General features: G+C 71.5%; 40 protein-coding genes (1 of these 40 only partly in view). 19 read left to right on the plus strand and 21 right to left on the minus strand.

Features of this window, described 5'->3' with window-relative positions; all coding sequences use genetic code 11:
- From arfA to Ari01nite_RS34070, 4 genes are all read right to left on the minus strand, one after another.
- Positions 1-987, minus strand: the 5' portion of a protein-coding gene (gene arfA / locus Ari01nite_RS34055; RefSeq protein WP_203786342.1) for an arabinosylfuranosidase ArfA. 540 nt of this gene lie to the left of the window's left edge; only the first 987 of its 1,527 coding nucleotides appear in the window; the start codon lies at positions 985-987; its stop codon lies off the left edge, out of view.
- A 17-nt stretch (positions 988-1,004) separates the two neighbouring features.
- Positions 1,005-1,808 carry a carbohydrate ABC transporter permease gene (locus Ari01nite_RS34060; protein ID WP_203786396.1) on the minus strand — a complete coding sequence of 268 codons (804 nt, stop codon included), beginning with the start codon at positions 1,806-1,808 and terminating at the stop codon, positions 1,005-1,007.
- Between the two features lie 53 nt (positions 1,809-1,861).
- A complete protein-coding gene (locus Ari01nite_RS34065; RefSeq protein ID WP_203786343.1) occupies positions 1,862-2,824 on the minus strand; it encodes a carbohydrate ABC transporter permease in 963 nt (320 codons plus the stop codon).
- Positions 2,825-2,891: 67 nt separating this feature from the next.
- A complete protein-coding gene (locus Ari01nite_RS34070) occupies positions 2,892-4,247 on the minus strand; it encodes an ABC transporter substrate-binding protein (protein WP_203786344.1) in 1,356 nt (451 codons plus the stop codon).
- Between the two features lie 317 nt (positions 4,248-4,564).
- On the opposite strand from Ari01nite_RS34070, the gene Ari01nite_RS34075 reads away from it, so the two are divergent.
- The 6 genes from Ari01nite_RS34075 to Ari01nite_RS34100 are packed head-to-tail and all read left to right on the plus strand — an operon-like array spanning position 4,565 to position 10,277.
- Positions 4,565-5,578 carry a LacI family DNA-binding transcriptional regulator gene (locus tag Ari01nite_RS34075; RefSeq protein ID WP_203786345.1) on the plus strand — a complete coding sequence of 338 codons (1,014 nt, stop codon included), beginning with the start codon at positions 4,565-4,567 and terminating at the stop codon, positions 5,576-5,578.
- 47 nt (positions 5,579-5,625) lie between these two features.
- Complete coding sequence (locus Ari01nite_RS34080; RefSeq protein ID WP_203786346.1) at positions 5,626-6,684, plus strand: hypothetical protein; 1,059 nt, start codon at positions 5,626-5,628, stop codon at positions 6,682-6,684.
- Entirely contained in the window at positions 6,681-7,613 is a 933-nt protein-coding gene (locus Ari01nite_RS34085) for a hypothetical protein (protein WP_239163266.1), read from the plus strand. Before Ari01nite_RS34080 ends, Ari01nite_RS34085 begins: the two co-directional genes overlap by 4 nt.
- Positions 7,610-7,972: a cupredoxin domain-containing protein gene (locus tag Ari01nite_RS34090; protein WP_203786347.1), complete on the plus strand. Its 363-nt coding sequence runs from the start codon at positions 7,610-7,612 to the stop codon at positions 7,970-7,972. Before Ari01nite_RS34085 ends, Ari01nite_RS34090 begins: the two co-directional genes overlap by 4 nt.
- On the plus strand, positions 7,969-9,129 hold the full coding sequence (locus Ari01nite_RS34095) for a hypothetical protein (protein WP_203786348.1): 1,161 nt from the start codon (positions 7,969-7,971) through the stop codon (positions 9,127-9,129). The genes Ari01nite_RS34090 and Ari01nite_RS34095 overlap by 4 nt, the downstream gene beginning before the upstream one ends.
- A 35-nt stretch (positions 9,130-9,164) precedes the next feature.
- Positions 9,165-10,277 carry an endonuclease/exonuclease/phosphatase family protein gene (locus Ari01nite_RS34100; protein ID WP_203786349.1) on the plus strand — a complete coding sequence of 371 codons (1,113 nt, stop codon included), beginning with the start codon at positions 9,165-9,167 and terminating at the stop codon, positions 10,275-10,277.
- Here the strand turns inward: Ari01nite_RS34100 and Ari01nite_RS51060 are convergent.
- Positions 10,253-14,539: a carbohydrate-binding module family 20 domain-containing protein gene (locus Ari01nite_RS51060; RefSeq protein ID WP_203786350.1), complete on the minus strand. Its 4,287-nt coding sequence runs from the start codon at positions 14,537-14,539 to the stop codon at positions 10,253-10,255. The genes Ari01nite_RS34100 and Ari01nite_RS51060 overlap by 25 nt on opposite strands.
- Positions 14,540-14,609: 70 nt before the next feature.
- Here Ari01nite_RS51060 and Ari01nite_RS34110 point away from each other — a divergent pair, with 70 nt between their 5' ends.
- Together Ari01nite_RS34110 and Ari01nite_RS34115 are read left to right on the plus strand one after the other, a co-directional pair.
- On the plus strand, positions 14,610-17,606 hold the full coding sequence (locus tag Ari01nite_RS34110; protein ID WP_203786351.1) for a glycine--tRNA ligase: 2,997 nt from the start codon (positions 14,610-14,612) through the stop codon (positions 17,604-17,606).
- Positions 17,603-21,535: an NACHT domain-containing protein gene (locus Ari01nite_RS34115; protein ID WP_203786352.1), complete on the plus strand. Its 3,933-nt coding sequence runs from the start codon at positions 17,603-17,605 to the stop codon at positions 21,533-21,535. The genes Ari01nite_RS34110 and Ari01nite_RS34115 overlap by 4 nt, the downstream gene beginning before the upstream one ends.
- Before the next feature lie 4 nt (positions 21,536-21,539).
- Here the strand turns inward: Ari01nite_RS34115 and Ari01nite_RS51065 are convergent, their stop codons facing one another.
- The 4 genes from Ari01nite_RS51065 to Ari01nite_RS34130 all read right to left on the minus strand — a co-directional run bounded on the left by Ari01nite_RS51065 (position 21,540) and on the right by Ari01nite_RS34130 (position 24,889).
- Positions 21,540-21,668 (minus strand): hypothetical protein, encoded by a 129-nt coding sequence (locus tag Ari01nite_RS51065; RefSeq protein ID WP_275410901.1) that lies wholly within the window; start codon positions 21,666-21,668, stop codon positions 21,540-21,542.
- Positions 21,669-21,744: 76 nt separating this feature from the next.
- Entirely contained in the window at positions 21,745-22,230 is a 486-nt protein-coding gene (locus Ari01nite_RS34120; protein WP_203786353.1) for an SDR family oxidoreductase, read from the minus strand.
- The gene (locus Ari01nite_RS34125; RefSeq protein ID WP_203786354.1) at positions 22,227-24,083 is read right to left on the minus strand and encodes a HelD family protein; all 1,857 of its coding nucleotides are present in this window, start codon (positions 24,081-24,083) and stop codon (positions 22,227-22,229) included. The genes Ari01nite_RS34120 and Ari01nite_RS34125 overlap by 4 nt, the downstream gene beginning before the upstream one ends.
- Before the next feature lie 74 nt (positions 24,084-24,157).
- Positions 24,158-24,889: a hypothetical protein gene (locus Ari01nite_RS34130; protein WP_203786355.1), complete on the minus strand. Its 732-nt coding sequence runs from the start codon at positions 24,887-24,889 to the stop codon at positions 24,158-24,160.
- 73 nt (positions 24,890-24,962) lie between these two features.
- On the opposite strand from Ari01nite_RS34130, the gene Ari01nite_RS34135 reads away from it, so the two are divergent.
- A complete protein-coding gene (locus Ari01nite_RS34135) occupies positions 24,963-26,561 on the plus strand; it encodes a serine protease (RefSeq protein ID WP_203786356.1) in 1,599 nt (532 codons plus the stop codon).
- Positions 26,562-26,798: 237 nt separating this feature from the next.
- Here Ari01nite_RS34135 and Ari01nite_RS34140 read toward each other — a convergent pair whose 3' ends face one another.
- Entirely contained in the window at positions 26,799-28,265 is a 1,467-nt protein-coding gene (locus Ari01nite_RS34140) for a GGDEF domain-containing protein (protein WP_203786357.1), read from the minus strand.
- A gap of 62 nt (positions 28,266-28,327) precedes the next feature.
- Positions 28,328-29,422 (minus strand): glycerophosphodiester phosphodiesterase, encoded by a 1,095-nt coding sequence (locus Ari01nite_RS34145; protein ID WP_203786358.1) that lies wholly within the window; start codon positions 29,420-29,422, stop codon positions 28,328-28,330.
- 128 nt (positions 29,423-29,550) lie between these two features.
- Between Ari01nite_RS34145 and Ari01nite_RS34150 the strand changes: the two genes are divergently transcribed.
- Positions 29,551-30,297: a hypothetical protein gene (locus Ari01nite_RS34150; protein ID WP_203786359.1), complete on the plus strand. Its 747-nt coding sequence runs from the start codon at positions 29,551-29,553 to the stop codon at positions 30,295-30,297.
- Positions 30,294-31,046, plus strand: coding sequence for a phosphotransferase enzyme family protein (locus Ari01nite_RS34155; RefSeq protein WP_203786360.1), 753 nt, complete (start codon positions 30,294-30,296; stop codon positions 31,044-31,046). The genes Ari01nite_RS34150 and Ari01nite_RS34155 overlap by 4 nt, the downstream gene beginning before the upstream one ends.
- Here Ari01nite_RS34155 and Ari01nite_RS34160 read toward each other — a convergent pair.
- Together Ari01nite_RS34160 and Ari01nite_RS34165 are read right to left on the minus strand one after the other, a co-directional pair.
- Positions 31,000-31,614: a hypothetical protein gene (locus Ari01nite_RS34160; protein WP_203786361.1), complete on the minus strand. Its 615-nt coding sequence runs from the start codon at positions 31,612-31,614 to the stop codon at positions 31,000-31,002. The genes Ari01nite_RS34155 and Ari01nite_RS34160 overlap by 47 nt on opposite strands.
- Before the next feature lie 9 nt (positions 31,615-31,623).
- Entirely contained in the window at positions 31,624-32,298 is a 675-nt protein-coding gene (locus Ari01nite_RS34165; protein ID WP_203786362.1) for a GntR family transcriptional regulator, read from the minus strand.
- Positions 32,299-32,325: 27 nt separating this feature from the next.
- On the opposite strand from Ari01nite_RS34165, the gene Ari01nite_RS34170 reads away from it, so the two are divergent.
- The 3 genes from Ari01nite_RS34170 to Ari01nite_RS34180 all read left to right on the plus strand — a co-directional run bounded on the left by Ari01nite_RS34170 (position 32,326) and on the right by Ari01nite_RS34180 (position 35,523).
- On the plus strand, positions 32,326-33,303 hold the full coding sequence (locus Ari01nite_RS34170; RefSeq protein WP_239163267.1) for an aldo/keto reductase: 978 nt from the start codon (positions 32,326-32,328) through the stop codon (positions 33,301-33,303).
- A gap of 97 nt (positions 33,304-33,400) precedes the next feature.
- Positions 33,401-34,228 carry an amidohydrolase family protein gene (locus Ari01nite_RS34175; protein WP_203786363.1) on the plus strand — a complete coding sequence of 276 codons (828 nt, stop codon included), beginning with the start codon at positions 33,401-33,403 and terminating at the stop codon, positions 34,226-34,228.
- Entirely contained in the window at positions 34,225-35,523 is a 1,299-nt protein-coding gene (locus Ari01nite_RS34180; RefSeq protein WP_203786364.1) for an enolase C-terminal domain-like protein, read from the plus strand. Before Ari01nite_RS34175 ends, Ari01nite_RS34180 begins: the two co-directional genes overlap by 4 nt.
- A 623-nt stretch (positions 35,524-36,146) precedes the next feature.
- On the opposite strand, the gene Ari01nite_RS34185 is transcribed toward Ari01nite_RS34180, so the two are convergent.
- The gene (locus Ari01nite_RS34185; protein ID WP_203786365.1) at positions 36,147-37,544 is read right to left on the minus strand and encodes a cellulase family glycosylhydrolase; all 1,398 of its coding nucleotides are present in this window, start codon (positions 37,542-37,544) and stop codon (positions 36,147-36,149) included.
- Positions 37,545-37,700: 156 nt separating this feature from the next.
- Entirely contained in the window at positions 37,701-38,738 is a 1,038-nt protein-coding gene (locus Ari01nite_RS34190; protein ID WP_203786366.1) for a LacI family DNA-binding transcriptional regulator, read from the minus strand.
- Between the two features lie 128 nt (positions 38,739-38,866).
- Between Ari01nite_RS34190 and Ari01nite_RS34195 the strand changes: the two genes are divergently transcribed.
- Entirely contained in the window at positions 38,867-41,293 is a 2,427-nt protein-coding gene (locus tag Ari01nite_RS34195; protein WP_203786367.1) for an NPCBM/NEW2 domain-containing protein, read from the plus strand.
- Positions 41,294-41,371: 78 nt separating this feature from the next.
- On the opposite strand, the gene Ari01nite_RS34200 is transcribed toward Ari01nite_RS34195, so the two are convergent.
- On the minus strand, positions 41,372-42,430 hold the full coding sequence (locus Ari01nite_RS34200; protein WP_203786368.1) for a LacI family DNA-binding transcriptional regulator: 1,059 nt from the start codon (positions 42,428-42,430) through the stop codon (positions 41,372-41,374).
- An 86-nt stretch (positions 42,431-42,516) separates the two neighbouring features.
- Here Ari01nite_RS34200 and Ari01nite_RS34205 point away from each other — a divergent pair, with 86 nt between their 5' ends.
- From Ari01nite_RS34205 to Ari01nite_RS34220, 4 genes are all read left to right on the plus strand, one after another.
- Entirely contained in the window at positions 42,517-43,674 is a 1,158-nt protein-coding gene (locus Ari01nite_RS34205; RefSeq protein WP_203786369.1) for a glycoside hydrolase family 53 protein, read from the plus strand.
- A 250-nt stretch (positions 43,675-43,924) separates the two neighbouring features.
- Positions 43,925-44,302: a VOC family protein gene (locus tag Ari01nite_RS34210; RefSeq protein WP_203786370.1), complete on the plus strand. Its 378-nt coding sequence runs from the start codon at positions 43,925-43,927 to the stop codon at positions 44,300-44,302.
- Positions 44,302-44,865, plus strand: a complete 564-nt coding sequence (locus Ari01nite_RS34215; protein WP_203786371.1) for a PadR family transcriptional regulator — start codon at positions 44,302-44,304, stop codon at positions 44,863-44,865. The genes Ari01nite_RS34210 and Ari01nite_RS34215 overlap by 1 nt, the downstream gene beginning before the upstream one ends.
- Before the next feature lie 15 nt (positions 44,866-44,880).
- Positions 44,881-45,885 (plus strand): HEAT repeat domain-containing protein, encoded by a 1,005-nt coding sequence (locus tag Ari01nite_RS34220; protein ID WP_203786372.1) that lies wholly within the window; start codon positions 44,881-44,883, stop codon positions 45,883-45,885.
- Here Ari01nite_RS34220 and Ari01nite_RS34225 read toward each other — a convergent pair.
- Genes Ari01nite_RS34225 through Ari01nite_RS34245 form a run of 5 tightly spaced genes read right to left on the minus strand, consistent with a single transcriptional unit; the run spans position 45,863 to position 53,014 of the window.
- Positions 45,863-46,690 carry a carbohydrate ABC transporter permease gene (locus Ari01nite_RS34225; RefSeq protein ID WP_203786373.1) on the minus strand — a complete coding sequence of 276 codons (828 nt, stop codon included), beginning with the start codon at positions 46,688-46,690 and terminating at the stop codon, positions 45,863-45,865. The genes Ari01nite_RS34220 and Ari01nite_RS34225 overlap by 23 nt on opposite strands.
- On the minus strand, positions 46,687-47,502 hold the full coding sequence (locus Ari01nite_RS34230) for a carbohydrate ABC transporter permease (RefSeq protein WP_203786374.1): 816 nt from the start codon (positions 47,500-47,502) through the stop codon (positions 46,687-46,689). The genes Ari01nite_RS34225 and Ari01nite_RS34230 overlap by 4 nt, the downstream gene beginning before the upstream one ends.
- The gene (locus Ari01nite_RS34235; RefSeq protein ID WP_203786375.1) at positions 47,502-48,806 is read right to left on the minus strand and encodes an ABC transporter substrate-binding protein; all 1,305 of its coding nucleotides are present in this window, start codon (positions 48,804-48,806) and stop codon (positions 47,502-47,504) included. The genes Ari01nite_RS34230 and Ari01nite_RS34235 overlap by 1 nt, the downstream gene beginning before the upstream one ends.
- Positions 48,803-50,875, minus strand: a complete 2,073-nt coding sequence (locus Ari01nite_RS34240) for an alpha-galactosidase (RefSeq protein ID WP_239163268.1) — start codon at positions 50,873-50,875, stop codon at positions 48,803-48,805. The genes Ari01nite_RS34235 and Ari01nite_RS34240 overlap by 4 nt, the downstream gene beginning before the upstream one ends.
- A 21-nt stretch (positions 50,876-50,896) precedes the next feature.
- Positions 50,897-53,014: a carbohydrate-binding protein gene (locus Ari01nite_RS34245; RefSeq protein WP_239163273.1), complete on the minus strand. Its 2,118-nt coding sequence runs from the start codon at positions 53,012-53,014 to the stop codon at positions 50,897-50,899.
- Between the last annotated feature and the right edge of the window lie 197 nt (positions 53,015-53,211).

The following is a 53,211-nucleotide window of genomic DNA, read 5'->3' on the forward strand; positions in this document are numbered from 1 at the left end:
GTCGGCCACGTTGTAGCAGTCCTCGATGACCCGCGGCGCGACCGGCCACTCCCAGTCGGGCGGCGCGGACTCGACGCCCTCCTGGAACTCGCGCAGGTACCAGACGTTCCACTCGTCGAACGAGATCTTCAGCTTCTTGGTGCTCTTCAGCTTGGCGCCGACGCTGTCCGCGGTGGCCACCACGCTGTTCACGAAGTGGTCCATGTCGATCGCCGAGGCCAGGAAGCTGGCGATGTCGCCGTCGATCGGCTGGTAGTACGCGTGCGCCGAGATGTAGTCGACCTGGTCGTAGGCCAGTTCGAGAACCTCCGCCTCCCAGGCCGCGAACGTCGGCATCTGCGAGCTGGAGCTGCCGCAGGCGACCAGTTCCAGGCCGGGTTCGGCGGACCGCAGCGCGCGGGCCGTCTCGGCGGCGAGCCGCCCGTACTCGTGCGCGGTCTTGTGCCCGGTCTGCCAGGGGCCGTCCATCTCGTTGCCGAGGCAGAACATCTTGATCCCGTACGGCTTCGGCGTCCCGTTGCTGCGCCGCAGTTCGGCCAGCCGGGTCCGGTCCGGGTGGTTCACGTACTCGTGCACGTCGAGCGCCTCCTGGACGCCGCGGGTGCCCAGGTTCAGCGCGTACATGACCTCGACCCCGGCCTTGCCCGCCCACCGCATGAACTCGTCGATGCCCACCTCGTTGGTCTCGAGGCTGCGCCAGGCCAGGTCGCGGCGGACCGGACGGTCCGCGACCGGGCCGATCCCGTCCTCCCAGCGGTACCCGGAGACGAAGTTGCCGCCCGGGTAGCGCACCAGCGAGACACCGAGCTCGCGGGTGAGCGCCAGCACGTCCTGGCGGAACCCGTCGCTGTCCGCGGTGGGGTGCCCCGGCTCGTAGATGCCGGTGTAGACGCAGCGGCCCATGTGCTCGACGAACGAGCCGAAGGTGCGGCGGGACACCGGTGCGATGGTGAAGTCGGGGTCGAGGCTGAAGGAAGCGGAAAACACGGGTCTCCCAGGGTTGGTCACTTGAGGCTGCCCACGGACAGGCCGCCCTGCCAGTAGCGCTGGAGGGTGAGGAACGCGACGATGAGCGGCACGATCGACACCAGCGAGCCGATGATGATCAGGCTCCACAGCGACTGGCCGCCGGAGTTGTTGGAGCTGGCCAGCTGGGACCACAGCCCGATGCCCACGGTGAGCGGGTAGAGCTTGGTGCTGGACAGCATCATCAGCGGCAGGAAGAAGTTGTTCCAGGTCGCGACGATGGACAGCAGGGCCACGGTCACCACGCCCGGCCGCATCATCGGCAGCGCCACCTGCCAGAAGGTGCGCAACTCACCGGCACCGTCGATCCGGGCCGCGTCGATCAGCTCGTCCGGCACCGACGCTCCGGCGTACACCCGCATCAAATAGACGGCGAACGGGCTCAGCAGCGACGGCAGGATCACGGCCCAGACGGTGTCGATCAGGCCGATGTTCGACATCATCACGAAGGTGGGGATGACCAGCGCGGTCAGCGGCACCATGACCGAGCCGAGCACCAGCGCGAAGACGAAGTTGCGGCCGCGGAACTGGTATTTCGCGAAGCCGTAGCCGGCCAGCACCGACACCACCGTGCAGCCGAGCCCGCCGGCGAACGCGTACAGCGCCGAATTACCCAGCCAGCGCAGGTATTCGCCGTTGTTATAGGAGAACAGGTCGCGCAGGTTGTCGGCGAAGTGGAAGCCGTTGAACCACAGCGAGCCGGTGCCGGCGAACAGGCCTTCGGCGTTCTTGGTGCTGGCCACCACGAGCCACCAGACCGGCACCAGGAAGTAGCAGATCATCGCGAGGAGCAGGAGCTTCGCCCCGACATGCCGGGGTACGCGCCGGGTCGGGTTCACGTGAACAGGCTCCCTTTCTTGCGGGTGAAGAACATGAAGATCGCGACGGCGATGAACACCACGAAGCCGAGCGAGAAGGAGAGCGCCGACGCGTAGTTGAACTGCGCGTAGTTGAAGGCCGTCTCGAACGCGTAGATGTTCGGCGTGAAGTCCGGCCGGATGTTGCCGTTCGCGATCGGGCGCAGGATCTGCGGCTCGTTGAAGAACTGCAGCGTGCCGATCAGCGAGAAGACCAGGATCAGCACCAGCGCCGAGGACACCATCGGCACCTTGATCCGGGTGGCGATCTGGCGGGAGCTGGCGCCGTCGATCCGGGCCGCCTCGTAGATCGAGGAGTCGATGCTCTTCAGCGCCGCGTAAATGATGATCATGTAGTAGCCGGACCACTGCCAGGTGACCACGTTGAGCAGCCCGTAGAACACGTTGCCCCGGCTGAGCAGGAACGGCGCCTGCGCGTTGAACAGCGAGGCGATCTGCTCCATCGGGCCGAAGCTGGGGCTGTAGAGGAAGCCCCACATCAGCGCACCGATGACCGCGGGGATCGCGTACGGCAAAAAGATCATGAGGCGGGAGAAGCGGGCCAGCCGGCCGGTCACCTCGTCGAGCACGAGCGCCGCGATCAGCGCCACGATGATCTGCAGCGGGATCACCACGAGGCTGAACCGCAGCACCAGCCACAGTCCCTTGAGGAACGACGGGTCGGTGAACGCCCGGGTGTAGTTGTCGATGCCGGCGAACGTGGTGCCGGTCGCCAGGCCCTTGGTGTAGAGGCTCAGGTAGCCCGCGTACACCAGCGGACCGATCAGGAAGGCGGCGAACACCACCAGGAACGGGAAGATGAACAGCCAGCCGACCGCCCCGCGCCGCGACGATCCGCGACGGGCCTTCGCCTCGCCGGGTGGATCTGCCGTCTCGGCGCCGGCCCGCAGCGCGGTCGGCGAAGTCTCGGTGCTGGCCATGACGGTCACGTCTCCCTCGACGTGCGGTCCGGGCGGCCGCTGTGCACAGCGGCCGCCCGGAGGTGGATCACTTGACGGTGAAGCCCTGGGTCTTCGCGTACTCGACGATCTTGTTGTGCAGGTCGGTGGCCGCCTGGTCGCCGGTGGTCTCGCCGGCGTTCAGCTTGACGATCTGCTCCTGCAGCTGGGCGTAGTAGTACACGGTGAACGGGCTGTAGACCGCACCCTTGTACGCCTTCGCCGCCGGGGCGTAGATGTCCTTGTTCGCGGTCTGGCCGCTGAAGAAGTCGACCTTGGCGTTGAGGAACTCGTCCGAGGTCAGCACGCCCTGGTTCAGCGGGAAGATGGTCTGGGTCTTCCAGCCGTCCTCGAGCGAGGCCGGGTCGGCGTACAGCTCCATGGCGACCTTGGCGGCCGCGGCCTTGTCGGCGGACTGGCTGGTCACCGCAAAGGTGGAACCGCCCCAGTTGACCGAGACCGGGTTGTTGACGTCCCACTGCGGCAGCGGGGCGACGGCGAACTTGCCCTTCGAGTCACCCGCGCCGACGCCGGCACCGGTCAGGTAGCCGGGCGCCCAGGCGGCCGAGATGTAGGTGGCGTACTTGCCGCCGACCATGCCCGAGACGTAGTCGGTGGTGAACTGGTCCTCCTTGCCGACCAGCCCCTTCTTGGACAGGTCGGCCCAGTAGTTGAGCACGTCCTTGGTGGCCTGGTCGTCCAGTTTGACGGTGATGTTCTGCTTGTCCGACAGCACGTACTGGAACGGCTGGGCGCCCTTCTGCTGCATCAGCGCCGTGGTCACCGCCGGCACGTTGCTGGCGAAGTCGCCGAACACCGGGCCGCCCGCGGCCTTCACCTTGGCGGCTGCCTCGGCGTACTCGGCCCAGGTCTTCGGCGGCGTGGTGATGCCGTACTTCTCGAAGACGTCGGTGCGGTAGATCATCGCCATCGGGCCGCCGTCGATCGGGATCGCGTAGACCGCGTCACCCTGGGTGACGTCCTTCCAGGAACCCTCGGCGAAGTTCTTCTTCACGTCGTTGGCGCCGAACGGGGCGAGGTCGACCAGCGCGTCCTGGATCTCGAAGCCGACCAGCTGATCGGTCTCGAGCATGACCACGTCCGGCGCGCCCTTCTTGGCCGAGATCGCGGTCTGGAACTTGGCGTACTGGGGCTGGCCCTGGCCGGCGTTGGTCCAGCAGACCTGGATGTCGGTGTGCGTGTTGTTGAAGTTGTCGACGACCTTGGCCATGTTCGGGTACCAGGCCCAGACGAGGACCTTCTTGGCGTTCGCGTTGACGATCTTGTTGGTGCAGTTGGTGGGCGCGGCCGCGGTGCCGCCGCTGCCCTTGTCGTCGTCGCCGCCGCACGCGGCCAGTCCGAGCGCGAGGGTCAGCACGGATACCACAACGGGAAGTCTTCGCATGTTTTCCTTGGCCTCCTGAGTCAGCTCGCGCCTGGGGATAGCGCTTACCCGCTCACGCGAGGCACGGCGTCCCCTGGCCAGGGGGTGACTACCGGGCGTGATGTCCAGCTCGGGCGGCGGGTGCGCGGCGGCGCGCTATTGGGTGGATGCCGAGGGGAGGGGGAGCTCACCACTCGCCGATGATCTGTGATGTAAGTTGCGTTTGCAGCGCTGCAAAGGACTATGCCGCGACCCATCGGCTCTGGCAAGGGGCAATGTCGCGGAAATACGATCGTTACCTCGGGCGATCTCCGCCCTCTCCGATCGGGAGGCAATCCATGCGGGAAACTACGTTGCGTGACGTGGCCGAGCTGGCCGGCGTCTCGCCCCGCACGGTGTCGAACGTGGTCAACGGATACGCCCGGGTCACCGACGGCACCCGGGAAAAGGTGGAGCGGGCGATCGCCGAACTCGGGTACCGGCCGAACGTGCTGGCGCGCAACCTGGCAACCGGCAAATCGGGGCAGATCGTCGTCGTGGTGCCCTATCTCGACACGCCCTACTTCGCTGAACTGCTCCAGGCGATCATCCCGGCCGCCCGCAAGGTCGGCTACAACGTCCTGATCGACCAGACCGACGGTGACCGCGAGCACGAGGGCGAACTCATCGGGCGCGGCTCCCGCCGCTTCCTCTTCGACGGCATGATCATCAGCCCGCTGGGTCTGTCCCAGGAGGATCTGACCGTACGCGACCCCGACCTGCCCCTGGTGGTGCTGGGTGAGCGCACCTCGGACGGCACCTTCGACCACGTCGGCATCGACGACGTGGCGGCGTCCACCGAGGCCGTGACCCACCTGATCCAAATCGGCCGCCGGCGGATAGCGGCGATCGGCGACCAGCCCTATCCCACCGGCGAGGCCGCCCAGCTGCGCACCCGCGGCTACCGGGCCGCGCACGCCAACGCCGGCCTGCCCGTCGACGAGTCCCTGATCATCGGCACCGCCCGCTTCAACCGGATCGACGGCGCCACCGCGATGGCCGCCCTGCTGGACCGCGCCGACCCGCCGGACGCCGTGTTCTGCTACAGCGACCTGGTCGCCTCCGGTGCCATCCACACGGTGATCGGTCGCGGTCTGCGGGTCCCCGAGGACATCGCGATCATCGGCTACGACGACATCGAGGACGGCCGCTACAGCCAGCCCGCGATCAGCACCATCCAGCCGGACAAGAAGGCGATCGCCCAGCTCGCGATGGACCGGCTGATCCTGCGCATCGCCAGCACCGAGCCGGTACCGGGCGTCGAGTTGCGCGCCGCACACAAACTGATCGCCCGGCAGAGCACGGTTGGCTGACTCCGCTAAATTCGTCAGACCAAGCAAGGTCGACAGAGGAGCGGACCGTGTCGTTCACCGCGCTCGAGCGCTGGATCATGCTGGTCGCCAGCGCGTGGCTGGTCACCGGACTTCAGCTGGACGCGTATGCGCATGCCACCACGCCGGAGCTGGAGACGTTCTGGACTCCGTGGCACGCGGTCCTCTACTCCGGTATCGCCGTGTCCGGTTTCACGCTGCTCTGGCTGCTCCGCAAGCGGCTGCCGGCCATCCCCACGTACCGCAGCCTGGTCGCCCTGCCGAACGCCCTGCGCATCCCGATGCTCGGCATGGCCTTCCTGCTGGTCGGCGGCGGCGTCGACACGCTGTGGCACAACATCTTCGGCATCGAGCAGGGCCTGGAGATCTTCGTGAGCCCCAGCCACGAGGCGATCATCCTGGGCATGTGCCTGTTCGCCATGGGACCGGCGCTGCTGCTGGCGACCCGGCCCGGCGACCGCCTCTCCCCCGGCGACGCGGTGCTGGCCACGCTGTCGGCCCTGCTGTCGGTGCTGCCGGTGCACATCTACTCGCTGCACGCCTCGGTGTTCGGCGCGATCTTCTTCGGCCCCGACCCGACCCCACAGCGCATCTTCTCGTTCAGCGGCCAGATCTTCCACGGCTACCTGGTCAGCACCATCCTGCTGCTGCTGCCGATTGTGCTGGCCGGCCGCCGCTGGCGGGTGCCGATCGGGATGCCCACCGTGCTGGTCGCACTGGTCTCGCTGGCCATGTACGCGATGTTCCAGTCCGACGAGGCGGCCTGGTGGCTGCCGCTGACCATCGGTGCCGCCGCGGCCGGCGTCGAACTGCTGGCCCGCCTGGTGGGCCCGTTGCTGCCGCTGTCCCGGGAGGCCGCCTGGGTCACGCTGGGTGCGGTCGCGCCCGTCCTGGTCTGGAGCACGCTGTTCCTGGTCGCCGACGCCCAGGTCGGGGTGGGCTGGAACGTGCACATCGTCTCGGGCCTGCTCACCTACACGGCGATCGCGGGAGCCGGCACGGTGCTGGTCGCGCGCAACGTCCGCCCGCCGGCCGCCGCGACGCCCGCCCCGGCCGGGCCCGCGCGGGTCGAAGTCCCCGCTCCGTGACGCTGCGCCGCCATCCCGGCCGCCGCGCGGATCGAACTCCCGGGTCCCTGCCGCTGCTCCGCCGGCTCGGCCTGCTGCTGGTGGCGGCCGGGTGTCTCGTCGCGGGCTGGCCGGCGCCGGCGCAGGCGCACGCCGGCGGGCTGGTGGCCACGGACGCCCGCGGCTCGCTCGTGTCGGTGACGCCCGCGGTGCCCGGGCTGTCGGTCACCGCACTGGAGGACGGCCACCGGCTGCGACTGGTGAACGGTACCGGTGCGCCGGTCGTCGTGCCCGGCGGTGGCGGTGCGGGCACGCCGGTGACGGTCGCCGCGGGTGACACCTTGACCTGGATGGACGCGCGCAGCACGCCGGCCGGTCGGCAGGTCGCACCGGGGCAGTCGGTGCCGTGGTCGTTCGTGCTCGACGCGGGCGGGACACCGGTGACCGTGCAGGGACTGCTCGTGGGGTCCGCGGCACCGGCGGCGCCGATCTGGTGGGCCCTGACGGTCGCGGTGGCGGCCGGGCTGGTCGTGCTGTCCCGGCGGGTGCGGCGCGGCGATCTGCTGCTGGCCGCGGCGGGGATGGCGGCGGCCGGAGCGTCGATCGCGCACGTGGTGGGATCCACGCTGGCGGTCGAGTCGATGCCGCTCGCCGGGACGTTCTTCGACGCGGCCGGGATCAATCTGCTGGCCTGGCCGCTCCTCGCCGGCGGTGCGTTCGCGGTGCTGCGAGGACGGGCGGCCGGGGTGCTGGCGGTCTGTGCCGGGGCCGCGTTGACGGCGATTTTCGTGCTGCCGGACGTGACTTCGTTCCATCGCGCGGTGCTGCCCTTCGGCGGCCCGGCCGTGGTGGAGCGGGTCCTGGTGGTGCTGGCCCTCGGCGCGGGCGCGGGGGTGGCGCTCGCGGGCGGCGCGGTGCTGCGGACGCTGGCCCAGAAAGCATCCGCATGAGGTGGGCCACGCCGGCTGTGGCGGTGGCGTTCCTTCTCGCGGGGTGCACCACCGCGGAGCCGGCCCGGGCCGTTGCCGGATGCTCGTCGGCCGCGCCCGGTGTCCTGGCCGTTGAGTCTGAGCTGCTCAGCGGGCAGGCGGTGCCGGCGCCCCGGCGGGTGGAGGTGCCGCTCGGGAGCACGGTGCAGGTCCGGGTCACCGCGGACAAAGTGGTGCCGATTCACGTGCACGGGTACGAGATCGAGTACGACGCGGCGCCGGGGACGCCGGAGTGTGTGCAGTTCACGGCGGACCGGGCCGGTGTTTTCGACGTCGAGGCGCATCCGGGGCTTCTGCTCGTGCAGCTCGAGGTGCGGTGAGCTTCGTCGCGCACGGGGTCGGGCAGTCGCAGGACCTGCCGTTGCCCCTCGATCTGGTGCTGCAGGCGGGCGCCGCCACGGTGGTCATCTCGTTCCTCGGTTCGGCCCTGCTCTGGCGCCGTCCCCGGCTGGCCGGTGGCAACGCCCGTCTCATCCGTGTTCCGGGTTGGCTGCGTTACCCCGTACTGCTGACCTCGCTTTTGCTCGTTGGTGTTGCGGTGATCGGCCCACGCGACCCGTCGAATCCCGCGGCGCACGCTCTCTACGTGTGGCTGTGGGTCGGCCTGATTCCGGTCAGCGTCCTGGCCGGCCCGGTGTGGCGCGCGGTGAACCCGTTGCGAACCCTCTTCCGCCTGCTGCGCCTGCCCTCCGCCACGCGCCGCCCGATCCCGTTCGGTGCCGAGTGGCCCGCCGCCCTGACCCTGCTCGCCTTCGTCTGGCTGGAGCTGGTGGCGCCCGGCCGCACCGACCCGCTGGTCATCGGGCTTTGCCTGATCGGGTACGCCGCAGCACAACTCACCCTGGCCACCCGCTACGGCGAACGCTGGTTCGCACAGGCCGACTGCTTCGAGGTGTACTCGTCGCTGGCCGGCCGGATGAGCCCCTGGTACTGGCGGCCTCCGCTGTCCGGCCTGGCCGCCGACCGTCCCGGCCCCGGCCGAGCCGCATTCCTGGCGGTGTGGTGGGGCTCGACCATCTTCGACAGCGCGGCCGGTTCCCCGTTCTGGGCCGGCGTCCTGCAGCGAGCCGGCCTCCCGGTCCTGCTCGACACGGCTGCCCTGGTGGCGGTCTGCGCCCTGGTCCTGCTGGCCGTCTGGCGGATGAACATCACCAACGCCCTGATCCCGATCGCGGTCGGCTACACGCTGGCCCACTACTTGACGCTGCTCCTGGTGGAGGGCCCGCGCGGGGTCCTGCTCGTGTTCGGCCAACCGGCCACCGACTGGACACCGGCCCCGAACCCGTCGGCGGTCGCGGTCCTCCAGGTGGCGCTGATCCTGCTGGGCCACGCGCTGAGCGTCCTGGCCGCCCACGACGCCGCGCTGGCCGGGTCCCCCGGGAAGCCGCCGTTGGCCGTCCTGCCCGAGGAGCTTCCGGTGGTGCTCTTCATGGTCCTCTGCACGTGGGCGGGTTTGTTCCTCCTCTTCGTCCGCTGAGTCCGTGGGCACCCGGATCCGCTAACCTCTCCGGCGTGCGGATTGCCGCGTTCAATGTGGAGAATCTGTTCAACCGGGCCCGGGCCCTCGACCAGCGCACCTGGAGTGCCGGGCGGCCGATCCTCGAGGCTTATCAACGCATTTGCACGCTTCTCGAGGAGCCGGTCTACACCGATGAGGTCCGGCACGACATCCTGCGGCTGCTCGGCCGGCTGGGGCTGCGCAACGGGGACACCGCGAAATTCGCCCGGCTGCGGCAGAACCGGGGGCGGCTGGTGCGGCGGTCCCGGGACGGGCAGGTCCGGATCATCGCGGGCGGGCGGGCCGACTGGATCGGCTGGGTCGAGCTGACCACCGACCGGGTCGACGAGCTCGCGCTGATGAACACCGCCCGGGTGCTGCAGGACGTCGACGCCGACGTGGTGGGCGTGATCGAGGCGGAGAGCCGGCTCGCGCTCAAGCGCTTCGCCGACGCCGGGCTGACCCACGACCACAAACCCCGTTACCCGTACGTCATGGTGGTCGACGGCAACGACGAGCGGGGCATCGACGTGGGCCTGCTGGCGGGCGCCGGCTATCCGCTGCTCGCCCAGGTCAGCCACGTCGACGACGCCGACCACCGGGGGCGGGTCTTCAGCCGGGACTGCGCGGAATACCACGTCGGCACCCCGTCCGGCCACCGCGTCGCGATCCTCGTCAACCACTTCAAGAGCAAGGGGTACGGCGGAAAGGTCGCCTCCGACGCGATCCGGCGGCGGCAGGCGGCCCGGGTCGCCGAAATCTACCGTGGCCTGCTCGCCGGCGGTGTCGAGCGGGTGGCCGTGGTCGGCGACCTCAACGACACCCCGGACAGCGAGCCGCTGGCACCCCTGCTCACCGGCACCGACCTGCGCGACATCTCCACCCACCCGGCCTTCGACGACAACGGCCGGCCGGGCACCTACGGCTACTGCACGGCTCGCAACAAGCTCGACTACGTGCTGCTCTCCCCCGCCCTGTTCGGCGCGGCGACCGGCGGCGGCATCTTCCGGCGCGGCGTGTGGGGCGGCCGCCGGGGCCGGTTGTGGCCGATCTACGAGACCATGACGGCCGCGGTGCACGCCGGGTCGGACCACGCCGCCATCTACGCCGACCTCGACCTCGGCTGAAGCCAGATCGGTGGTTCCCCTCCCTTGCGGACGAAACAGCGGTACCGGCCGGGACCGGACGGCGGCACCGCGACCGTGCCCCGCCAGACGTGGCCGGGTGTCCAGGTCAGCCGCACCGCCCGGGCCGGGTCGCCGCCGCCCAGTTCCGGCAGGTCGCCCACGACGTGCACGTCCTCGCCCGGCTCGGTGCGGTGCTCGACCCGGAACGCGTACGGGACCAGCGGGCCGGCGGACCGGCCGGTCAGGCGCAGGCAGTGCACCGCGCCGGCCGCGCCGCCGGCCAGGATCGCGCCGCCGTCGATCGTGGTGGCGACCGCGGTGACCTCGTTCGCCAGTTCGGCCCGGGCGAGCCGCTCGCGGGTGCGCACGTCCCAGACCGACACGGCGTTCCCGCCGCCGGCGACCAGCAGCAGGCCGTCCTCGGTGATTTTGAAGTCGGCGACCTCGGCGCCGTGGTCGAAGCGGTGCACCAGGTCCTTGCGCTCGAGCTCCCACGCGTCCACCCCGTGCCCCTTGGCCACCAGCACCCAGCCGCCGTCCGGTGCCAGCGCCGCCGCGGTGAACCGCTGTCCCTGCTGGTAGCGCAGGTAGCGGATGGACGGCCGGGCCCAGTGCTCGACGTAGGCGCCCCGCTCGACGTCCAGCTCGAACACGTCCCAGCCCATCACGACCAGCACGGTACGGCCGTCGGGCGTGGCCAGCACGTGGCTCGTCCGGTCGGGCTGTCCGGGGGTCGGCGGCAGCGTGCGGTCCGGCGCTCCGGTGACCGGGCCGGCGATCCGCAGCCGGTGGTCGGCGTACGCGGTGAGCACGCGGCCGTCCGGCAGGAACGTCACCGCGTCGCCGTAGCCGTCCGCCGGACCGGCCTCCCGGCCGTCGATCAGGTCCCACCGGGTCCGGCCGGCGATCGCGTGCCGGCCGTCCGGGGCGACCGCGAACGGGTAGATGCCGGGCGAGTCGAGCCGGTGCACCGGGTCACCGGTGGCCAGGTCCCAGACCACGATGTCGCCGCCGAAGCCCACGGTGGCCCCGAGCCGGCCGCCGTCTAGCACGGCGGCGTGCACCACCCGGCCGGAGTTGCCCGCCGGGCCGGGCGCGGCCGGCGGGGTGCCGACGTGCCACTGCCGGAAACCGCCGCGGCGGACGGTGAAGACCTCGGCCGGCCGGGCCGCGCGGACCGGCGTACCCGCCTCGGTGTCCAGACCGCCGAGCGAGTGACAGCGGCCGTCGCCGAGGCGCACCACGAAAAGGCGGTGGCCGTCGCCCAGCACCGCGTGGCCGCCGTCGGCGGTGACCACGCAGCCCCTGGCCCGGTCCGGCACCGTGACCACCCGCTCGCGTGCGCCGCTCGCGACGTCCCACACCGCGAGGTCACCGCCGGCGAAACCGGCCGCTCGCCGGCCCGCGGGGTCCAGGTCGAAGGAGCCGGCGCCCCGGGCGCCGGCCAGGTCGTGCCGGGGCCGGTCGCGGGTCAGGTCCCAGACCGTCAGCGGGTCGGCGCCGCGCCGGACGACCGCCAGCCGGCCGTCGGTGGTGACCGCCAGCGCGCCGAGGTTCTCCGCGACGCGTACCGGTTCGGCCGGTCCGGTCACCGGCCACAGGACGGCGGCCGGCCCGAACATCGCGTACCGGCCGCCGTCCGGCGTGCCGAACACGGTGAGGTCGCCCTCGGCGGGGTGCCGGCCGGCGAGGCGGCGCCGGGCCAGGTCCCAGACGAGCAGGTGCCCCTCGGCGACCAGGACGGCATAGCGACTGTCCGGCGTGACCGCCGCGGCGCGCGGCTGGTCGCCGGTGAACTCGCCGAACGTGTGGGCGACGGTCCAGGTACGCAGGTCCCACAGCCGCGGCGGGTCGGGGAACTCCTCGGTGCTGCCGTTGTCCAGCCACCGCACGTCGGTGGCGAAGGTGAGAGCCGCGGACCCGTCCGGGACGGCCACCACCCGGTACACCTCGCCGGGATGACCGTCGACGGTACGCGCCAGCCCGTGCCCGGCGGTGCTGCCGCGCACCCAGCGCGGCAACAGGTGGGTGCGGCCGGACCCGGCGAGCAGGCCCCGGGCCGCGTCGGCCAGCCGGTCCAGGCCGAACTCGCCGGCGACCAGCAGCACCTGCTGGGCCAGCAGTTCCGGGCCGTGCGCGCCGGCCAGGTCGGAGAACAGGTGGCCGTCGCGTTCCAGCACGCGTTCCACGCCGCCCGCCGCCGCGACCAGCGGATGACCGGCGGGCGCGGCCTCCGCGGCGAACCGCAGGTCGGCCACCACGGCGTCGAAGCCGGACCGCTCGGCCCGGCCGGTCAGGTAGCCGATGTCGGTCAGGGTTTCCTGGGCGGCGTCCCACTGCCCGGCCCGGACCTGCTGGTACACCAGCTCGTCGAGGGCGCGCGGCACGAGCGGCCGCGGCCCGAAGTACCCGGCCAGCGCGGCGTGCCGGCGGGCGGCGACGCCGTCCAGGAAGGCGCGGCGGGCGGCCTCGGCCAGCTGCCGGTGGTAGAAGCCGAGGAGGGTACGGCCGCCGTCCTCGTGCTCGGTCAGGTAGGGCGACAGGTCGGCGCGCAGCCGGGCCCAGACCGCGTCCGGCACCCGGTCCGCCACCGGCGCGTGCGGGAACCGCCGCCGCAGGTCGGCCAGCACGTCCTCGTCCGCCGACAGCACGTCCAGCAGTTCCTCCTCGGTCAGCCCGGACCGGGCCGCCGCCAGGTAGCCGAGTGCCCGGCCGACCAGGACCGCGCCGTGCTCGGCCTCGCGGGACAGCCGGGCGAACAGCCGGTCGATGACCGCGGGCACGGTGTCCGGCACCGGTTCGGCCGGCGCATACGAGGCCCAGCGGCGGGCCTCCTCGAACGCGAGCCGCAGGTGCAGCGGCAGACCGGTCGCCGCCGAGCCGAGGACCGCCGCGCGCTGCTCCGGCCGCAGCCGGCGCCGCGCCCCGGCCAGCCAGGTGTCGAGCAGGGCACCGCTTGCCGACGGCGGCAGCGGCTCGAGCCGCAGCCGCGGACCGTCGCCGGGCAGCCGGTCGGCCACCGTCCCGTCGGAGCAGGACACGACCGTCCGGACCGCGCTCCCGCCAGACATCCCGAGCCAGCTCAGGCCGGGGCTGTCCAACTGGTCCACGGCGTCGACGAAGATCAGCAGCCGGCCCTGCCGCGGGAGACCGGCCTCGACGCGGTAGTCGTCGAGCAGGGCGCCCATCCGCTCGGGCGGCGGCTCGTCCCGCCGGTGCGTCTGCGCCCGCACCTCGACCAGCAGGTCGCTGAGCAGCGACTGCTCGCGGGCGGCCCGGGCGGTCGCACCGGCGAAGCGGACCACCAGCTGGGCGTCCGGATGCTCGGCGGCCGCGAGCATGGCGGCCTGGGCCAGGAACGCGGACTTGCCGACCCCGGACGGCCCCACCACCAGCAGCGGACGGCCGTCGTCGCCGGCCAGGTAGCGGGCCACCGCCGCGAGTTCGCGGTCACGGGCCCGGTGGTCGCGGCGGCGCTCGGCGGCGAACTGCTCGTGCCGGGCCCGTTCCGCCGCCGGTCCGGTGGTCGTGGTCCGGCCGGCCAGCTCGGCGCCGATCGCGCCGGTCAGCGCGTCGTGGACCGCGGCGCAGAACGCGGAAAGATCGCCGGCGGAATACTCGTGCAGGCGGCCGGCGGGCAGCGTCGCGCGCAGCCCGGCGGTGAACCTGGCCAGCTCGGCAGGTGGCGTCGGGCCGGTGCGGACGAAGCAGTGGACGGTGCCCGGCGCGGCCGCCGCCACCTCCTGCTCGGTGATCGAGGTGGAGAACCGGTGCACCGGGCGGCCCGCGCGCCGGGCGCCGTCGATCAGCACGGCCCGCAGCCGCTCCTCCTCGTCGTGCCAGGCGTCGTCCGCGGCGAATGCCCCGTCCCGCGGCTGGAGCACGTACTCGGGCGGGACCGCGTTGTCGTCGCGGCGGTACCAGCGGCCGGCCAGCTCCCGGCCGGCGTCGTCCAGCCCGGCCCGGACCGCGTCCAGCTCCCCGGCCGGCAGCCGCGGCGGCAGCGGGCACCAGCCGTACCGGTCACCGATCAGCAGCAGGAAGTGCGGGTGGCAGCGTTCCACCTCGGCCAGGCAGATCGGCACGGTCGCCTGGTCGAGCCCGGCCGCCGGGCTGACCCCCCAGCGCAGGTCGACCGCCGAGAACGGGATGCCGCGCTCGGCGCAGAACCGCCGCACCCGCGGGAACACGTCCCGGTGCAGCGCGTCCCGCTCGGCGCCCAGGTCGGCGAACGTCGAGCTGACGAACAGTCGTACCCGCATCCGCGATCACTCCCGCCGCGCCGCCGATCGTCCCGATCCTAATGAGACGGCACGCCTACACTTGCCCTTCATGCTCACCATGCAGGACGCGCTGGCCCGGCTGACCGCGTACTGGACGGCTCAGGGGTGCCTGACCGTGCAGCCGATGAACACCGAGGTCGGTGCCGGGACGCTCAACCCGGCGACGTTCCTGCGGGTGCTGGGCCCGGAGCCCTGGCGGGTCGTGTATGTCGAGCCGTCGGTGCGCCCGGACGACTCCCGCTACGGCGAGAACCCGAACCGGCTGCAGACGCACACCCAGCTCCAGGTGATCCTCAAGCCCGACCCCGGCAACCCGCAGGAGCTCTACCTGGGCAGTCTCGCGGCGCTGGGCATCGATGTGGCGGCGCACGACGTCCGTTTCGTGGAGGACAACTGGGCCTCGCCGGCGCTCGGCGCGTGGGGCCTGGGCTGGGAGGTCTGGCTCGACGGCCTGGAGATCACCCAGTTCACCTACTTCCAGCAGGCCGGTGGCCTCAACCTGGACCCGGTGTCGGTAGAGATCACCTACGGCATCGAGCGCATCATCATGGCCCTCCAGGACAAACAACACTTCAAAGAGATCGCGTACGCCGAGGGCGTCAGCTACGGCGAGGTGTTCGGCCAGAGCGAGTACGAGATGTCCCGGTACTACCTGGACGACGCGGACGTGGCCGCCAACCGGCAGCTGCTGGAGATCTACGCGGCGGAGGCGCAGCGGCTGATCGATGCCGGACTTCCGGTGCCGGCGCACACGTACGTGCTCAAGTGCTCGCAGGCCTTCAACGTGCTGGACGCCCGCGGCGCGGTGTCCACCGCCGACCGGGCCGCCGAGTTCGGCCGGATGCGCCGGCTGGCCGGCGAGGTCGCCAAGCTGTGGCTGGCCCGCCGCGACGACCTGGGGCATCCGCTCGGGCTGGTGGAGCCGGCGGCCGCGGCCACCGCGCCGGCCCTGGTAACCGCGCCGGCCCAGGTCACCGCGCCGGCCCAGGCCGCGGAACGGGACGGCGCCCGCCTGCTGGTCTTCGAGATCGGCACCGAGGAGCTGCCGCCGGCCGAGTGCCGGTCCGCCCGCGACTTCGTCGAGCGCGAGATCAGAACCGGTCTGGCGGCCACCCGGCTCGGCCATGGGGAGGTGCGTGTCTTCGCCACACCCCGGCGTCTGGTCGCGGTGGTCGGCGAGGTCGCGGCCCGCGAGGACGACCATGTACGCACGGTGCGCGGGCCCAAGCTGGCCCAGGCGTACACGACGGACGGCGTACCCACCAAGGCTTTGGAGGGTTTCGTCCGCGGGCAGGGCGGCACGCTCGACGAGGTGACCGAGGCGGACTTCAACGGCGTACGGCATGCGGTTTTGACCAGGCAGGAAGCCGGCGGCGCGGCAGCCCAGGTCCTCGCTCCCCTGCTCGCGAAGGTGGTCGGCGGCCTGCGTGGCGCCAAGAACATGCGGTGGCGCGACCCGCAGCTGTCGTTCAGCCGCCCGATCCGCTGGCTGACCGCGCTGTGGGGCGACGACGTGGTGCCGGTCGCGGTGGGCACGCTGGCCGCCGGTCGCGAGACCCGGGTGCTGCGCACCGCCGCCGACCCGGTCCAGCAGATCGCGTCGGCCGAGACTTTCATGGAGACCCTGGCGCTGGCCGGCATCGTCGCCGACCCCGAGGACCGGCGCGAGCTGATCGTGACCGGCGCGCAGGACAACGTCTACCCGGACGGGCGCATCGACGTGCCCGGCGAGGACGCGCTGATCACCCAGATCACCTACCTGGTCGAGGCGCCGACGCCGCTGCTCGGCACGTTCGACGAGAGCTACCTGTCGCTGCCGGACGCGGTGCTGACCACGGTGATGCGCAAGCACCAGCGGTACCTGCCGGTGCGCGACGCCGACGGGGCGCTGCTGCCGATGTTCGTGGCGGTCGCGAACGGCCCGGTGGACGTCGAGCTGGTGCGCACCGGCAACGAGGCGGTGCTGCGGGCCCGGTACGAGGACGCCGCGTTCTTCTACCGCGCCGACCGGTCCACGCCGCTGGACGAGATGCGCGCCCGGCTGGCCCGGCTCACCTTCACCGACCGGCTGGGCTCGATGGCCGACCGGGCCGGCCGGATCGCGGCGCTGGCCACCGGGCTGGCCGACGACCTGGGCCTGGGCTCGGCGACGCTGGACCGGGCGGCGGCGCTGGTGAAGTTCGACCTGGGCTCGCAGCTGGTCACCGAGATGACCAGCCTGGCCGGGGTGATGGCCCGGGACTACGCCCTGCACGCGGGTGAGCACCGGGCGGTGGCGCAGGCGGTCTACGAGGCCGAGCTGCCACGGCAGACCGGTGACGCCCTGCCGGCGTCACTGCCCGGCGCGCTGCTGTCGCTGGCCGACCGGTTGGACCTGGTCGCCGGCCTGGCCGCCACGGTGGGCCTGCCGACCGGCAGCAGCGACCCGTTCGCGGTACGCCGGGCCGTGCTGGGCCTGCTCGCGGTGCACCGGGCCCACCCCGCCCTGGCGGCGCTCGACCTGTCGGCGGCGCTGGCGGCCGCCGCGGTCCAGCAGCCGGTCGAGGTGGGCGACGCGGTGCTGCCGGCGTGCGACGAATTCCTGGCGAAGCGGCTGGAGCAGCAGTTGGTCGAGGAGGGCTTCCCGGTCGACCGGGTGCGCGCGGTGCTGCCCCACCACGGCCGCCCGTCGGTCGCGGTGAGCCTGCTGCACCAGCTGGGCGAGGTGGCCGGCAACCCGGCCTTCGTGGCGGTGACCGAGGCGATCCAGCGGTCCCGCCGCATCGTCCCGCGCGGCACGCCGGCGTCGTACGACCCGGCGGCGCTGAAGGAGCCGGCCGAGGTGGCCCTGCACGAGGCGGTCACGGCGGTCCGCCTGTCCTCCGAACCCGACCTGCTGCTGTTCCTGGACGCGACCAGCCGCCTGGTCACCCCGATCACAACCTTCTTCGAGGACGTGTACGTCATGGCCGACGACCCGTCGGTGCGGTCAGCGCGCCTGGGCCTGCTGGCAACGGTCGGCGGCCTGGGCGCCAATCTGCTCGATTGGAGCGCCCTCCAGACGTGAAGAAGACCAAGGATGTCGAGGCGAACTTCGAGACGGTCCGCTCGATCGTCCGGAGTGCCCAGTGCGACAGCACCATCGTCACCGCGGTCGACCGGCTGACGTCGGCCGCGCTAATCCTCTCCCCGCTGGTGCTCGGACCGGCGTCCGTGCCGCTGCTGGCGCTGTTCGACATGAAGTCGGATCTGATCCGGCACGCCCACGACGCGGTCCGCGCCATCGCCGGCTATCGCGGCGACTTCCTCGCCCGCAGCCGGTCCCTGGCGGCAGCGCACGCGATGATCACCTACAGCGCCTTCTTCGAGGCCATGGACCGGGACCTCCGCCCGGTGCTGAAGAAGCTGAAACCGACGGCCAAGGACCGCCGGTTGGTCGTCGAACGGTCCGCGGAGGCGGCCCACTACCTGCGCTCCGTCGAGGACGTCGGCGGCCGTTCGATCGCCTACAACGCGATCGCGCCGGTCTCCCTCCCGCATCCCTCCGCCAGCTTCGCGACCGAGGCGGACGACCGCCACGCGCTGTACCTGCGGATGACCGATACGCTGTCGCGGGTCCTGGAGCACCTCGGCGGCGCCGAGACGGTGGTGGAGATCAGACCCAAGCTCCACCATCTGCCGCGCACCGCGGTCGAGGTCTACTTCGCCCAGTACCTCGAGCTCATGCTGGAATTCCAGGACTTCTTCGGCTGGGCCACCCTGTACGAGGCGCAGAAGACCCAGCAGATGATCGGCGACCTGACCGAGGACGCCCGCCTGGCCCAGCTGGCTGTCGCCGGTATCGACATCGGCCTGGAGTCGCTGCGGCAGGCGGTGACGCACCTGTCCAGCGCCCTGCCGGCACCGCCGCGGGCGGGTGCCCGGGCGGTCATCGAGGACCTGGCCGTCATCTACCGGCTGGGAATCTCCGAACGGATCATCACCGACACCTACGACGACCCCGGCGACGCGCCCGTCATCCGGTATCCGACCAAGGCCGAGGCGTTCGTGCCGCAGGCGTACCAGACCCTGGAGTACACCAACCAGAAGATCGACCTGGAGAACGAGGCCACCTGGTCGGAGCTGCCGGCCAAGGACGACCTGGGCGTCTTCCTGGCCCGGTACTTCGACTCGCCGTACAGCGCCTGGTCCGCCCTGCTGGTGCTCGGACACCCGGGGTCCGGGAAGTCGCTGCTGACCGAGCTGATCGCCGCCCGGCTGATGCCTCCCGCTTACAACGTGGTGCGCATCGAACTGCGGGACATCGAGCCGGACAGCGACATCCAGAGCCAGATCGAGGACCAGATCCGGGCCGACACCGGCCATGAGATCAACTGGGTGGAGTTCGCGACGGAGCTGGCCGGCGATCCACCGCTGATCATCCTGGACGGGTACGACGAGCTCCTCCAGGCGACCGGGCGGGTGTTCGCCAACTACCTGGACAAGGTGCACCGGTTCCAGCGACGCGAGGCGATGCTGCAACGCCCGGTCCGGATCATGGTGACCAGCCGCATCACACTTATCGACAAGGCTGTCATCCCGGCCAGCACGGCGGTCGTCCGGCTGCTCGAGTTCGACGAGGATCGCCGGCAGGCCTGGACCGACGTCTGGAACCGGACGAACGCGGGTTACTTCGACCGCACGCCGGTGGAGCCGTTCACCGTGCCGGCCGATGCGCGCCTCCTGGACCTGGCCCGGCAACCGCTGCTGTTGCTGATGCTGGCGATCTACGACTCACGGGACAACGAGCTGCGCCAGTCCCGGGTCGACCAGACGCTGCTGTACCACAGCCTCCTGCACCGCTTCATCGCCCGCGAGCGCGGCAAGGGCGAGGCCGGGGCGGCGTTCCGGGCCCTCGACCAGGCCGGCCAGGACCAGATGGTCGAGGACGACCTGAACCGTCTCGGCGTGGCGGCCATCGGCATGTTCAACCGCAACGCCCTGCACATCCACCGCCGTGACCTTGACGCGGACATCGCATACTTCGGCGCCGAACGCGAGGTCGTGGTCCCGGCCGGCGCCGCGCTGACCCAGGCGGACCTGCTGCTCGGCAGCTTCTTCTTCATCCACGAATCGCGGAGCCGATCGGGCGACCGGGACGACCGGAGCGGCGGGCACTCGGCGGCGTTCGAGTTCCTGCACAACACGTTCGGCGAATTCCTGACGGCCGACTTCGTGGTCCGGCAGGTCCTCCGGCAGACCACGGTGATCCGCGCGCTGCGCCAGTCCGACGCGCTGCGGCAGCAACTCGACGTGCAACTCGCCCAGGCGGACGACCGCTGGTTCGCCCCGCTCGCCTTCACCAGCCTGCACACCCGCCCGGTGATCCTGTCGATGATCCGCGAGTGGCTGCCGCACCGCGCCGAGCTGGCCGGTCTGGCGCAGGCGGATCTCGTCGGCTGCCTGCATCTGATCGTCACGCGGCAGCTGCGGGACACCCTGACCGGCACGCCCGCGGGGTGGCTGTCCGACGGCATCGCCGAGACGAAGTTCGAGAGGTTCGCCTATCTGGGGCATCTCGCGGTCTACACGTTCAATCTCGCCACCCTGGCGGCCGTGGCCGGCGAGGACGGGTACACGTTCGACGTGCCGGTCGAGGCCGGGCGGCCGGCCGGATCGGAGCCGGCCTGGGACGGATTGCGCAACCTCTGGCGGAGCTGGTTCTCGCTGGACGGGCTGGCCGGGGCGGCGGCGCTGATCGAGGCGAAACCCGGCACGGACGGCGTGATGGTGGTTCGCGCCAAGAGGGACTTCGGCATGCCGCCCGGCAGCCTGCCGCTGGACCTGGCGCATCACCTGAACACGGCGCTCGGGGACGAGATGGGCCGGGCCCTGACCGGCCTGGCAGGCGCGGACCTGATGGGCTGGCAGCCGGCCGACCTGACAGCCCTGGGGGAACCGCTGGAGCGGCTCGGAGCGGGCCGGAACGAGTTCCTGCTGCCGCGGACGAGCCGCCTCATGCCCGGCTCCCACCTCGTGCGGGACGGTTGGGCCGCGATGATGATCCGACGTAGATCATTCGGCGCGCACCTTCCGCTCGGCGCCATGTCGGCCCATGAACTGCTGCGGGCCGAGCGCCGGTCGGACGCCGCATTCGACGTGATCTCCGACCTTCGTCCGGATCTCGACGTGCTGATCCATCTGTCGGACCACGAGGCAGGCGTGGTCATCGAGAATCACGCACTTCTGCAACCGCAATGGCTGCACGACGTGATCCGGGCCATCGCGAACGGCGACCTCAGCTACCCGAAGCATGGCGGCCCTGACCCGGACCATTTCATCGCGCCGATCTTCTACCATCTGCGCCGACTGCAGGTCACCGTCGAGGTGTCCACCATCATGACAGGGCTGTTGCGCGGCGGGATCGTCGACCGGCTCGGCTGCCGGTCGCTGGTCGAGGTCCTGTTGTTCCTGCGACATCGCGGCCTCCCACGAGACCAGTGGTCGGTGATCGACGTCCGGCTTGCCCGCAGACTGAGCCGCTGGACGGACCTGCGGCGAGTCCCGGAAGACTCGATGGTCGACCTCATCCATCTGGTCGCGGCCGAGAGGCCCGCCATGGCGACCCGCCGCCACCTCGTGATCAGCGCCTCGGGAGCGCTCGCCCGGCGGACGACGGACCACCACCAGGTTTCGTTCACGCAGTTTCTGGCGGGCTTCTCCCTGCCCGAGGTGAGGTCGGTCTCCCGCTCCTCGAACTTCGACTACCACCAGCTCTTTCACCGGCGGTCGCGACTCCTCGCCTGGATTCGCTCAGCCGTAATCCGGGGCGATGCTCGATATGCCGCGCGGGTCCTCAAAGAAGCGCTTTCCAGGGCCGGCCGGAATGCCGGCGCTCTGGACGCGTCGCTACGACAGCTTCTGGACCTGGACAACGAGGAACTGGCCGACCGGAGGTACACCGTGGGGCAACGGCAGGACATCGACTGGCTGCTGCGGAAGCTGGGCCGGAAGTAGCAGGTCAGCGTTCCAGGAGGGACTGCATCTTGGCGGCTGTCAGGGCGGCCGAGCGGCGGGGATTCAGGCGGTACAGGACGTCCATCAGTTTGGCGTCGCGGCCTACCAGGATCCGGTAGGCGTCTCGTTCCATGCCGTCGAGGATTTCCTGGGCGGCTCGCTCGGGGGTGGTTATGCGGTGCCGGCGCATTCGGCGTGCAGGCCCTCGGTCAGCAGTTTGACCGCGGCCTTCGAGGCGCCGTAGACGGTCTGGCCGGGACCGGGAGGAAGCCGCCCATGCTGGCCACGTTGACGATGTGGCCCTCGGGGCGGTCCAGCAGCAGCGGCAGGAACGCCTTGGTCAGATAGAGCGTGCCGGACCAGTTGACGGCGAAGACGCGGTCGATGGCGTCGTAGTCCAGATCTTTCAGGCGGGCGAACGGCTGGATGATGCCGGCGCAGTGGATCACGCCGTCGACGGTGCCCCAGCGGGCGGTCACCGCGGCCGGGAGGGACTCCACGGCCGCGCGGTCGGTCACGTTCAGCTCGTGGGCCGACAGGGCGTGCTCGGCGACGGCGGCGGTTTCGGCCAGGGTGGCGGGATTGAGGTCGACGGCCGCCACCCGCGCGCCCCGGCGGACCGCCTCCTGAGCCACCGCCCGGCCGATGCCGCTGCCGGCGCCGGTGACCACCAGCACCTTGCCTGCCACCTTCACACGGGCCTCCCGGAACGGTCTGGATCTTGGTTTGCAGCGTACGTCGGGGCGACCTCCAGCACCACGAGGCGCTGGGTGGCGCGGGTCAGGGCCACGTACAGGTCGCGAAGGCCGGCGGCGGCGATCCGGGCCGGGTCGGCGACCACGACGGTGTCGAACTCGAGGCCGCGGCAGGACGACACCGGGATGCCCAGCGGGGAGTCGTCGGCGCAGAGGACGGTGGCGTCCGGTTCGGCCCGTACGGCGTCGGCCAGGTCTTCCGCGGCGACGGTGCGCACGGTGGGCTTCTCGCCGTGCCGCAGCGACCGGCTCAGGGTCTGGTCCGGGGCGATCCGGCCCAGCAGGTCGCGGCTGTGATCCAGGATCTCGGCCGTGGTGCGGTAGTTGATCGTCAGGGTGTGCAGGTCGAAGCGGTTCGGGGCGAGCGCCTCGGCCCAGGTCGTCACCGTCGAGCCGGGGCCGGCCTGGGCGAAGTCGCCGACTACGGTCATCGAACGGCTCGGGCAGCGCCGCAGCACGGCCCGCCAGTCCATTTCGGTCAGTTCCTGCGCCTCGTCGACGACCACGTGCCCGAAGACCTCCGCCGGTGGGCCGTCGACCAGGGCGGCGGCCTCGTCGAGCAACGCCGGGCCGGTGAACGGCAGCGCTCCGGCGACCACCTCGGCGGGGGTCAGCCGGGGCCAGACGGCGTCGATCGCGGCGTCCAGCCGGGGGTCGCCGCGCAGGGTGGCTCGCAGGGCCTCCGGGTCGTCCAGTTCGGGCGGTGCGGCCGGGGTGTCGTCGAGGCCCAGCGCGGCCAGGTCGGCGGCCACGGCGGCGTCGAGATCCACACCGGTCAGGGCGGCGGTCTCGGCGTCGATGCGGGCCAGGTCGTCGGCGGTCGCCTGGTGGCGGCGGCGGATCAGTTCGGCGATCAGGTAGTCACGGAAGGCCTGGCGGCCGGGGTTGTGCGGGAGGCCGCTGGCCGCGGCCAGCGCCTCGGCGACGACGGCTTCCGGCAGGTGGGCCTGGTCGGGGCCGGCGGGGAGGGTGAGGGGCGCGGGGGCCGGCTGGCGGGAGCGGACCCAGCCGGCGAGGGCGGCGGCGTTGCCGGCCCGCCCGGCGGCCGGATCCGGAGCGGGCGCGGGGCCGGACCCGGGCGGGACACCGGGCACGGCGATTGCGGCGCGGGTGGTCAGGTGGACGTTGTTTTCGCCCAGGGATGGGAGCACCTCGGAGATGTAGTCGAGGAATCGGGCGTCCGGACCCACCACCAGCACGCCCCGGCTGGCCGGTGGGTGGGCGAACAGCACGTACGCGGCTCGGTGCAGTGCCACCACGGTCTTGCCGGTGCCAGGGCCGCCCTGCACGACGGTGATGCCGCGGTTTGCGGAGCGCACGATCGCGTCCTGCTCGGCCTGGAGGGTGGTGACGGCGTCGCGCATCCGGCCGGTTCGGCGGGCCGTCAGCGCCTCGGTGAGGGGGCCGTCGCCGAGCACGTCGCCGGGGGCCGGTGCGGAGCCGTCCAGGATCTCGTCGGAGACCGAGCGCACGGTCCGGCCGTCGAGGCGCAGGTGCCGGCGGCGGCGCAGGCCCATCGGGTGGGCGGCGGTGGCGGCGTAGAACGGGCGGGCCGCCGGTGCCCGCCAGTCGATCAGCAGCGGCTCGCCGCCGGACCGCACGCCGCACCGGCCGATGTACAGCGTGGTGCCGTCCTGGTGGTCGATGCGGCCGAAGCAGAGGCCCGGCTCGGCGGCGTCCAGGTCGCGCAGGCGGCGGGCCGCGTCGGGAGTGCCGGCGGCCCGCAGGGCGGCCCGCGATGCGTCCAGCTGTTCGTACATGGCGGTCACGGCCGCCTGATCCGGTGCACCCATAAAGAATCATTGTCGGCATAATCGGCCGGAAGGTAAGTCTTGACTTACCCGGCGAGCGCAGCCGTTTCCCGAGGTCAGAGTGCCAATGAGCCGCGCAGCTGGGCGGCTGCCGCCGTGCGGTCGGCGACGTCTGCCACGCGTACGATTGCGGATTTTGCCAACTCCGCAATGCGGGAGTCGCGGCAGGAAGCCGGATCAGCGACGGCGGCCGCGATTTTGTCGGCCGTGCGGCCGGTGCCCGCCAGCACCAGGACCGGACGGCCCTCCGCGACACTGCACCGCGCGTCCTCTACGGTGATCTCACCGCCGTTGACCAGCACCGTGACGCCGCCGCGGCCGGTCGACAGCGCGGACGCCACGCCGGCCAGCCACGGAGCCTCGTCGCCCCACTTGGCGCCGGGCACCAGGACGAAGTGCGAGTGATGCGGCTCCAGCGCGGCGGTGCCGGGGTGCGCGCCCCGGTGACCGGGAAAGTGCACGGTGTCCAGGGCGGGCACCCCCACCAGCGGAAACGGCGCGCCCGCGGCGCGTGCCCGGCCCAGCAGGCGCATCACGCCGCTGTCCGTGCCCCCGTCCACCGCCACCGCACCGCGCTCCCGGATCACCGGCGCGATCACGTCGGTGAACAGGGTGAACAGCTCGTCCATGGTCTGCTCGTCGATGCCGGCGGCACCACCCACCACGGCGACCACCGGCAGTGGGGCGCCCAGGCCGAGGGCGGCGACCGCACCGGGCAGATCGGCAGGCGTCTGGGGCCGGACCGCGACGGCCGCGCGGCCATCGGCCAGCCGCACGGTGACCGTCACACGGTGGACAGTACTTCACTCCTGGGCGGTACCGCTTGACCCCGGTGGCGGCTTGCCGCAAGGCTGTGCGGCGATGGAAAGCTGGACCGACGCCGACCAGGCCCGGTTGGAAGACGCCCTGCGCATGTTCGACCGCCAGGGTGTGACCGCGGCAGCCGAGCGGTTCGCCGCGGTGGTGCGGTTCCGGCGTGCGCCGGACGGGCTGCTGGACGACGCGCTCGCGGTGCTCGCCCGCCTGCACACCAAGCGGTACGTCGCGCTGGTGCAGTGGCTCGCCGAATCGTTGCTGCGCAACGGCCTGGACCAGCCGAGCGTGCGGTACCGCTACGGGCTGGCGCTGCTGGACGACGACCGGGTGGCGGCGGCCGAATGCATCCTGCGGCATCTGCCCGCCTCGGTGGTCCAGTCCGACTCCGAGGTGCGCGGTGCGATCGGCCGCGTGCACAAGACGCGCTACCTGACCGGACAGTCCGAACGGGACCTCGCCGAGGCGGTCTCGTGGTATCGCAGCACCTACGACCGGGACCCGGCGGAACACCATTACCACGGCATCAACGCGGCCGCCCTGCTGCAGCGGGCCCACCTCGACGAGGTGCTCGTGCCCGGCTACGCGACGCCCGGCGCCGAGGCGGCGGCACTGGCCACGGAGATCCACGACCGCATCGCCGGCCTGGCCGGGCCCCGCCGGTGGCGCCTGGCCACGGCCACGGAGGCCGCCCTGATCCTGGACCGGCCGGACGAGGCGCTGGCGTGGCTCAACCGCTACGTGACCGACCCGGACGTCGACGCCTTCGAGCTGAACACGACGTTGCGGCAGTTCGAGCGGGTGCACGGCCTGGTCGACGACGTGGAGCCGGGCCGCCGGCTGCTGCCGGTGCTGCGCAGCCGGTTGCTGGCCAGCGCGGGCGGGCGGGTGGTGCTGCCCGGTGCCGCGGCGGGCGACGCGTCGCTGCGGAGATTCGACGAGGTACGCGCGGGGCTCGAGCGCCGGTTCGGCGACGCCGGCTTCCAGTCGATGAGCTGGCTGCGTGCGGCCCTCACCGCCTGCCGCGCGGTGGCCCGGATCGAGACCCGGCTGGGCGACGGCGTGGGCACCGGCTTCCTGCTGGACGGCCGGTCGATCGCCGCCGGCCTGCCGGACCGGGTGCTGCTGACCAACGCGCACGTCATTCCGGACACGGTCGAACCGATCGACGGCTGCTACGTGACGTTCCGCGGCAACGACGGCGACGGGGCCCGCAGGCAGTACCCGATCCACCGCGTCCTCTGGACGTCACCGGTGCCGGCGCTGGACTGCTCCCTGCTCGAACTGGAAACCGGCCCCGACCCGTCGATCGAGCCGCTCCCGCTGCGCCGCGGCGGCCCGGACCGGCTGGCCGGCCGGCGGGCGTACGTGATCGGCTACCCGAACGGCGTGCAGGACGTGTGCTTCTCGCTGCACGACACCCGGGTGCTCGACCTGGACGACCGGGTGGTGCACTACCGCTCCCCCACCGAGGAGGGCAGCTCGGGCAGCCCGGTCTTCGACCACGAGTGGCGGGTGGTCGCGCTGCACCACCGGGGCGGGCACCAGCTGCTGAGGTTGCACGGGCAGGCCGGCACGTACGAGGCGAACGAGGGCATCCGGCTGGACCGGATCAGGGAGGCGCTGGTGGCCCGGTTCGGCGCGTAGCGGGCGGCTTCCCGCACCCGCCGGCTGACGGTTGAACCGCCGGCGACGCGTCACTCGTACGTGCGCCGGCCCACCGTGCTGCTTGCCGTGCTCGTCTTCGAGCGCCGTGACCTGGCCGATGGAGGCCACCGCCGACTTCGACGACGACCTCACCATCGTGGTGCTGCGGTACGCCGACCGACGCTGTCAGCCGGGCTGGGGAGGCCGGGCCGCCCACCCTTTGACAACGACGGCACGCTACACCGGGACCGCGCCCGCCAGCACCGAGCGGTCGCGGCCCGCGTTCTTCGCCGAGTAGAGGGCGGCGTCCGCCCGCGCCACCAGGTCGTCCGCGGACTCCGTGGTGTCCCAGGTGGCGATGCCGGCGGAGAAGGTCTGCTGGTCCGGCGTCGTGCCGCGCAGGCCCTCCAGGATCTCCGCCGCGGCCGGGCCGTCGCAGCCGGGCAGCAGCACGATGAACTCCTCGCCGCCGTAGCGGGCCAGCACGTCGGTCTCGCGCAGTTCGGCCCGCCAGGCCGCGGTGGCGGACTTCAGCAGCCGGTCGCCGGCCTGGTGCCCGAGGGTGTCGTTGTACTCCTTGAAGTGGTCCAGGTCGAGGATCGCCACGGTGGTGGTGAGCTCGTGCCGGCGGGCCCGCTCCAGGCCGTCGGCCAGCACGTCGTCCCAGGTCCGGCGGTTGACCAGGCCGGTGAGACCGTCGCAGGAGGCCAGCTGGTTGAGCCGCTCGGACTGCTCGGCCAGCTCCCGGGCCTGCGAGTTGACCCGGGTGACGAGCGCCTGGAGCCGGCCCACGACCAGGCCGAAGATCAGGACGCAGCCGGCCGCGATGATCGGCGCGTCGGGCACCCGGGAGTCGTAGCGCCACGCCTCGAAGATCAGCAGGCCGGGACCGGCCATCACGGCGGCCCACAGCAGCGGCGTACGGATCCACGGCATTTCCGGCCGGTTGTCCGGCGACCCGGTGGTCAGCTCGGCGAAGCCCGGGTGCAGCGCGGCGGCGCCCAGCAGGCCGTAGACGGACAGCGAGACGGCGCTCGTCAGGTTGAACAGCACCGGGTTCTCGAGCAGTTGCAACGGGATGAAGGCGTAGGCGCAGTCGAAGACCAGCAGGGCCAGCTGCGACAGCGCGACCAGGCGCATCGCGGTGGTGCCCAGGCCCCGGCTGAGCAGCAGGCTGATCAGCAGCGCGAAGATGAACAGGTCCACCATCGGGTAGAGCGCCACCATCATCGCGGCCGGCACCGAGCCGGCCGTCGCGATCGCCGGCTTGATCAGGAAGATGGCCACCACCAGGGCGAAACCGGAGCTGATCACGGTGGCGTCGAGCAGCCGCTCCCGGTTGCGGGCCGGCATCCGCCGGCGCGCCAGCCAGACCATGCAGGTGATCTGTGCCGTGTTGCCCAGCACGAAGAACAGGTCCTGCGGGCCCGGCGAGGGCGGCATGTTCAGCGACAGCATGACGAACAGGCCGGCGGCTCCGGCGGCCAGGTACACGGCCAGCAGCCACAGCAGTCCCAGGCCGCGCCGGCGGTTACGCACCAGCCCGACGACCAGCGCGGCCACCCCGGCCCAGGGCAGGATCACGAACGCGAGGCCGAGCAGCGGGCCGGCCGGCAGGACGACGTAGGCGAGCAGGCCTCCGACGTAGACGGCCAGGTACAGCCACCAGGCGCGGACGGTCAGCTTCTTGGCAACAGCGGGCACCCGACCAGGAGAACCGCCGGGAGTTGCGCTCCCGGCGGCCTCCGGTTGCCACTCGGTAGCAGTCAGCCGCGCAGCGTGCGGGCCAGCACCCCGATGTCCGGCTGGTCGGTGAACAGCCCGTCGATGCCGGTGTTCAGGAACGTGATCTGCTCGTCCAGGGCCCGCCCGTACGCGTTCGGGTCGGTGCCCACCCGGTATTCAGCGGGCAGGAACTGGTTCTCCGCGCGGAAGGTGTACGGGATGACCTTGAGCCCGGCCGCGTGGGCGTCGCGCACCAGGCTGGTCGGCGTGCCCAGAGTGCCGGTGGCGGTGCGCGGAATGACCTGTCCCTTCTCCGGGCCGATGCCGTTCACGTAGGTCGCCAGCCCGGCGAGCCCGGCCGGGGTCAGGTATTCGGCGTAGGTCCTGGAGTCGTCGAACGGGCCGCCCGCCGCACCGGTGAGGAACACCAGGTTGACCTGGACCCGGCTGGAGAACCGCAGGGCGCGCAGGTTGGCCGCCTCGAACGACTGGATCCACACGCGGGCGCCGCGCCGGTTGAGTCCGTGTCGTTCGAGTGACCGGACCAGCGGCTTCTCCAGGGCCAGACCAAGGCGCCGGAAGTACGTGGGGTGTTTGGTCTCCGGGATCACGCCCAGCTCGCGGCCCAGTTCCCGGGACAGCCGGGCGCGCAGCGCCAGCAGCTCGTCGAAGGTGGGCACCGCGAACAGGCCGTCGTACAGCGTGTTGTGCTGGCGGACGCCGGGCAGCCGCTCGACCGCGCGGAGGGTCTTGAGCTCGGCCAGCGTGAAGTCGTGGGTGAACCAGCCGGACACGCTGACGCCGTCCAGCAAGACGGTCCTCTTGCGGTCGGCGAACTCCGGCCGGTCGGCCACGTCGGTGGTGCCGCCGATCTCCGGCTCGTGCCGGCAGACCAGCACGCCGTCCCTGGTGGCCACCAGGTCCGGCTCCAGATAGTCGGCGCCGGTGCGGGCGGCCAGCTCGTACGAGGCCAGGGTGTGCTCCGGACGGTAGCCGGAGGCGCCGCGGTGGCCGAACACCTCCGGGGCCCGGCGGTCCCGCCCACCGGCCCTGGCCGGCGCGGCGACGGCGGCGGTGACGGCGGGCGCGGCGGCGGCAACGGCGCCGATCCGCAGCACCTGACGACGGTCAGCCACGAGTTCCTCCACGGGACTCGCCCGGCGCCCGTCGCCGGGGTCCCGCAGGGCAGTCGACGCGACGTGATCGACCGGCCGGCGACGATAACGTGGCGACTCCGGAAACGCTCGATGCCATCATGTCGGGCATGACCCTCGCCGCGTACACCGCCGCCGAACGCCCCGACCTCTGGCAGCGCGGAATCCCCTCGGCCGACGTCTGGCCCGAGTACAACCTGCACGGCGACGTGCTGAACCGCTGGTGGGGCCATCTCGACGAGGAACTCGCCGACTACCAGTTCGTGCTCTACGACGAGGCCGAGGACGCCGTGGTGGCCGAGGGGCACACCGGCCCGCTGTGGTGGGACGGCGCCGACGGGACGCTGCCGGACGGCATCGACCCCGCGCTCGAACAGATTTTCCAGCACGCCCGGGCCAAGGAACCGGTGAACGCCCTGTGCGCGCTGGCCGCCGAGAGCCCGCGCTCGGGCCGCGGCCGCGGTCTGGCCCGCCAGCTGCTCGAAGCCATGCGCGGCATCGCCGAACGGCAGGGCCTCACCCACCTGATCGCCCCGGTGCGGCCGGCCACCAAGGACCGCTACCCGCTCACCCCGATCGAGCGGTACGTGTACTGGCGCCGCCCGGACGGCCAGCACTTCGACCCGTGGATGCGCATCCACGAGCGGCTCGGCGCACGGGTCGCCACGCCGCTGCCGCAGTCGCTGCGGATCACCGGCACCGTGGCGGAGTGGGAGTCGTGGACGCAGATGGCGTTCCCGGAGTCCGGCGACTACGTCTTTCCCGACGGCCTCGCCCCGGTGCACATCGACCGCGAGGCCGACCTCGGCGCGTACTGGGAACCGAACGTCTGGATGATCCACCCGGACGTGGCATGAACACGCCGGTCGAGGTGCCGCTGCAGGGCGGCAACATGAACGAGGGCGTGGTGCGCGTCGGCGACACCGTGCGCCGGCCGGCCGGGCCCTGGACGCCGGCCGTGCACGCGTTGCTCGGCCACCTGCACGACTGCGGGTTCGAGGGGGCGCCGCGGCCGCTGGGGCTGGACGAGCGCGGCCGCGAGGTGCTCACCTTCGTGCCCGGCGAGGTGCTCTATCCGGCCCTGCCGGACGACGACGGCCTGCGCCGGGTGGGCCGGCTCATCCGCGACTTCCACGACGCGGTGGCCGGCTTCGTCCCGCCCGCGGACGCGAGGTGGCAGGCGCTGGTGCCCACCGACGGGGACGAGATCATCGCGCACTGCGACCTGGCCCCGTGGAACCTGGTCACCGGCGCGGGCGGCCTGACCTTCATCGACTGGGACGTCGCCTCGCCCGCCACCCGGCTCTGGGATCTCGCGTACGCCTGCCATGGTTTTGTGCCCTTGGCGTCCTATGCCGGCGAGCCGGCCCACCGGTTGCGGGTGCTGGCCGACGCCTACGGCCTCGACGAGCGGCAGCGGATCGCCCTGGTGCCGCTGCTGGCCCGCCGGTCGATGGCGATGTACGACTTCCTGGCCGAGCAGTCCGCGCTGGGTGTCCAGCCGTGGACCCGGCACTGGGCGGAGGGCCACGGCGACTCGTGGCGGGGTGACGCCGAGTTCACCGCCCGGCACGAGGACCGCTGGCGGCGTGCCCTGCTGGATTGATCGTCCGCTGGTAGCCGTCGCGGTCCTGGGTGGTGCCCAGGTAGGCGGGCGCGTGCCGGGCCACGTGCCGCAACAGCAGATCCGTGTACGAGTGCCGGGCCAGCGCCACCAGGTCACCCGGTCCGGTCAGCACCAGCGCGTCGCTGCGCACGGTCACCCGCTCGCCGGTCACCGCGGCGTCCCCGGCCACCACGGTCAGACCGCCGATCAAGATCAAACCCGCTTGCCCGTACGGGGTGCAGCCCGCGACCCCGACTTCGGCCGGCCCACCGTTGATCTGCTGCACCACCACGCCGTCCGCCCGGGACACGAAGGCGCGGTGCCGAGGCAGCCCGCCCCACCAGGCCGACACCTCGGCGGTGGTGAAGTCGACCAGCCGGCAGTAGTTTCCGCCGTGGCCGGTGGCCGCCGCGCCCGGGCGATCGATGGTCACGACCGGGCCGTGCGGCTCGATGATCACCCGCTCGGCCACCGGGTCACCGTGCACCAGGATTGCGGTCGTGCCGTTGCCGGACCGGAACGCCGCCGCCCGGTCGCGGGCCGGTTCGAGGTCGCGAAACAGATGCATGCGGGTCCTTCAATCGAACGCGGGCAGATGCCGCCGCCGGGCCGCCTCCAGGTGGTCCCGCATCGCGGCCTCGGCGATGTCGGGGTCGCCGGCCAGGACCGCGGTCGCGATGCGCTGGTGTTCCCGTCCGGTGGTGCCGGTCTCGGCGTACGGGAAGTAGAGCCGGTGGATGTGCAGGTGCGCGTGGAGCCGGGCGATAGCGTCGGACAGTAGCGGGCTCCCGGCCACCGCCGCCAGCAGGTCGTGAAAACGGGCATCCTGGGCGGTGAGCGCCGCGTGCGAGCGCCGGCCGTCCGGGTCGGGTTCGCCTGTCACGTACGGGATATCGGCCTCGGCGGCGATCGCGGCCCGCTCGGTCTCGCCGGCCCGCAGCGCCGCCCGCCGGACGGCCGCGCCCTCGAGCACCAGGCGCATGTCGAACATGTCGGTGAACTCGTCGCGGGTCAGCAGCGGGCTCACCGTGTATCCGGCCAGCGGCCGCTTGCGCACCAGCCCGTCGGATTCGAGCCGGGCCAGCGCTTCCCGGACCGGCGTCGGCGACACCCGCAACTGCCGCGCCAGCGCATCGATGTTGACCCGGGCCTCCGGAGCGAGCTTGTGCTCCACAATCAGCGCCTTCAGCGACTCGAACACGTCATCGCTGAGAACCGAACGACGAACCGGCGTGATACCGACGGGCAACATGAAGGAAATCCTATATGATCTACGATCGTGAACCCGCTCGACAGAGTGCCGCTGGGCGGCACCGGCGTCACGGTGACCCGGCTCGGCATGGGCCTGGCCCCGATCGGCGGCCTGTTCGCCCCGGTCGGCGACCGCGCCGCCACCGACACGGTCGAGGCCGCGTGGCAGGCCGGCATCCGCTTCTTCGACACCGCGCCGCACTACGGCGCCGGCCTGTCCGAACGCCGCGCCGGCCAGGCCCTGCGCCACCGCCCCCGCACCGAGTTCACCCTGGCCACCAAGGTGGGCCGCCGCCTGGTCCCCGGCCCACCCGATCCCGCCGGCATGTGGGCCGAGCCAACCGGTGACGAGCCCGTCTTCGACTTCTCCGCCGCCGGCGTCCGCGCCGCCTACGAGGACAGCCTCTCCCGCCTGGGCGTGGACCGAGCCGACGTGCTGCACATCCACGACCCCGACCACCACTTCGAACCGGCCCTGACCGGCGCCCTACCGGCCCTGGTGGAACTACGGGAGGCCGGCCTGACCGGCGCGGTCTCAGCCGGCATGAACCAGTCCGCGATGCTGACCGACTTCGCCCGGACCGGCTATTTCGACTGCTTCCTCCTGGCCGGCCGCTATTCGCTGCTGGACCAGTCGGCGTTGACCGACCTGCTCCCGGAGTGCGCCACCCGAGGCATCTCGGTCATAGTCGGCGGCGTCTACAACTCCGGCATCCTGGCCAACCCGGCACCCGGCGCCACCTACGACTACGCGCCGGCCACCCCCGCCGTGCTGGCCCGAGCCCAGCAGATCGAGCAGGTATGCGCCCGCCACGAGGTCCCGCTGCGAGCCGCCGCCCTGCAGTTCCCGCTGGGCCACCCCGCCGTGGCCACGGTGCTGGTAGGAATGCGCTCCCCCGCCGAGGTAGCCGACGCGATAGCCATGGCCTCAGTGCAAATCCCGGGCGCCCTGTGGCACGACCTGAAGACAGCCGGCCTGCTCGACAAGGAGGTCCCGGTCCCATGACCCCCGCCACCACACCACCCATCCCCAGCGCGCCCACCGCGCCCAGCACCACACCCGCCGCGTTCGGTGCGGCCTTCACCGCGGAGATGGCTGTCCGGTGACCGTGATCGATGCGCACCACCATCTCTGGACCGCGGACTACGCGTGGCTCGCTGACCCTGCGCTTGCCGCGATCCGGCGTGACTACACCGTGGACGACCTGCGGGCGCACCTTGCTGCGGCGCGCGTTGATCGCACCGTTCTGGTCGAGGCGGGGCGGTGTGACGCTGCGGAGACCACGGCGTTTCTGGCGCTTGCCGAGGACACGCCTGAGATCGTGGGCGTGGTCGGCTGGGCGGATATCGAGGACCCGGATCTCGCCTCCGTGATTGCCGGGCACCGCGTTGGAAAGGGGGGTCACCTCCTGGTCGGTGTGCGCGATCAGTTGCAGGCCGGGCCCGATGACGTGCTCGATCGGCCGGCGGTGCGGGCGGGCTTTGCCACGGTTGCGGCTGCGGGGCTGGTCAACGAACTGGTCGTGCGGTCGGCGCAGCTGCCTTCGGTGGGGCGGGCGGTTGCTCAGTCGCCGGAGGGCGTGTTCGTGCTCGATCACCTCGGGAAGCCGCCGATCGCGGCCGGAGACCTGGACGGGTGGCGGGCCGCCCTGGCGCCGATCGCGGCGGCCGGGAACGTCGTCGCGAAGCTGTCCGGGCTGGTGACCGAGGCGGCGGACGACTGGACGCGCGCGGATCTGCGCCCGTACGTGCAAACCGCCCTTGATCTTTTTGGTCCGGAACGGCTGATGTTCGGGTCGGACTGGCCGGTGTGTGAGCTGACCGCGCCCTACGAGGAAGTCATTGCGATCGTGGAGGACCTCCTCGGCGGCCGGAGTGCGGACATCTTCGGTGGGACAGCGGTGCGGGTGTACGGATTGGAGCTGCCATGAGGATCGTCGCGGTCGAGTCGTCCGACATCCGCTTCCCGACGTCGCGGGAACTGGACGGGTCGGACGCCATGAACCCGGACCCCGACTACTCGGCCGCCTATGTGGTGCTGCACGCCGAGGACGGGACCGAGGGGCACGGCTTCACCTTCACCATCGGGCGGGGCAACGAGGTCTGCCGGGCCGCGCTCGACGCCCTGGCGCCGTTGGTGATCGGAAAGTCGGTGGCGGACCTGGGCGAGTTCGGGCGGCGGCTCACCCATGACTCGCAGTTCCGCTGGCTGGGCCCGGAGAAAGGCGTGATGCACCTGGCCGCGGCGGCGATCGTGAACGCGGCGTGGGACCTGCACGCGACGACCCGCGGCGTGCCGGTGTGGGAGTTGTTGGCAAGTCTGTCTCCCGGCGAGATCGTGGATCTGGTCGACTGGCGGTATTTGACGGACGCGCTGACTCCGGCGGAAGCCGTCGAGCTGTTGACGGCGGTCGCACCGGGACGTGCCGCGCGCATCGAGCACCTGCGCGAGTCGGGCTATCCCGCGTACACCACCTCACCGGGCTGGCTGGGCTATCCCGATGAGAAGGTCGAGCGCCTCTGCCGCGAAGCCGTCGCCGACGGCTTCCGCATGATCAAGCTCAAGGTGGGTGCCGACCGGGCAGATGACGTACGCCGTTTCGCCCTGGCCCGGCAGACCGTGGGCCCCGACATCCGCATCGCCGTCGACGCGAACCAGCGCTGGGACGTGCCCGACGCCATCGACTGGATGACACACCTGGCTCCCTTCGACCCGTGGTGGATCGAGGAGCCAACCAGCCCCGACGACGTGCTGGGCCACGGCGCGATCCGTCAGGCCCTATCCTCCGCGGCGCCCGGCGGCCGGGCTATCCGGGTAGCCACCGGAGAACATGTGGCTAACCGGGTGGTGTTCAAGCAACTTTTGCAGGCCGGTGCGGTCGACGTGGTCCAGTTGGACGCCTGCCGCGTGGCCGGCGTCAACGAAAACGTGGCAATCCTGCTGCTGGCCGCCAAGTTCGGCGTTCCGGTTTGCCCGCACGCCGGCGGCGTCGGCCTGTGCGAACTGGTGCAGCACCTGTCCTTCTTCGACTACATTGCGGTTTCCGGAAGCCTGGAGGACCGCACCATCGAATACGTGGACCACCTGCACGACCACTTCACCGACCCGGCAGTCGTCACGAACGGCGCCTACCGCCTGCCGACCGCCCCCGGCTTCTCCGCCCGGATGCTCCCCGAGTCGCGGTCCCACTACGCCTTCCCGCACGGCGCCGCCTGGCGCACCTGATCCCCCACCCCGCCCGCCATCGCGACCTTGACGCCTTCGCTACCCGGATCCGGTGGTCTCGACTTTCGCCATTTCGGTTTGGGAACCCTTTGCGGGCCGCCCGGCGCGCACGGCTTACCCCGCCGACCCGGCCGCCGCGCAGGGCGATGATGGCCCGGGTTGAGATCATGTGGAGTTTGCTTTCCGGTTGAACAGGAACTCGACAAGATGCAAAAAGCCGCGGTGCGACCTTTTAGGAGTAATTGTGGCTTTTGTTCCCGCTGAATGCCCGCTGACGAGAACGATCGTCCACTTGTCGGGACGACGGCCACGGCGCCGGGGCCTGTCCCGGCATTCGGTTGCCGGGAACCACCGACGGGGAACGGGAATGACCGGTCAGGAGTTCGGCCGACAAGCCGCCGTCGTATAAAGCGCATAACGGATGATGGCGAAACTCGAGGGTGGTGCAACAGCCAAGATCTCGGGACGGCGACGCGAGAGAGGCGGGGTGGTGGCAACGATGCCCTCCCCCGGGAGAGGGGCCCTGGCGCGCACCGGTCGGACTTCGTCGAGTTGGCCGGGCGGGGCGAGCGCGAGAAAGGCCGGGCGCGCACCGCGCGCCCGGCCTTGCCGAAGCCGCTACCTCAGCTGGCCGTGCAGCTCAGCGTCGGGGTGGCGTTGGTGCCGGTCCAGGAGCCCAGGAAGCCGAAGTTCGCTGAGGCGCCGGCGGACAGGTTGCCGTTGTAGCCCACGTTGCGGGCCGTCACCGTGGAGCCGCTGCTGGTGACGTTCGCGCTCCAGGCGTTGCTGACGGACTGGCCGTTGGCGAAGGTCCACGTTACGGTCCAGCCGCTGATGGCGGCGCCGCCCGCGGTCACCCGGACGTCGCCCTGGAAGCCGCCCGGCCACTGGCCGGCCACCGAGTAGGCGGCGGTGCAGGAACGGCCACCCGGAGCGGGGGTCGTCGGGCCGGTCGTCGGCGGCGTGGTCGGCGGGGTGGTCGGGGCCGTCGTCGGCGGGGTGGTCGGCGTTGTCGTGGGCGGCGTGGTCGGGCCCGTGGTGGGGCCGCCGGCGAAGATGGACGCCTCCTTCGAGGTGGCCTTCAGGCCGTTCGCGCCGTTCACGATGCGCTGGCCCCACGTGGTCAGCTGGGAGGCGTTGAAGCCGGTGGTCATGTCCAGGATCGGGTCGGTGTTGCCGGACCACGACCAGGCCAGCCAGCCCAGGCCGCGGGCCTGCGCCTCGGCCAGGATGGTGGTGTCGTCGACCTGGCTGGAGTCGAACTGCCAGCCGAACTCACCGATCACCAGCGGCCAGCCCTTGCTCTGGAAGACGTCCAGGTAGGCCTTGATCGACGCGGCGGTGTTGAAGACCGAGTACATGTGGATCGACAGCACGGTGTTGTCCTGCGTGTCGGCGTCCAGCACGGTCTGCGCCTGGTCGCGCATCGTGTACTGCCAGTCCTGGCCCCAGTTGGGCGCGTCGACCATCAGCAGGTGCTGGAAGCCGTTGCTGCGCATCTTCTGGATGGCGGCCACCGTCGCGGCGGTCCACTGGCCGGCGTTGGTGTTGCCGATCGGCTCGTTGCCGATGTTGATGACGACGTAGTTCTCCTGGCCGACCAGGTTGGCCTTCTGGCTGATCCAGTAGTTGACGGCCTCGTCCAGCGACGCGGCCGCGCCCTCCTCGCCGTAACCGGTGGTGTCGTGCACCTCGAGGACGCAGATCATCTTGTTCGTCTTGCAGAGGTTGATCACCTGCGGGACGTCGTTCGAGGGGCCCCACCGCTTGCCGCTGCCCAGCACGACCCGGACCGTGTTGGCGCCGGCCGCCTTCATGTCGGCGAACGACTGGGTCTGGCCGGTGTACCAGACGTGCGGGTGGTTGATGCCGCGCATGATGAGCCGCTGGCCGTTGGCCTCAACGATGTTCGTTCCGCTGATGCGCAGGCCGGTGGCGGCGTGCGCGGTGCTGTTGAAGACCAGCACCGAGGCTGCCAGCGCGATCACGGCAGCGACGATCGTGATGAGTTTTCTTTTCATGACCTGCCTTTGAGGGACGGGGAACGGGTGACTAGCCCAGCGATCGATGACGCGATCCACCCCAGCCCGTCGCAGTCCAGCAACGTGCTCGCCCTCGGGATGACACCTTTGTAACGTCTGTAATGACGCGAAGAAGACCGTACTCGCGGTCCTGCGCTATCGCAACTCGTCAATATGTGCGGGCGGTCCGGTGGAGGCACGGACCACCAGATTCGGCGCGAAACGGATCTCCCGGTGGGTGTGCCCGGGGCGGCCCTCGTCGAGCAGCAGCTCGGCGGCGACCTGGCCCAGCTCGTAGTTCGGCTGACTGACGGTGGTGAGCGGGGGCGCCAGGCGACGCGCGATCGGCAGGTCGTCGTACCCGATCACCGAGATGTCGGCGGGCACCCGCACCCCCGCCGCCTGCAGCCCGTCGAGCAGGCCGAGCGCCGCGGTGTCGTTGAGACAGACCACCGCGGTGGGCCGCGGCGAGGCGGCGAGGATGCGGTCGACCGCGGCCGCCGCGGCGTCCAGCAGGGACGGCGGGTGGATGCGTACGCGGATGTCCAGAAGCTCGAGCCCCGCGGCCGCGAGTGCCGCACGGACGCCCTCCCGCCGGCGCAGCACCGGAGCCGGGTCGACCGCTCCGCCGAGAAAGGCGATCCGCCGGTGCCCCAGGCCGATCAGGTGTTCGGCCGCGAGCCGGCCGCCTAGTGCGTCGTCAACCGCGACCGCGCACAGGTCGAGGCGCTCGCGCGGGTGGTCGAGCAGCACCACCGGGATGCCGCGGGCGTTCAGGCGCAGCAGCGGCGACGCGTCGGTGCCGGCCGGCGCGATCACGATGCCGCGGACGCCCTGCTGCTCGAGCAGGTGCAGCAGCTGCTCCTCCTTGTCGGGGCGCAGGTCGGTGCTGCCGGCCAGCAGCAGGCAGCCGGCCGGGGCGAGGCCGTCCTCGATGCCCCGGTTGACCTCGGCGTAGAACGGGTTGGCCAGGTCGAGCGTGACACTGCCGACCAGCAGGCTGGGCAGCCCGCGCAACTGCCGGGCCGGTCCGTTGGGCACGTAACCGACCGCGTCGATGGCCAGCTCGACCCGGCGGCGGGTGTCGGCCGCGACGATCGCGGGGCGGCTCAGCACGTTGGCCACGGTGGACACCGAGACTCCGGCGATCCGCGCGACCTCGCGCATGCTGCCACCCCGTACACGCTCGGTCACGGCTTCACCCTACCGGCCAGCGGAAACTAGTTGATCGACGGGTTTCGATTGCGCGCTGTGTGTTCTACCGGTAACGTGCCGCAATTGCAATCGTCACAATCAGCCCGGACGCCCAGCGGGAGCAACCAATGCGCAGATTCCTCGCCACCCTCCTGACCGTCATCGGTGGAGTGGCCGTGGTGGCCGGCCCGGCCGCACCCGCGCACGCGCTGGACGACGGGCTGGCCCGGACCCCGCCGATGGGGTTCAACAACTGGAACGCGTTCGGCTGCGACGTGTCCGAGCAGCTCATCAAGGAGACCGCGGACATCTTCGTGGCGAAGGGCCTGCAGGCGGCCGGCTACGAATACGTCAACATCGACGACTGCTGGTCGCTCAAGGAGCGCGACGCGGAGACCGGGCGCCTCGTACCGGACCCGGTGAAGTTCCCGAGCGGTATCGCGGGCGTCGCGTCGTACGTGCATGGAAAGGGTTTGAAGTTGGGGTTGTACGCCGATGCGGGCACCAGTACCTGCGCCGGTTACCCCGGAAGCCTCGGCCATGAGGAACTCGACGCGCAGACCTTCGCCGAGTGGGGCGTCGACTATCTCAAGTACGACAACTGCTACAACCAGTCGGACGGCTCGCAGGCCGACTACATCCGGCGCTACACCGCGATGCGCGACGCCCTCAAGAAGGCCGCCCGGCCCATCGTCTTCTCGATCTGCGAATGGGGCTCGTCGCAACCGTGGACCTGGGGCTCCGACGTCGGCCACCTGTGGCGCACCACCGGCGACATCAGCGACGACTGGACCAGCCTCCGCTCGATCATCGCGCAGAATGCACCCCTTTTCCCGTACGCGGGACCCGGGCACTGGAACGACCCGGACATGCTCGAAATCGGCAACGGCCGGTTGACCCCGGTCGAGAACCGCACCCACATGAGCATGTGGGCGATGATGGCGGCGCCGCTGATCATCGGCACCGACCTGCGGGTCGCCACCGCCGAGACGCTGTCGATCCTCACCAACGCGGACCTGATCGGAATTGACCAGGACCGGCTCGGGGTGCAGGGCCGGGTGGTCGCGAACGCGGACGGTCTCCTGGTGCTCGACAAGCCGCTCGCCGACGGGCAGCGGGCGATCGCGCTCTACAACTCGACCGACAGCCTGGCGACCGTGCAGGTCAAGGCCACGGACACCGGGCTGCGGCGGGCCGGCGCGTACCAGCTCAAGGATGTCTGGACCGGAGCCGTCACCCAGGCGAAAAACGTCATCGAGGCGGCGGTCCCGGCGCACGGCACCGTGGTCTACAAGGTGCGCCCGATCGCCGACCCGGGTATCGCCCCGGCGGTGACGGTGGGCGCGAGCGTCGGCACGGTGACCCCGGATGCGGCCGCCGCACTGTCCACGACCGTGACGAACCGCGGCTCCTCCCCCATCCGTGACCTGCGGGTGAGCGTGACCGGCCCGGCCGGCTGGACCGCTACCGCCTCGACGCCGGCCCGGGCGTCGTCGCTGCCGGCGAACGGTTCGCTGGCGACGACCTGGTCGGTGCAGGCGCCTCCGGACGTGACCGCCGGCTCGTACTCGCTCCGGGTTGACGCCTCCTATGTCTGGGGTGCCCGCCATCGCAAGACCGACTCCAGCACGCTCGTCGCCACTGTTGTCACGGCACCCGTGCCCGGCCGCCGGTACCTCAGCACCGTCCTGGCCACGTCGTCGACCAACGCGGTCGGCCCGGTCGAGATCGACCAGAGCAACGGCGGCGCCGGCCAGGGCGACGGCAACCTGATCACCGTCGGCGGGTCTGTCCACAATCGCGGACTGGGGACAACCACCGGCAGCGAGGTGCGGTATTACCTCGGCGGCCGGTGCACAGAACTGACCACCGGCGTCGGCATCGACGACGAGGACAAGAGCGGATCAAAGGCAACATTCACCGTGTACGCCGACGACGCCGTCGCCGGTTCGGCCGACGCCACGCCCGGCGCCGCACCCGTGTCGCTGACCGCGGACCTGACCGGAGCCGCGTGGCTGCGGCTGGTCACCACAGCGGCGGCCACCGCGCACACCGACTGGGTGGCGCCGGTGCTGACCTGCGGCGACGGTCCGGTCCTGCCGGAGGAGCGCACGCTCGCGTCGTTCGAGACCGACACCGAGGGCTGGACGATCGCGAACGCCGACGGCGGCGGCACGCTGTCGCAAACCGGCGCCTTCCACACCCACGGCTCGGCCGGCCTGCTGGTGCAGGCCCCGGTGAACGGAAACTGGTTCGGCCGGGCGCTGGCTTCCCCCGTGGACCTCACCGGCACGAACACGCTCAAGGTCGACCTGCGCTCGGTCGACACCGGCACGGTCGGCGAGATCGCGATCCAGGTGGGCGACGGCTGGTCGTGGTGCCAGGGCGGACAGTGGACCTGGACGAACGCCGGCGCGAGCCGCACCATCCGGCGCGACTTCGACCAGATCAGCTGCCCGACCGGCGTAACGCTGGACCGCTCGCAGGTGCGCGCGATCTGGGTCTTCCTCAACACCGGCGGCGCCGTCCAGATCGACAACTTCCGCGCCGAGTAGGCCGTCGGCCGGGGTGCCCCGGCCGGCGGGGCATCCCATCGCCGTGAGCGCTCACGGTCGATCGGCGGGCGGTCCGGATCAGGCGGAATCGCGCCGGACCAGCTCGGTGGGCAGCACTCTCGACGACACCGGGCGGCCCGCCACCAGTTTGAGCAGCACCTCGACCAGTTCGGCGGCCACCTGGGCCAGCGGCTGGCGCACCGTGGTCAGCGGCGGCGTGGTCGCCGACGCGATCGCCGAATCGTCGAAGCCACCCACCAGCACGTCGCCGGGCACCGCCTTACCGGCGCCGTGCAGCGCCTGCAACGCCCCCACCGCCAGCAGGTCCGAGGCCACGAAGACCGCGTCCAGGTCGGGGCACGACCGCAGCAGGGCCGTCATCGCCTCGCGGCCGGCCTCGATCGTGTACGCCGCCGCCCGCGCCACCATCCGCGACGTCGCCCGGCGGCCCAGCACGTCGCGGTAGCCCGCCAGGCGCTCCACGCCGCCGGCCGTGTCCGCCGGACCGGCCACCGTGGCGATCCGCTTGCGGCCGCGGTCCAGCAGGTACTGCGTCATGAGCCGGGCACCGCTGCGGTCGTCGGCCGCCACGTACGTCATCGACGGCCCGGCGGCGGCCGGCGGACGCCCGCACACCACCAGCGGGAAACCGGTGCGCTGCAGCTCGCCGGCCAGCGGATCGCCGTCGTGCATCGAGACCAGCAGCACCCCGTCGACGTGGCCGCCGCGCACGAAGTGCAGGGTCCGGTCGCGCTCCTCGGGCGTACCGGCCAGCATCAGCATCAGGCTGCGGCCCTGCTCGCCCAGCAGCTGGGTGCAGTTGCGCAGCAGCGAGCCCAGCACCGGGTCCTCGAACAGCCGGTCCGGCGGCTCGGAGAGCACGAACGCGATCGCGCCGGAACTGCGGGTCACCAGGCTGCGCGCGTTCTGATTGACCACGTACCCGGTCTGCCGCATGGCCTCCTGCACCGCCGCGAGCGACGCCGAGCTCACGTGGTTGGCGCCGTTGAGCACCCGCGACACCGTGCCCCGGGACACCCCGGCCACGTCGGCGACGTCCTCCATGGTGGGTCCGCGGCGCTGCGCCCGGCGGGCGGCACCGCGCGATTTCGGGTGTACGGGCGCTTCGTCCGGCATACGCGCGGCCCTCCGTTCTGCTTGACAAGGAGCCTACGCCAGAGGACCGTGAGCGCTCACAGTCTCTCCCACCGGAGGCCATCAATATGTCGCTCCCACGATCCGCGGCGCTGAGCCGGCGGAGTCTCATTGCCGGCGCCGGCGGTATCGCCGCTGCCGCCCTGCTGCCCAGCCAGGCCCTCGCGGGCGGGCGCCCGTCGACCGCCCTCGGCATCCGCGGTGCCGACCTGTCCTTCCTGCCCCAGCTCGAGGAGGCCGGGGTCAAGTACCGCGACCTCGCCGGCCGGCTGCGCCCGTGCGAGGAGATCTTCAGCCGGGCCGGCGCCACCTACATCCGGCTGCGGGTGTGGGTCGACCCGCCCGAAGGTTACAGCGACAAGGCCCGCGCGCTAGCCCTGGCGCGGCGGGCCAAGCGTGCCGGCCTGAAAATCCTGCTCGACCCGCACTACTGCGACTTCTGGGCCGACCCCGGCAAGCAGCCGATCCCGGCGAGCTGGCCCAAGGACCTGCCCGGCCTGACCGAGAAGATCCGCACCTACACCCGCGACCTGCTGCGCGACTTCGCGCGCCAGGGCACCCCGGTCGACATCCTCCAGGTCGGCAACGAGATCACCGCCGGCATCCTGTGGCCGGTCGGCCAGCTCTACCTGCCGGACGGCACCCAGCAGTGGGCCAGCTTCACCGACCTGGTCAAGGCCGGCATCACCGGCGCCAAGCAGGCGACTCCGGGCCGCACACCGAAGATCATGCTGCACATCGACCGGGGCGGGAAACTCGGCGACACCCAGTGGTTCTTCGACAACGTGATCAGCTGGGGCGTCGAGTTCGACATCATCGGCCAGAGCTACTACCCGATGTGGCACGGCTCGCTGGCCCAGCTCCAGGAAAACCTGAACGACTCGGTGGCCCGCTACGACAAGCCGGTGCTGATAGCCGAGATCTCGTACCCCTGGACGTTCGAGGACGGCGACGGCCGCGGCAACATCGTCACCTCGGACGCGATCCTGCCCGACGTGGACCGCTTCCCGGTCTCGCCGGCCGGGCAGGCGGCGTTCTACGAGGAGATCCGCCGGGTGCTGCTGCAGGTGCCGGGCGGGCGCGGCCTGGGCTTCATGGCCTGGGAGCCGGAGTGGATCGGCGCGGTCGGCTGGGAGCCGGGCGCCGAGGCCCCGAACGACAACCTGACCCAGTTCGACTGGACCGGGCAGGCCCTGCCGGCGATGCGCGCTTATCGTCGGCCTTAGTTTTGGTTGCTGTGCCCGGGGGCTTCGCTTCCGAGAGTCCCGGGCACAGTTTTTGCTCGTGAGCCGGTGCACGCTGCGTACTGCGTCCTAGGAGGCTAGGCATCTGCTGCCTGAAGCGGACGGTTTCCTCGAGGGCGGTAACAGCAAGGGCGAAGACCGGTCCGGGCAGTAGCCAAATTTGCTTACTGACCGGAAGCGCGCTAGCCTCTCCCGCAGCAGGTAGCCAAATTTGGTTAGCTAGGGAGAGTCCATGACGACCGTGACGCCGTATGTGATGGTGGAGAGCGCCCAACCCTTCGTCGACTTCCTCAAGACGGCCTTTGACGCGGACATTGCCAAGGTCGTGCCGCTGCCCACCGACCCACAGCGGGTCATTCACGCGGAGGCGCGGATCGGGGACGGTTTGTTGTTCTTTGCGGACGCCGGGCCGGACGGTGGGCAGTGCCAGAAGTTCCCGGTCGAGCCGGCGCACATCCAGATGTGGGTGACCGTGCCGGACGCCGACGACGCCTACACCCGGGCGGTCAACAGCGGGGCCACGCCGGTCATGCCGGTCGCCGCGCAGGACACCGGGAGCCGGATGGGCGGGTTCATGGCGTTCGGCGCGCTGTGGTGGGTCAACGACTGATGAACACGGTGCGGCTGCTCGTGCTCGGCGCTGTCAAGCGCCGGGACCGGGCACACGGCTATCAGGTGCGCGCCGACCTCGAGTCGTGGGGCGCGCACGAGTGGGCCAGCGCCAAGTCCGGCTCGATCTATCACGCGCTCAAGGCGATGGCCGGCGAGGGACTGCTGCTGGTGCACGAGACCACGCCCAGCACGGCCGGCGGGCCGCCGCGGATGGAGTACGAGCTGACCGCGGACGGCGAGCACGCGTACCTCAAAATGCTGCGTGCGGCACTCTCCCACCGCGACCCCCGCCTCGACCTGCTGGCCGCGGCGGTCGGGCTGATCGACGACCTGAGCCGGGACGAGGCTGTCGGGCTGCTGCGGCAGCGCGCCAGCTCGATGGCGCAGTGGCGGGCCAGCATCACCGGGCAGCTTCCCGAGGGCGCCGACCTGGACGCCTGGGGGCCGGTCGGCGAGGTGGTCGGGCTTTGGCTGCACACCGCCGACAGCCGCGCCGCCTGGACCAACCGGTTGATCGACCGCCTGGAAGCCGGTGCGTTCACAATGGACGGCGAAAACTAGGGCACAATCTCCCGCATGCCCGACGAGATTCAGCAGGCGATGGATCGCGGTGACTGGCACCTGGCCGAGAAACTCGTCGACGAACTGCCCGAACGGGTCGAGTCCGGCTTGGGGTGGCTGCGTTCGGCGGTCGTCGCGGGACAGGCCGGCATCGTCTCGGCGCTCTGCCTGCGGCACGTCGACGTCCTCGCGCCGTGGCCGGCCGGCGGTGACGCGCTCACCTGGGCAGCCGCAAACGGCGACCTGGACGTCCTCATCGAACTGCTGCCCACCGTGGAGACCCCGCCCCGGCAGGCACTGACCGCCGCGCGGCACCCCGCGATCGTCACGCTGCTCGAGGAGGCCCTCGGCATCGAACCGGAGCCGGACGACCTGCTCGATCGGGCCCGGCACCCCGGCGCCCGGGTCCACGCCACGCTGGTCCTGACCCGCCGTCGTCCGGCCGAGCCGGCCTACCGCTGGGCGATCCAACGCCTCGACGACACCGATGCCGGCTCCCGCCGGTTCGCCGCCGACGTGCTGCAGGGCCTCTCCTTCGACGACCAGCCCTTCGAGCGGGACGCCGCCGCCGTCCTGCGGCCCCGGCTCGGCACCGAGTCCGACCCGCACGTCCTCGGTGCGCTGCTCGACGCGTACGGCAATTTTCATGGACCCGGCCCGATGCCGGACGTCCGCGCCCACGCCGGCCACCCGGCCCCCGAGATCCGCGCCCGGGTCGCCGACGTGCTCACCCTCGACCCGGGCGCGCTGGACACGCTGACCGGCCTGGCCGCCGACCCGGACGGCGACGTGCGCGCCGCGGCCCTGCACACCCTGGGCGAGCGGGACGCCGGCCGGGCGGTTTTCGAGGCGCACCGGGCCGACGAGCACACCTGGTCGCGGGCGCACGCCCTGGCCTGGCTGGCCCGGCACGGTGACGCGCAGGCCGCCGCCGACCTCGACCGGCTGGCCGCCGAGGAGGACGGCCTGTACTGGCTGAACTACAGCGTCCGGCGGGCTATTTCACCGCTCCCCCGGTGATGCCCGAGATGACCCGGCGCTGGGCGACCGCGAAGACCACGATCAGGGGCAGGCTCATCAGGATCACGTACGCGAAGATCAGGTGCCAGTTGTTCAGGTAGAGCCCGGCGCTCGCCACCCGGAACAGGTTGAGCGGCAACGTGTCCAGCCGCCCGCCCACCACGAAGAACGCGTAGAACACGTCGTTCCACACGTACAGGCAGATCAGGATGGTCGCGGTCGCCAGCACCGGCCGCAGCAGCGGCAGCACCACCCGCCGGAACACCAGGGCCGGACCGGCGCCGTCGATCTGCGCGGCCTCCTCGAGCGCCGCCGGGATGGTCCGCACGAACCCGGTGACGAAGAAGATCACCGTGGACAGGTAGATGCCGAGGTAGACGCCGATCATGCCGGCCGCGGTGCCGGCCAGGCCGAGGTAGCGCAGCAGCAGCACCACGGTGACCACGGCCGGCGGCAGGATGATCCCGCTGATACCCACCGCGTACAGGGCCGCGGTGAACCGGCTGCCCCGGCGGGCCAGCACCCAGGCCGCCATCGACCCGAGCACCAGCACTCCGGCCACCGTGGGCACCACGATCAGCAGGCTGCCCAGGAACGCCGCCGGCACCTCGGCCTCGACCCACACCTCGCGCAGGTTGGCGAACAGCTGCCACCGGGACGGCCACGTCAGGTCGGGGTTGACCGCCTCGCCCTGCGACTTGCCGGCGGTCACCACCACCAGCCACAGCGGCACGCCGATCAGCACCACCACCAGCGCGACGGTGACGACCGGCTGCAGCCGCCGCCAGAGGACCGAGTCGCTCACAGAATCCGCTCCCGTCGGCGCAGCAGGTAGATGACCGGGAACGCGAGCAGCGCCACCAGCAGGAACAGCACCAGGCTCATGGTGGTGGCCTGGGCGAACAGGCCCTGCCCAAAGGTCCGGTAGATGAAGATGTTGAGGATCTCGGTGGTGCGCGCCGGCCCGCCGCCGGTGGTCGCCTGCACCACGTCGAACCCGTTCATCGAACCGAGCAGCGCGGTGGCCACCGTGAAGGTGACCGCCGGCGCCAGCAGCGGGGCCCGGATCTTCCAGAACGTGCGCCACCGCGACGCGCCGTCGATCCGGGCCGCCTCGACCAGGTCCTCCGGCACGGTCTTGAGCCCGGCCAGGAAGATCAGCATGGACAGCCCCATCCACTTCCAGGCGTGGATGAGCGACACGACCACGATGGTCCAGGTGGTGTCGGCCAGCCAGCCGGACGGTTTGAGCAGCGCCTGGAACACGTACCCGACCGCCAGTGCCGACATCAGCACCGGGATCAGGAAGAACGTGCGGGCGATCCGGTTCACCACGGTGTCGCGTTCGAGCAGCACCGCGAGCAGGAAGCCGAACACGTTCTGGAACACGGCGACCAGCACCGCGTACACCACAGTGATCCGCAGCGACCGGAACAGCGTGCCGTCACCGGCCAGCGCGGCGAAGTTGTCCAGCCCCACCGGGTTGATCGCCGCCTTGAAGCTGGACCAGTCGGTGAACGCGTACACGAAATTGAAAACGGTCGGCAGCAGGAAGAAGACCACCAGGAGCGCGTACGCGGGCACCAGGAACCACAGCGGATGAGTTTTCCGGGACATCAGAAGCCGGGAGCTCCGGCGGCTTTCGCAAGCTGGGCGAACTGGTCCTGGGTGGCCTTCGTGACCTGCTCCGGCGTCATCGTCCCGGCGATCATGTCGGCCAGGTTGATGTAGAGGTCCGGGTTGGCCACCGCGAGCGCCTGCATCGAGCCGACCGCGGTGGGCAGCGACGCGTGCACGTCGAGCAGCGCCTGCGGCACGCCGGGCGGGTTGGCCACGGCGGGCTGCAGCGAGACCGTGCTGCGGTCGTTCACGAAGTCCTGGTAGCCGGGACCCATCCAGTACGCGAGCAACTGCCGCGCCGCCGCCTCCCGCTTGGCGTCACCGGTCTTGAACGCCACCAGCGCGTTCGACTGGTCCGGGATGAACGTGCCCACGTTGCCGGACGGCGAGATCGGGAAGAAGCCGATCTTCTGGTTCAGCGCGGCCGTGTCCGCCTTGGCCTGCAGCTGCCCGAAGAACGAGTTGACCTGCACCACCATGGCCGCCTTGCCGTCCAGCAGCGCGCTGCCCTGATCCTCGAACTTGGCCGCCTTGATGTTGGAGTTGAACAGGCCCTCCTTGATCAGCGCTTGGTACTTTTTGACCGCGTCCAGCACGGTCGCATCGGTGAACTTCTCCTTACCGGTGTTGATCCGGTCCCACAGCCCGCTCTTCGCCGCGTCGGCCAGCTGCACCTGCACCCACCACTGGGTGGCCCAGCGGTCCGCGCCCATCTCGTAGAACGGCGTGACGCCCTTGGCCTTGAGCTGCCGGGCGACCGCGATCATCTCGTCGAAGTTCTTCGGCGTCGCGGTGATGCCGTTCTCGGCGAAGACCTCCTTGTTGTAGTACACGCCCTGGACCGCCGGGCTGGTGATCAGCGCGGCGTACCGGGTCTGGTCCAGCAGCCCGGTGATGTCGCGCAGCTCGGGCGCCAGCTTGGGCAGCCAGGGCGCGTCGGTGAGCGGCTGCAGGTTGGTCTTCGCGTTGATCGCGGTGAGCATCGAGGCGGTCGGCTGCCAGAACGCCAGGTCCGGCTTGTCGCCGGTGGCCACCTTGGTCTGGATGCCCTGCTCGTACGGGTCGGGGATGGTCACGACCTCGACCGTGGCGCCGGTGGCCTGCTGGAAGCCCTCGACCACCTTCTTGGGCACGGTGTTGCTGTTCTGCGCGGCCCAGATGACGAGCTTGACGCCGTCCAGCTTGGCGGTGGGCTCGGCCCAGGCGGCGGCACCGCCGGTATCGGTGGCGGTCTCGGCGGCCGGGTCGCTGCAGGCGGCGAGCAGGCCTACGGCGAGGAATGCGGCGATTATGCGTCTCATTGCGATCCTTCCAGACGGAACAGTCGGGCGGCGTAGGGGTCGGTCGTGGTCGGGGTGACGGTCAGCGCGCCGTCCGCCCAGGTGTGCTCCCACGCGGGGAGGCTGCGGGGATAGACGAGGTCGGTCCGCACCGGACCGCGCAGGTGGCCGAGCGGGAGGGTGACCGGTCCGGGGGCGCCTGCCCGGCGCCACAGCGCGAGGTAGGTGACCTGGGCGCTGCGCAGGGCGAGCGCCAGCCAGCCGTCGTCCCACGCGGGCAGTCCGAGGGGCCAGCTGGGTGCCGCGACGCCGAGCTCACCACGTTTTTGGCGGTACGCGACCAGGCCGTCCCGGACCAGGCGGTGCTGGCCGGGCGACATCGCATCGAGCCGGCCGGACAGGTACAGGCGCCCGGCCAGGCCGGTCGTCATCGCGAACCCGATCTCCTCATCGGTCATCGAGGGTTGCGGGTAGGCCCAGCTCGCCGCCTGCTCGGGCAGCACGGCCAGCGGCGCGGACACCGCGATCGGCGGGTAGCGGCGGAAGTCCTGCTGGTCGCTGGTGGACTGGAGCTGCATCCGGGTGAGCAGCGCGTAGTCGGCCCGCATCCCGCCCGAGGCGCAGTTCTCCAGGATCAGCCCGGGGTGCCGGTCGTGCAGCCGGTCCAGCCAGTCCAGGTGTGCCCGGTTGTGGCCGAGCAGCCCGGCGCCGGGGCTGTCCGCGGCGACGTCCGTACCGACTCCGGGGTCGATGTTGTAGTCGAGCTTGAAGTAGCCGACGCCCAGCTCACCGACGAGCCGGTCCACCACCTCGTCCAGGTGCGCCACCGCGGCCGGGTGCCGCAGGTCCAGGTGGTAGCGGTCGTGCTCGACCAGCCGCACCCCGCCGCGCTGCAGGAACGCGTCCGCGGGCAGCTTGTCCTGCATCGGGCTGCGCACCCCGATCACCTCGGGCTCCAGCCACAGGCCGGGAACCAGGCCGCGCTCCCGGATCCGGTCGAGCACCTCGGCGAGGCCGGCCGGGAACCGGGTCTGCGACGGCTGCCACTCGCCGACGCTGTCCCACCAGGTGCCGTCGTCGTCGTACCAGCCGGCGTCCACGCAGAACACCTCGGCACCGGCCGCGGCCGCCGCGTCGATCAGCGGCAGCAGCTTGGCCGTGGTCGGGTCGCCCATCAGCGTGTTCATGTAGTCGTTGAAGACCACCGGCAGCGCCGCCCGGTCCGGGTGCGGCCGCAGCAGCGCGCGCCGGTGCCCGGTCATCGCGGCCACCGCGCCGTCCAGGCCGTCCGCGGACACCGCGATCGACGCCGGCACGGTCGTGAACGACTCCCCCGGCTGCAGCCGCTGCTGCCATTGATGGTCGGTGTCGGTGGGGCCGAGCAGCGCCAGGTACGGGCCGTCGAGCCGCTCGCCCACCTCCCAGCGCCACGGCCCGTTGTGCTCGACCTGCCACAGCCAGGCCCGGCCATCCCGAGACGCCAGCCCGCCGGTCGGCTGCACGGAGCCGGTCGACCAGGTGCCGGAACTGGTCACCGCGTAGCAGCCGCGCCCGTCCTGGCCGTGCCGCCGCAGGTCGAGATCCGGGACCAGGTCGCGCAGCGGCCGGCGGGTCCACCGGCCCTCGCCGAGCCATTCGCCACGCCCGGCCAGCACGTCGAGGTCGTCGATCGGCTGGCCGGGCACCCCGGCGGAGAACGTGGTGACGCCGAGCAGGAGCAGCGGCTCGGTGCCGGTGTTGGTGACGGCCGTCCACGCCTGCGCGGCGGACACCCCCTCGGCCGAGCGGATGGTGACCCGCGCGGTCAGGCCGGTGCGGTCGTCGCGCTGGTCCACCCGCAACTCGTGCCAGTTCCCGTCGCGCCGCTCCGCGGTGCCGGTGCAGCGCATCCGGGAACCGATCGCGGTGCGGGAGAACCGCCGCGAGACGTGCTGCCGGCCGTGCCCGGCGGCGAGGACCTCGACCAGCGGTTGCCCGCCGGCCGGGGAGTCGCCGTCGAAGAACGTCCGCACGCACACCGGGCCGTCCGGCGGGACGTCCAGCACGAGCCGGAACGCCGGGTGTCCCCAGACCAGGGTGGAGGCCGTCAATGCTGCTCCTCGTCGTGTGCCTCAGCCGATGGCTGCGGCGATCTGGATCCGGTCGATGTTCGGCGCGAACGCCGAGGCATTGCCGAACGTGATGGTGTTGGCGCCCGCGGCGAGGTCAACGTCGACCACCGCGGTACGGAACGTGGACCAGCTGAGCGTGTTGCGGAAGACGGACCGCTTGGCGGCTCCGCCGTTCACGCTGATGTCCGCGTGCCGGTCGACGATGTTGTTGTTGTACTGGTGGTCGCCGACCACCTCGGCGTTGGCGTAGCCGACCACCATCCGGTAACGGCCGGCCGCCGGCACGGTCACGTTGTTGAACCGCAGCGTGTTCCCGGCACCGGCGCCGATCCAGCCGACGAACCGGCCACCGGTCGCACCGGCGTCACTCTCCACCCGGGCGGTGCCGGCGAGCGTGTTGCCGGCCGCGTCCGCCTCGTACGCGGTTATCGTCCCGGTGGTGGCGGCGACGTCCAGGTAGTCCACGTTCACCGCGTCCTGGTCGTCGGTCGCGTACGCGTTGACCTCGACCCGGCTGATCCCGGCCGGCAGGAAGACCTTGGTGGTGCTGGTCCGCCAGGTGTTCCAGTCGGCGGTGCCCGGCAGGGCCAGCGTGGTCAGGTCGCTGCCGTTGAGCCGCACCCGCACCGAGCGGTCGGCCGGCGCGCCGGTGTACGGCCCCGCCGAGTAGCGCAGGCCCAGGTTGTAGTAGCCGTCGCTGGGCGCCGTCACGACGAACTTGGTGCTCGCCGTCGTGCTGGCGCCGTACCCCTCGACGAAGTAGGTCCCCGAGTAGCCGGTGTTGGTCCCGTACGTGATCCGCGCGGAGCCGGCGACCGGCGCGTATTCGGCCTCGTACCGCGAGTTCGAGACGGCGCCCAGGTCCTTGTTCGGGGTGAGGACGACCTGGTACGCCGAGGCGCCCTTGAGCCCGGTGAGCGGCACGGTGACCTGGCCGCCGCTCGGGGTCACGTCCAGTTCGCGCACCACGTACGGCCCGGCCGACGGGTTGAGGCCGGTGTTGTCCACGCCCCAGACCGTCGCGTGCACCGAGCCGGCCAGGAAGGACGGCAGCCCGCGGACCACGACGTTGGTGTCGTACGTGCCGGAACCCGGATTGTTGCCGCCCAGGATGATCCGCGCCTGCTGTTTGGCCGCGTCGACCGCGGCGAGGCCCTGCAGCGACCCGCCCGGGCTGGGCGGGGTGACCGCCACGGTGTTGCCGGTGAGGTCGCCGTACCACTTGAACAGCCACCAGCCGCCGGTCGCCTGGTTGTTGCGGGTCACCAGGTCGTTGAGGCCGCCCGCGGTGGTCCAGTACGCGAGGCACCCGTCCACCTTGCTGTTCTCGAACTTGGCGACGAACTGCACCAGGTTGCCCGGCACGCCCAGGTCGCCGGAGCTGCGGCCGTACTCGTTGATGCTGATCGGCCGCGCGCTGACGCCGAGGCTGGACTCGATGGAGCGGTAGTCGTTGTAGTGGTCCTGCCAGTTGGTGAAAAAGTCGTTGCCCAGCTCGTGCCAGGTCATCACATGCGGCAGGACGTTGTTGTCCCGCGCGTAGGTGAGGAACGTCCGCAGGTCACCCGAGCGGTACGAGGCGAAGTTCGGCCCCGCGATCCGGGCGTTGCCGTCGATCGACCGGATCCGCTGGTAGACGGTCCGCCAGTCGGCGAGCAGCCGGCTCAGGTTCCCGCCGTACCAGATCAGGTCGGGCTCGTTGAACGGCACATACACGTACGACGACCGGTACGGGTCGGCGACCACCTTGCGGGTGATCGTGTCGACCTTGGCCAGGTAGTCGTTGATCCCGAGGTTCTCGTACGGCCACTGCGCGTAGACGTCCTGCATGTAGATCTGGATGTCCCGCCCGCCGGCCCGCTTGAACATCGGCGCGATCTTCAGCGCGTCCCCGTTCGGGTGCTGCAGCCCGTCCGGTGCCTTCTGGGCCGTGACCTGCGGCTTGAGCGCCGCCAGCATGGTTTCGTTGGGGACGCCCTCGTCCCCCAGCCCGTACAGAAACCCGGTAGCCCCATACCGCAACGCGCCGGTGTTGCTGGCCAGATCCACCGCGAACTGCGACGGCGCCGCACTGGCCGGCTGCGCGGGCACCGCAGCCACCAGAGCAGCCACCGTCATCACCCCCGCAAGGGCCCGTCTCCTGGGTCTCATAGCCGCCACCCACCTCCTGAACGTCATCGATGTGACCGGTCACATTCCGCCCCAGAGTGTGACCGGTCACATCGACGAAGCGAAAGGGTCCGTTACGGTGTTGTTACCAACATGCTGCGCCGGCCCAGCCCACCCCACATCACAGCGCCGCCATCCACACCGCG

Origin of the sequence: Paractinoplanes rishiriensis (genome assembly GCF_016862375.1) — a bacterium.
GTDB classification, from domain to species: domain Bacteria; phylum Actinomycetota; class Actinomycetes; order Mycobacteriales; family Micromonosporaceae; genus Actinoplanes; species Actinoplanes rishiriensis.

Coding starts and splice junctions, on each gene's coding strand:
- Ari01nite_RS34060 (WP_203786396.1), bottom strand. CDS start 1,808: ATGATCTGCTACTTCCTGGTGCCGGTCTGGTGGCTCGTGGTGGCCAGC.
- Ari01nite_RS34065 (WP_203786343.1), bottom strand. CDS start 2,824: ATGGCCAGCACCGAGACTTCGCCGACCGCGCTGCGGGCCGGCGCCGAG.
- Ari01nite_RS34070 (WP_203786344.1), bottom strand. CDS start 4,247: ATGCGAAGACTTCCCGTTGTGGTATCCGTGCTGACCCTCGCGCTCGGA.
- Ari01nite_RS34075 (WP_203786345.1), top strand. CDS start 4,565: ATGCGGGAAACTACGTTGCGTGACGTGGCCGAGCTGGCCGGCGTCTCG.
- Ari01nite_RS34090 (WP_203786347.1), top strand. CDS start 7,610: ATGAGGTGGGCCACGCCGGCTGTGGCGGTGGCGTTCCTTCTCGCGGGG.
- Ari01nite_RS51060 (WP_203786350.1), bottom strand. CDS start 14,539: ATGCGGGTACGACTGTTCGTCAGCTCGACGTTCGCCGACCTGGGCGCC.
- Ari01nite_RS34110 (WP_203786351.1), top strand. CDS start 14,610: ATGCTCACCATGCAGGACGCGCTGGCCCGGCTGACCGCGTACTGGACG.
- Ari01nite_RS51065 (WP_275410901.1), bottom strand. CDS start 21,668: ATGGAACGAGACGCCTACCGGATCCTGGTAGGCCGCGACGCCAAACTG.
- Ari01nite_RS34125 (WP_203786354.1), bottom strand. CDS start 24,083: ATGGGTGCACCGGATCAGGCGGCCGTGACCGCCATGTACGAACAGCTG.
- Ari01nite_RS34135 (WP_203786356.1), top strand. CDS start 24,963: ATGGAAAGCTGGACCGACGCCGACCAGGCCCGGTTGGAAGACGCCCTG.
- Ari01nite_RS34150 (WP_203786359.1), top strand. CDS start 29,551: ATGACCCTCGCCGCGTACACCGCCGCCGAACGCCCCGACCTCTGGCAG.
- Ari01nite_RS34155 (WP_203786360.1), top strand. CDS start 30,294: ATGAACACGCCGGTCGAGGTGCCGCTGCAGGGCGGCAACATGAACGAG.
- Ari01nite_RS34160 (WP_203786361.1), bottom strand. CDS start 31,614: ATGCATCTGTTTCGCGACCTCGAACCGGCCCGCGACCGGGCGGCGGCG.
- Ari01nite_RS34165 (WP_203786362.1), bottom strand. CDS start 32,298: ATGTTGCCCGTCGGTATCACGCCGGTTCGTCGTTCGGTTCTCAGCGAT.
- Ari01nite_RS34180 (WP_203786364.1), top strand. CDS start 34,225: ATGAGGATCGTCGCGGTCGAGTCGTCCGACATCCGCTTCCCGACGTCG.
- Ari01nite_RS34185 (WP_203786365.1), bottom strand. CDS start 37,544: ATGAAAAGAAAACTCATCACGATCGTCGCTGCCGTGATCGCGCTGGCA.
- Ari01nite_RS34195 (WP_203786367.1), top strand. CDS start 38,867: ATGCGCAGATTCCTCGCCACCCTCCTGACCGTCATCGGTGGAGTGGCC.
- Ari01nite_RS34200 (WP_203786368.1), bottom strand. CDS start 42,430: ATGCCGGACGAAGCGCCCGTACACCCGAAATCGCGCGGTGCCGCCCGC.
- Ari01nite_RS34205 (WP_203786369.1), top strand. CDS start 42,517: ATGTCGCTCCCACGATCCGCGGCGCTGAGCCGGCGGAGTCTCATTGCC.
- Ari01nite_RS34210 (WP_203786370.1), top strand. CDS start 43,925: ATGACGACCGTGACGCCGTATGTGATGGTGGAGAGCGCCCAACCCTTC.
- Ari01nite_RS34215 (WP_203786371.1), top strand. CDS start 44,302: ATGAACACGGTGCGGCTGCTCGTGCTCGGCGCTGTCAAGCGCCGGGAC.
- Ari01nite_RS34220 (WP_203786372.1), top strand. CDS start 44,881: ATGCCCGACGAGATTCAGCAGGCGATGGATCGCGGTGACTGGCACCTG.
- Ari01nite_RS34230 (WP_203786374.1), bottom strand. CDS start 47,502: ATGTCCCGGAAAACTCATCCGCTGTGGTTCCTGGTGCCCGCGTACGCG.
- Ari01nite_RS34235 (WP_203786375.1), bottom strand. CDS start 48,806: ATGAGACGCATAATCGCCGCATTCCTCGCCGTAGGCCTGCTCGCCGCC.
- Ari01nite_RS34245 (WP_239163273.1), bottom strand. CDS start 53,014: ATGACGGTGGCTGCTCTGGTGGCTGCGGTGCCCGCGCAGCCGGCCAGT.